Consider the following 50,661-nt stretch of genomic DNA (forward strand, 5'->3'; position numbering starts at 1 on the left):
ACGCTCGTCTTCGCTCAGCACCAGTTCCGCCTTCGGTCGTCCCATCGCCATGCTGACGTCTCCCGTTCCGTTGACGTCAACATGCTACGCGAAGATAGACCAGTTAACAACGGAACAGGACACTAGCACGAGTGCAACTTTTCCCGGATCAACTCTTTCACGAGTATTGTTATGGATACCAAAACGATCGATTTCGCTGTCGAAACGAGAAGGAACCCGCCGGAACTGTTCGACATCGGCAGCGCGATCCCGCTGGGCGTCGTGCCGAGGAAAATGCACGCGTGGACGATTCGTCGCGAGAACCACGGGGAGCCGCAGCACGCGTTCACGAACGAAATCGTCGACGTGCCGTCGCTCGGCCCGGACGACGTGCTGATTCTCGTGATGGCGGCCGGCGTCAACTACAACGGCGTGTGGGCGGCGCTCGGCCAGCCGTTCTCGGTGCTGGACCTGCATGACGATCCGTATCACATCACGGGCTCGGATGCGGCCGGCATCGTATGGGCCGTCGGCTCGAACGTGAAGAAATGGAAGGTCGGCGACGAGGTGGTCGCACACTGCTCCCAGGTCGATGGCGACGACGAGGAATGCAACGGCGGCGATCCGATGCTGTCCCCGTCGCAGCGGATCTGGGGTTATGAAACGTCGCATGGCTCGTTCGCGCAGTTCGCGCGCGTGCAGTCGACGCAGCTGATGCCGCGCCCGAAGCACCTCACGTGGGCCGCCAGCGCCTGCTATACGCTCACGCTCGCGACCGCATACCGGATGCTGTTCGGCCACAAGCCACACGTGCTTTCCGCCGGGCAATCGGTGCTCGTGTGGGGCGCGGCGGGCGGGCTCGGAACGATGGCGATCCAGCTCGCGGCGCTCGCGGGCGCGCGCCCCGTCGCCGTAGTCTCCGACGCGTCGAAGGCCGAATTCGTCAAACGGCTCGGCGCGGTGGGCGTGATCAACCGTTCGGATTTCTCGTGCTGGGGCGCGCCGCCGCCCGTCGATGCGAAGGTCGAGTACGCGGCCTACGTCGATGAAGTCAAGCGCTTCGGAAAGGCGATCTGGGGTGCGCTCGGCGAAAAGCGCGACGTCGACATGGTGTTCGAGCACCCGGGCCGCAATACGTTCGCCCCGTCCTGCTACGTCGTGAAGCGCGGCGGCATGGTCGTGTTCTGTGCGGCGACGAGCGGCTACGACCTGACCTGCGATGCGCGCTACGTGTGGATGCGCCAGAAACGCATTCAGGGCAGCCACTTCGCCAACCTCAAGGAAGCGTCGCAGGCGAACCGGCTCGTGATGAGCGGCAAGATCGACCCGTGCCTGTCGGAAGTGTTTCCGTGGAGCCGCCTGCCGGACGCGCACGCGAAGATCCGCGAGAACCGGCACCTGCCCGGCAACATGGCCGTGCTCGTCCAGGCGAGCAGCAGCGACGATCTCGCCGCGGCGAGCCGCCACTAGGCCGGATGAACGCTTTCCGCCGCGAGGACGGTATGAACCAGTCAAACACGCAAGCGCAGCGCGTCGCCATCATCGGCATGTCGTGCCGGTTCCCCGGCGGCGCGTCCTGTGCGTCGAGCTATTGGACGCTGCTGAATTCCGGGCGCACGGCGATCCGCGAAACGCCGCGCGAACGCTTCGATATCGACGCGTACTACTCGCCGGATACCGACGAGCCCGGCACCACGTATTCGCGCGTGGCCGGCTATGTCGACGATCCGTTCCGCTTCGACCGCAAGCTGTTCCGGACCTCGGCGGCCGAGGCGATGGAGATGGATCCGCAGCAGCGCTGGATGCTCGAACTCGCATGGGCGGCGCTCGAGAACGCGGGCATCGCGCCGGGCCGGCTGCGCGGCAGGAACGTCGGGGTCTTCATGACGATCGGCGAGGCGGACTATGGCCGGCGCACCGTCTGGTCCGGCGATCCGTCGCGCATCACCACCTATTCGAAGCTCGGCAACCTGCGCGCGATGGCCCCCGGGCGCGTCGCGCACATACTGGGTTTGAGCGGGCCCGCGATCTTCGTCGATACGACCTGTTCGTCGTCGCTGGTCGCGATCCATCTTGCCGCGCAGAGCCTGCAGGCCGGCGAGTGCGACGTCGCGATCGCCGGCGGCGTGAACCTGATCCTCGGGCCGGAGGAAACGATCGGCATCGCGCGGCTCCAGGCGATGTCCGCCTCCGGGCAATGCCGTCCCTTCGACGCGAGCGCCGACGGCTATATTCGCGGCGAAGGCGGCGGCGTGATCGTGATGAAGCGGCACGACGACGCGCTTGCGCACGGCGATCGCATCGATGCGGTGCTGATCGGGTCGGCCGTCAACAGCGACGGCGCGAGCAACGGTCTCACCGCGCCCAACGGCGCGGCGCAGGAAGCCGTCATTCGCCGGGCAATGATGCGCGCCGGCGTTCGGCCGGAAGCAGTCGCCTATGTGGAAGCGCATGGCACGGGCACGGCGCTCGGCGATCCGATCGAGCTTTCCGCGTTGCGTAACGTCTATACGCGCGCCGTCGCACGCGACAAGCCGATCCTCGTCGGCTCCGTGAAGTCCCAGCTCGGGCATCTGGAGGGCGCCGCAGGCATGGCCGGCTTCACCAAGGCGATGCTGATCCTGCGGCACCGCCACGTACCCGCGCAGGTGAACTTCGAGACGCCGAACCCGCGCTTTCACTGGGAAGGCGCGCAACTCGCCATTCCACGCGAGGGTACGCCGCTCGACGAAGGCGAGACGCTGGTCGGCGTGAGCGGTTTCGGCATCACCGGGACCAACGTCCACCTGATTCTGTCCGCGCCGGCGCCCGTGCCGGACACCGGTGCGCCGATCGACCGCGAACGCGTATTGACGCTGTCCGGGCGCTCGCCGGACGCACGGCGGCGTGTCGCGTCGGCATGGCGGGCCTGGCTCGCGGGCACGTCCGTGCCGCTGCGCGATGCGTGTCATACGTCGAACGTGCGACGCGATCATTTCGATCATCGCGTCGCGCTGGTCGGCACGACGAAAGCGGATTTCATCGACGCGCTCGACGCGTTTCTCGCGGACAATCCGTCCGGCAACTGGCATGCGGGCGAGCCGCCGCGCAAGCCCCGCGTCGCGTTTCTCGTGCCAGGGCAAGGGGCGTGGCAGCCGGGCGTCGGCGGAAACCTCTACCACGGCAACGGGCTGTTCCGCAAACACGCGGACGCGTGTCTGCGCCTGCTGGGTAGCGAAACGGCGCGCGACGTGCTCGATGCGATCGTCGGCCGTGGCGCGCAAGCGGTGCGCCATCATCCGGGGCAACTGGCTCACTTCGTCGTGTGCTACGCACTTTCACGTACCTGGATGGAGCTCGGCGTGCAGCCGGATCTGCTGATCGGGCATTCGCTCGGCGAGCACGTGGCCGCCGTGATCGGCGGCGTGATGTCGCTCGGCGACGGTCTCAAGGCGGTGGAGGCGCGCGGCCGACTGTTCGATACCGCGACGCCGGCCGGCGCGATGCTCGCGGTGGCCGCCGCGGCCGACGAACTCGCCGCGCGGTTCGCGTTCGGCGAGGATCTGTTCGTCGCCGGCATCAACGGGCCGGGGCAGACCGTCGTCAGCGGCACGCCGGAAGCGGTGGCGCGCGTGCACGACGCGATGGTCGCGGCGGGCAAGCGTGTGTCGCTGCTCAAGACCTACGGCACGCCGGGCCATTCGCCGATGTTGCGTTCGATGCGCGACGCGTTCCGGCGCGCGCTCGAACCGCTGACGTTCGCGCCGCCGTCGATTCCGATCGTCTCCACCCTCACGGGCGCCGTCGCGACCGATGCGATCGCCGGCGTCGAGCACTGGCTCGATCTCGTCGAGCAGCCGGTGCGTTTTCATGACGCGTTGCTGGCGGCGTCGGACGGCAAGACGCTCTTCGTCGAAGTGGGGCCCGGCGCGGCGCTCGCCAAGCTCGCGCGCGCCGCCGCCGGCGGCGACTGGACGTGCGCGATCGCGTCGCTCGCCGACGGCCCGGAAGGCGATGAGGAAACCGAATCGACCGGCTTCGCCCACGGCTGCGCACGCCTTTACGGCGAAGGGCAGAAGGTCGCGTGGCACAAGCTGTACGGCAATGCGCCGCGGCCGGCCGAAGCGCCGGGCTACGCGTTCGACACCGAGCGTTTCGAGCTGCCGTTTCCCGATCTCGCCGAAGCGGCGCGTGGTGCGGTGCGCCAACGAAGCGATGGCGCATCGAATGCGGAAGCCCGGCCGCCGCGCTCGATCGAGGTGGATCGCGCCGACGTGGCACCGGCGGGCGCGGCGCAGATGCTCGCGACGTTGCGCACGATCGCGGCAGCGGTCGCGCCGGATACCGTCGTGCTCGACGATGGGCTGTCGCTCGTCGGCCAGGGGCTCGACTCGCTGGCGTTGACGGAGCTGCGGGCGCGGCTGCATCAGCGGCTCGGCAAGATGCCGCCGATCGCCATGCTGGCGCGCGGCGCGTCGCTCCAGACGCTGGCCGCGTGGTTCGGCGCGACGAACGGTGACGCGTCCGTTCGCGAAGTCGTGGCGGCCGATCCCCGGCAACCGGCCGAAACGGGCGGCGACGTCGGCCTGATCGTGACGCTGCGCGACGGGGCCGGGCCGCTCGTTGCGCTCGTGCATCCGGTCGGCGGAAACGTGCTGTGTTATCAGGAACTGGCCGCGGCATGGCCGGGCGACCCGACGGTCGTCGCGATCCGTCATCCGTACGCGGATCAGGGCCACGCGCCCGCGTATCTTTCGATCGTGCAACTGGCGTCGCGCTACCGCGCGGCGCTGCTCGCGACGCACGGCAGGCAGCCCGACCTGCTCGGCGGCTGGTCGTTCGGCGGGATCGTCGCGCACGAAATGGCCGTGCAGTGGGAGTCGGAGGGCGGGAGCGCGCCGCCGTTGATGATCGTCGACAGCCCGCTCCACGACGGCGAATTCGCCACGCGGTTGCGCGCACTGGCCGCTGATCTCGCGCCGGATGACGGTATGCAGGCAGTCGAGCGATGGCTGGCCGACCCGCGTTTCGATGCGATGCTCGATCAGGACTTCTATCTCGCCGACGTGCGCCGCCGCGCCCAGCCTGAGATGTTCGACCACATCGCGCGGCTGCATGCCGCCAGCGCGGTGGCGCTCGCCTGTCACCAGCCGCGGCAGGTGCAAACGCACATCAGATACGCGCTCGCCGCGCGCGACAAGCGCGGGATCTCGAGCGTGCTGGCGGAGCAGCAACTGCGCCGTTTCGGGCGCGGCGGCATCACGGTCGACGTGTTCGACGACGACCACAACTCCATCGTGCGTGCACCTTCCGTGCGGCGTCTCGCGCACTTTCTCGGCGGACGCGCTGCCGATGCGCCGCACGCCGATCCGGAACCGCTGATGCGCGCGACACCCGCATAGGCGCTGCCTTTCCGTTTCCCGGGCGCGGCGTCGCCGCCGCGCCTTCACCGTCCTCAATCCGACTTCAAGGAATCGATGCCATGAACGATCAACTTCAAGCTGCAGCCGTCAACGGGCCGACGGTCACCGCGGAAACCATTCTTGCGTGGATCCAGGAGTGGACCGAAGCGAACAACCTGAAGGTGCCGACCGATCTCGAACAGACCTTCGCCGACGCCGGCTTCGACTCGATGCATTCCGTCGAACTCGCGTTCTTCCTCGAAGAGCGGCTCAACATCAAGATCGACGATACGGTCCTTTACGACTATCCGACCTTCAATGCGCTGGCCGAGCATCTCGTCTCGCTGCAACCGCAGGGCACGAGCGCCGCCGCGGAGCCGGGCCAGGACGCGGGCGTCGGAAGCTGGTAACGCCAGGGCGCCGGTTCGAGACATCGGGCGGCCGGCGCGTCATCGACTTTGATCGGAGTACCGAAGATGGTGGAAATCAATCGCGTGGACCACTGGATGTCGCGCGTCGTCGGCTGCGGTTCCGCGTTGCCCGAGCACCGCATGACGAATCATGACATCGCACTGAAGGTCGACACCACGGACGAGTGGATCACGCAGCGCACCGGCATCAAGGAGCGCAGGATCGCGGCGCCCGGCGAGAACACGTCCGATCTCGCGATCGGCGCGGCCCGGGCCGCGCTGAGTCACGCAGGGATCGCCGCGGCCGACGTCGATCTCATCGTACTCGCGACCTGCACGCCCGATCGCACGATGCCCGCGACGGCCGTCCGCGTTCAGGAAGCGATCGGCATGCCGCGCGGCGCCGCGTTCGACGTGCAGGCCGTCTGTTCGGGCTTCGTGTTCGCGCTCTCGGTCGCCGACAACATGATCCGGCTCGGGCAGGCGCACACCGCGCTGGTGATCGGCGCGGAAACGATGTCGCGTATCGTGGACTGGCAGGACCGCAATAGCTGCGTGCTGTTCGGCGACGGCGCGGGCGCGCTGGTGCTGCGCGGCGAACGGCGCGAAGGCGACAGGCCGCGCGGTGTGCTGTCCACGCATCTGCATTCGGATGGACGGTACTGGGACAAGATTCACACGGACGGCGGGGTATCGTCGACGCAAAGCGCCGGCAAGATGCATCTGGAGGGCCGCGACGTATTTCTGCATGCGGTCGTCAATCTCGCCGACGCGTCGCAGGAAGCGCTCGATGCGCACGGGCTGACCCGGGACGACGTCGACTGGATCGTTCCGCATCAGGCAAACCAGCGCATCGTGCAAACCGTCGGCACGAAGTTGAATCTGCCGATGGAGAAGGTCGTGCTCACCGTCGGCAAACACGGCAACACGTCGGCGGCGTCGATTCCGCTCGCGCTCAGCGAAGCCGTATCCGACGGACGCATCAAGGAGAACGATCTCGTCCTGACGCCTGCGATGGGCTCGGGCTTCACGTGGGGCTCGGCGTTGATTCGCTGGTAATTCACGGGCGAGGCACCGGCGCACGTCGGTGCCCGACGGATCGGCATTTTCCCGGAATGTGGGAGCCCTGTGGAAATGCTCGTGAAAGTGACAAAAGTTCACTTTGAGCGCTCGGGCCGCCGTTCTATGCTGGCTGCACGTCGCACACGGCGGCGCGAACCAACAGCCCGATCGGAGCGTAGATGGCACCCGATATTCCGGATGAATCCTGGGATGCGGCGGCGTCCGGTATGCCGACCCGACGCATGAAGCACGCGGCCTCGCGCCTGAAGCATGGATGGCGCCTACTCGCCTACGGCGCGCGCGGGGCTACGACAGGATCCGCGCATGGCAATCGGCGATGAACGTCTGGACCGCCGCTTCGCGCAGCGGCTCGCCGAGATAGAAACCCTGGCCGTCGACGTCCGGCAGCGTGCTGGCCCATTCGAACTGCGCGGCGGTTTCGATGCCCGTCATCACGATGTGCTTGCCATGGCTTTGCGCGATGTGCACCAGGGTCTCAACGACCCGCATGGATTCGTTGTTTTGCAGGACATCGCGGATCAGCGAGCGATCGAACTTGACGATATCCACCGGCAACTGTTGCAACAGCGTCAGCGAATTGAAGCCTGCGCCGAAGTCGTCCAATGCGACGCGCACGCCGATTGCCTGCGCCGCATGGATGGCCTCCACCAGCCAGTCGAGCCGGGCAGGCGGAACGACGTCGGTCAGCTCGATTTCGACGCGAGCCGGCTCGAGCCCGAGCGACGTCAGCAGTGCGGAAAGCTGCGCCGGAAAATCCGCGTGCCCCAGCTCCGACGGAGACAGATTGATCGCGAGCGACAGCTTGCCGTAACCGGCCGCCTTCCACTGCGCCAGCATGTGCGCCGCTCTTCGGGTGAGCAGTTCGGTGAAGCGCGTGGCCAGAGATGAATCCTCGATCAGGCTGATGAACGACGCGGGCTCCAGGATGCCGCGCGCCGGATGGCGCCAGCGCATCAGACATTCGAAACCGGTCAGACGGATTCCATGGAGCGCGAACTTGGGTTGCAGGAGGAAAAAGAACTCGCCCTGACGCAGTCCGCGTTCGGCATCGTCGAGCGGATCGTTTGATGCAAAGGGGAAATTCATGAATGTCCGGGTACGCCGATTAAATATCGGCTGCATGTTGCTGATCGATCGATTCTATTGAGTGGAATGCAAAATTTCAACTCATGGAAAATAAACAAATGTAAATTTGTTTATTGTTTTGTATATTGTGGCTCGATTTTTGAGAATGAGATTCATGGGAATCGTATTGTGATATCTGGACTGCATATTGAAAGCTTAATTGATTTTCTTTTTGTGTGATGATTCGGATTTTAATGCACCGGTTTTTTGGGATGGGCCGGGCGTCGCGCATGCTGTGTATGAGGGATGATGTCGCCTGAGAGCGATGGTTTATTCTGAAATAATATCAGAATGGAGTTTAAATTAAGTGTTAATTTAATTGTAATTAAATTGGATGGTTAATTCCGGTGAAAATTGAAGTATAATTGACGCATATTAAATTACGGATCGCTGCTTGGAGGTCGTTTGGCCGGGTACGTCCGAGCGCGTATGTACAGGGCGGGCGATCGGCACGTGAAGGGGGGTGACCGGGCTGCTGCGTCACCGGTCAATGCTGCTTGAAGTGGGGTGCGGTGTTTGACGCAGGTATGTCAGATGCCGATCAATGCGATATCGATGGAGCATCATCTGATCGACATGTTCGGAAGATTTTTGGGGCTGGGGCGGCGCCGTTCATGTGATGAAGGCAGGCAGATGGCCGGGAGCGTGTCCTCGTATTGCGCCACGGAGTGGATACGCGTGACGTTTGCGCTGGTGCTGGTCTGTGCGGTGCTCACGACGACACATGCGCTGCAACGCGTCGACCGCGCGTGGTTCGGGTTCGTGTCACGGTCGGCCCACGGCGGGCCCGTCAAGCCGCTGGCGATGATCGTGGTCGACGAACGTACGACCGCGCGTCTGGGCAACTGGCCGTTCAGCATCGAAACCCGTGAGCGGATGATGGAGCGGCTTGCCGGAAGCGGCGTCGCAGTCGTCAGTATCGACCTGACCGGCTTGCGGGCCGTCGCGCGCGCACGTGCCGGGCACCGCGGTGGCGAGGCGGCAAGTCGCGGCGGCGCACGAACGGAGGCCGGGAGCGGCAACCTCGGCAATTCCGGCAACGCCGATCAAGCCTGCGCGCGCGACGCTGCGTTTCACTGGAACGGACCTTGCGAGCGCTACTCGTACGTCAACGTGCTGGACGGCGCGGTGCCGTCGAACCGGCTGAGCGGCCGCGCGGTCCTGATTCGCGCGGCGGCCGACCTCGGGCATGGCCGGCCCGGCGTGTCGTCGGCCGGCGTGCGGCCGATCGGAGACGATGCCGCGGCAATCGTTGCATCGGCTGCGCCGGCCGTGGCGGCACCGCTTCAACAGGCCGGTCTTGCGTGGGCGCTGCTGTTCAACGAGGCCGTCGTGGGCGTGATCTGTGCGTTGCTCTACCGGTTCGGTCCTGGTGCCGGCCTCGTTGCATCGTTCGCCGTCGCAGGAGCGGTTGCCGCGATCGCGTATGCCGTGTTCATGGTCGGCGGCGAGGCGCTGCCGCCCGCCACCGGCATGCTGATGTGCGTGCTCGCCTGCGTGCTGGTGTTCTGGCGGCGTACCGAAGTGTTGCTGCGCTTCATCGGTCTCCTCGGCGACCGCATGGCGACCGACCCGTCGCTGCATGCGGAGTCGGCGAGCGTCGTGCGACACGTCGACCCGGTTCGGCGGCAACTGGACAGGACTGCGAATCTGGATGCGCGAGTACGTCGCTATCGTGCGCTCATCGACGCGTGGGTCGACAGTCTGCCGGAAGCGACGCTGATTGCGTCGGCCGACGGTGTCGTGCTGCTGGCGAACCGGCGGATCGCCGCGTGGTGCGCGGAGCCCGACGAGCATCCGGATGCCGGGCGGGCGCCGGTGGGCCGGCCGGTTTCGGACGTGCTGTTTCAGATCACCGCATCGCATCGGGCGAATGAATTCGTCGCGCAGGCGTTGACGTCGCTCGATCACTGGCCTGACGGCGACGCGCTGTCGGCACAGACGAAATCGCAGCTCGACCAGGGAATCGAGATCGCCAATGCACGGTGCGGTCGTTCGCTGCTGATCAAGTGCGCACCGATCCGCCCGTCCGTCTATGGCGAGCGCGCGCTGGTCTTTCATGTCGCGGACGTCTCGTCCGTCCGGATGGCCGAGCGGCAGCGGGACATGGCGCTGCGATTCCTGTCGCACGACATGCGGTCGCCGCAGGCGTCGATTCTCGCGCTCGTTTCGCAGATCCGGCGGGATCCGTCGCGGTACACGCCGCAGCGCTTCGCCGAACTGGTATCACAGTATGCGACGCGCGCGCTGACCCTCTCCGACGATTTCCTCTTTCTTGCCAGGGCCGAGAATCTGCCGCCGAAGCTGGCCGCGGTCGATCCCGCACTGGTGCTCGGCGATGCCGTCGACGATCTGCTGCCGCAGGCGAGTGCGAAATCGACGATCGTCAACCTGACGGCGGAGCCCGGGCTCAGTACGATCGCCGATGTGCAATTGCTGCGGCGGGCATTCGTCAATCTGATCGGCAACGCGATCAAGTTCGGTCGCGAAGCCTCCACGGTCGACGTGGAGTTGTCGGCCACGGATCGGCACGTGAAGATCGCCGTGACCGATTACGGAACCGGCATATCCGAGCGCGACCAGGAAAAGCTGTTTCGCGAATTCACGCAACTGGACGGCGGCGCGTCGATGTCCGGGCATGGTTTGGGCCTGGCGTTCGTCAAGACGGTCGTCGATTCGCTCGGCGGAAAGCTGCAGGTCCGCTCGAAGCTGGGGGAAGGGACGACCTTCCTCATGTTTCTGTCGAAGCACGATCACGACGCGGCGCTCGGGCGCTGATCGGGCCGCCGCGATGCCTTGATGGCTAGGCGCTGGAAACGACCTGAATCCGGCGCGCTTCAGGGGCGCCCGTGTGTTTCGCGGGCATCGCGAGGTCGAATTCGAGAATCGTGCTTCGAGACGGCAACCGCGCGACGATCGACGGATCCTGCAAACTGCTGCCGCGAAAGTAGGCGGGGCTCGTCTCGGCCGCCGCGAGCAGCGGCGTATCGGGCAACGCGGCCCAGAACGCGATGAAGCCATATCCGTCGTCCGGCTCGAACCGGTTGCACACGCCGCGCACGCGTGAGCCGACCTGGCCCCAGGCAGGCGAGCCGGAGGCCGCATCGCGAACCGGCAGCAGGCCCGGCACCAGATAGCCGCTGATGAACTGGTCGGCCGCATCGCGTAATTCGAGCGGCACGTTGTCGAACCCGAGCACTTCGACCCGGCATCCCTTCTTCTGCAACGCTCGTACGACTTCGACGAAATCGCCGTCGCTGGTGGCGACGAGCACGGTGTCGAGCCGGTCCGATTCGGACAGCGCGTCGATGGCCATGCCCAGATCCGAATTCGATTTGACGGTTTCGGTGCCATCCTCGTCGGCGATGTGTCTGAGCGGCTTGACCGTGACGCGGAATCCCTTGTCGCGCAGTGCCGCCTGATAGCCCTTGATCCGCGCGTCGTAATCGGCGGAGCGTGCCGCGCGGCGTGCGTCGAAACTCAGATACGCGTGCAGCCGCTGAATCGTGGCGCCGGCCCGACCGGCGAGCGCGCGCAGCACGTCGTATCGCATCAGATGGCCGCCATTCGCGTCGATGCTGCTGCCATCCACATACACCCCGACCCTTCTCATCGTCGTCATCCGGATTGCTGGTAGCTGGTCGCTCAGGCGTTCGAATCAAGCGCCGTCGTGCCGCGTCGCGCGCTTTCCGCACGGGTAGGGCGCAGCGCGGGCGCTCGGTCGTTCCGGTCCGGCGCCGATACGGCGGCAAACGCGATGCCGCCGGCGATGCCGGCAAGCCCGAGGCGCGCGTTACCGCCCACAGGGGCGCGATGCCGGTTTGCCGGTCGTTCGATGTGGCGCCCGCCACGCGGGCGAAGCGTGAATGACGCCACCGGCGTCGCGGCCGGTCAGTCGCGGCCGCTGACCGCGATCGAGACCCGGCGATCGGGCTGCAGGCACGCGATCACGGCGCGGCTCTGGCCGGGCGGGCAATGCGCGACGGGCTCGCGCGATCCCACGCCGTCCGCCTCGATGACGTTTCCGTCCAGGCCATGCGCGATCAGATAGCGGCGGACCGTTTGCGCCCGCGCGCGCGACAGCGGGTCGTTCACCGCGGGGGGGGGGGGGGGGGGGGGATCCGGGCGGGGTGCCCCCCCCCCCCCCCCCCCCCCCCCCCCCCCCCCCCCCCCCCCCCCCCCCCCCCCCCCCCCCCCCCCCCCCCCCCCCCCCCCCCCCCCCCCCCCCCCCCCCCGATCCGGTCGGTGTGCCCGACGACGACGATCCGCGTGATCGTCTTGTGGCGCTTGATCCGCTCGACCGCATCGTCGAGCTGCGCCTTGCCGCCCGGCTGCATCGATTCGAGGCTCGATTGGCCGAACGCGAACAGCGCGTCGCTTTGCAGCGTGAATTGCTCGATCGGCGCGGCCGGCGACTCTGCCGCGGCCGCCGGCGCGGCGGATTGCGTGCGCACGAAGTCCGCGCATGCGGGGTCGCGCCAGTACGTATTGCTCACCTTCATGTGCTCGTCGTAGCGCACCTGGTACTGGCACGAAACGACTTCGTTGCCGCGGCGGAAGTCGAACAGGTAGTTCCACACGTGGCTGCCGACGAACCACTCGTTGAAGTGAGGAGGACCGAGCAGGTCGAACATCTGGTCCTTGTTCAGGCCGGGCCCGACGTTACGCAGGTTGGCCACGTTCACGAACGTGCCGCCCTTCGGGCTGGCGGATTGCGGATCCGGGAAGCGGGGCGGCCCGTCGGCCGCACAGCCTGCCAGGGATGCAACGGAAAGCACACTGACGGACAGCACAAGTGCCCATTGGATTTTCATGATCAGTCTCTCATCGTATAAGGAGCCGCGTATCCGGCGCCGCGGCAACGATCGATCGTTGCGCGCGGCCGCCGCGTGTCGCTGCAGGACAGCCGTTTTTCCGCCGTCACCACTGGTAACCCGCGCCGATCACGGCGCCGTAGTCGTTGCGCGTGTTGGTCGTGATGGCGGCCTTATAGATCCAGTGATTGTTCTCGGAGATCGTCGAGATGCCGATCGCCTGCCCCGACTGGCTGCGATAGACGCTGCCGGCGATCGCCACCATGCTCTTGCCCGGGCCGGACGGTTGCGGCAGGCCCGCGACGGCCATCGCGCTGGCGGTGCCGCCGTCCGCGTCGCGTCGCAGCGACTGGATCTTCGCGTCGGTGTACGCGTTCGCGTTGCCCACCGCGGCATTCAGTTGCTGGACATTGACGCCATCGGTGGGCGCGGTGCCGGCGGCGACGTTCGTGAGTTGCCGCGTCGAAGTCGCCGTGCCGATCGACACGACGTTGTTGCGCCCGCCGTCGTTGCTGCCCGAGCCGATCGCCACGGAGCCGTTGCCGGACGACGTCGCGCCCGAGCCGATCGTCGTCGAGCCGGTGCCCGATGCGGTCGAGCCGTTGCCGACCGCCGTGCTGTTCGAGCCGGACGCCACCGCGCCGTTGCCGCCTGCCGACGAGTTCGAGCCCGTCGATGCGGGCGGCGTCGACGAGCCCGGTGTCGACGGGAAGCCGCCGTTACCGTTGGTACTGCTGATGTTCTGGATCAGCGTCGTCAGGTTCTGGTTGACGGCCTCGAGCTGGCTGACGTTGACCGCGTCGGTGCCGGCCGAGCCGGCGGCGAGACCGGTGATCTTGCGGTTGCCGACGTTGATTTCGCCGGCAGACGACTGCGGGCTGCTCAAGCCGTACGCAATGTAGTTCGACTGCGCGCCGACCGTCGTGACCGAGCCGGCGCCGAGCGCGATGCTGTTCGCGAAGCTCGCGCTGGCGCCCGAGCCCAACGCGATGGCGTCGGCTGCGCTGCTGTTCGCGCCGGAGCCGATCGCGATGCCGCCCGACGTGCCGGCGACGGCGTTCGCGCCTTGTGCGATCGATTGCGGCCCCGTCGCATTCGCGCCGCTGCCCAGCGCGATGGCATCGGCCTGCCCCGAGTTCGCGGCCTGACCGATGGCCACGCCGCCGGGCGCCGTCTGCTGCACGATCGCACCGTTGCCGATCCCGACGCCGTTGTCTCCATTGACGACGGTGGTCGGCCCCACCGCGATCGATTCGGCGCCTACCGCGAGCGAATCGGCGGCGGTCGAGTTGGCATGGAAGTACATCGTCGGCGTGACGGCGAACGATTGCAGGGCCCCGGTCAACTGCCGGACCGTGACCGCATCGTGCGCGTCGGTCCCGTCGGCGACGTTGATCAGTTGCCGGTACGTGTTGCCCGATGCACTGCCGAACGACACGGCGCCCAGCAGGGTCGCGTCGGACGTATTGAACGGTACGGTGTGGCTGCCGGCCGGAATCGTGCCGCTGCCGGCCGCGATGGCGCGATCCGATACGGCGCCCGAGCCGATCGCGACGCCGCCGGCTATCGAAACGGCCGTCTGCGCACCGAGCGCCACGCCGCTCGCCGCGCTCGATTGCGCGCCGGTGCCGGCGGCCAGGCTGCCGGCCGCGCTCGCGACTGCCTGAGGGCCGACGGCAATGCTGTCCGTCCCGGTCGCCTGACTGTCGGCCAGCGTCGAGTTCGCGTGGAAGTATTTGATGCCGGCGCCATTGTTGATGTTCGAGATGGCCGTCGTGTTGGCCGTCACCTGCTCGTTGGTCGCGAACAATTGCGAACCGTTGACCGCATCGGTGCTGGTGCCGCTCAACTGGCCGGCCGCAACGTTCTGGATCTGGCGCTCCGCGCCCGGTGCGCCGACGCTCACGACGCCGGCGGGGGCTGCGCCCGCGAAGTTGTAGGTCACGCCGCCGATGACCGCGCTCGAGGTTGGGGTGGCCGCGGTGGTGGTCGCGTTCGCACCGAGCGCGACAGAATTCGCGACCGTCGCTTGCGCGTTGCCGCCGATCGCGACGGCATCGGCGCCGGTCGCCGACGAATCGGGTGCAGTCGAATTCGCGTGGAAGTACTTGATGCCCGCGCCGTTGTTGATGTTCGATATCGCGGTCGTGTTTGCCGTTACTTGCTGGTTGGTCGCGAACAACTGCGACCCGTTGACCGCGTCGGTGCTGGCGCCGCTCAACTGGCCGGCCGCAACGTTCTGGATCTGGCGCTCCGCGCCCGGCGCACCGACGCTCACGACGCCGGCCGGTGCCGCGCCCGCGAAGTTGTAGGTCACGCCGCCAATGACCGCGCTCGAAGTCGGCGTGGCGGCGACCGTCGCTGAATTCGCGCCGAGCGCGACGCTGTTGGCCACGCTCGCAGTCGCACCCGAGCCGAGCGCGACGCCACCGGTGGCAGCGGCCTGGACGTTGGCCGCATCGCCGATCGCGATCGCGCCCGCGACATTGGCCTGCGACGCGTTGCCGAGCGCGACGGAACCCTGCCCGGTCGCGACGTTCGTATTGCCCAGCGCGACCGCGCCATTGCCGTTCGCAGTGTTGTTGGCGCCCATGGCCACGGCGCCGTTGCCGGTAGCCGTGTTCGGATCGCCGATCGCCACCGCGCCGTTGCCGTTCGCGGTTTGGCCTTCGCCGAGTGCGATCGCACCGGTGCCGCCGGTCACCTGCGAGTTGTGACCGGCGGCGATCGAACCCGCGCCCGCGGCTGCGGCCACCGTGCTGGTGTCGCCGAATGCGACCGTCGAGCCGGCCAGCGCTTGCGAGCCGGTGCCGATCGCGACGCCGCCGTATGCCGATACCCCGGCATTCACGCCAAGCGCCACCGAGTTGTCGGCGCCTGCGGTAGCACCCGCGCCGAGCGCGACGCCGGAAATGCCGGATGCGGTCGCCAGGTTGCCGAGGGCGATGCCGAACAGGGTGGACGCCGTGGCGGTGTTGCCGATGGCGATCGAGCTCGTGCCGCTCGCCGTCGCCTGGCTGCCGAATGCCTGCGCGTAGGTATTGCTGGCGAGCGCGTTGTAGCCGATGGACACGGCCTGCGCGCCCGTCGCCTGCGTGCCGGAACCGGGGACGCCCGCCGTGCCGCCCGGGCCGAGCGCGACCGCGTTGACACCCGACGCCCCGCTGTTGACGCCGATCGCGACGCCGGACGCGCCGCTGACCGATGCGCCGGAACCCAGTGCGATGCCGGCGTCGGCGGTGTTGGTGGTGATCGATTTGAAGCCCGCGGCGATCGAGTAGCTGCCGGCCGCGGTCGCGAGCGTCGCCAGCGCGGTCGAGTGGTCGCCCGATGCGGTACCGCCGGCGCCGAGCGTCGTCGCGGAATTGTTGGAGGCAACCGACGCGTTGCCGAGGGAAATCGATGAAACGCCGGACGCCGCTGCATTCAATCCACCGGACAGCGCGTTGTCTGCGCTCGACCGTGCACCCGCACCCAACGCCGTGCTGCCGATTCCGGATGCCGTGGAGAAATCGCCGAGCGCACTGGCGTTCTCGGCGGTCGCGGCGGCAGAGGCGCCGAACGAGGAAGCGTTGGTGCCGGTCGCGAGTGCCTGATGGCCGATCGCGCTCGCACCGATTCCGCTGGCTGTCGTGTTGCCGCCGATGGCAGTCGAACTGCTACTGGAGGCTGTGGCGGCTTGCCCGAAAGCGCTGGCGCCGGTGTCGCTCGCGACGGCGCTCGAGCCGATCGCCGTCGCCGCGGTGTTGGTTGCAGACGCCAAGACGCCCAAGGCAACAGAGTTTGCAGCGGTTGCCAATGAATTGGGGCCGACCGCAGTTGACGTGATGCCCAACGCAAGGGCTGCGGGACCGAGAGCGGTGCTGGTTTGCCCGGACGCAGTCGCGTTCACGCCGATCGAGAGCGCATTCCCTCCGGTAGCGAGTGCATTTGCTCCCATCGAGATTGCGCCGGCGGCGGACGAATGGGCATTCGTGCCCAGCGCTACTGCATTCAGTCCGGAGGTAGATGCTTGGCTGCCGATGGCAATTCCAAGTCCACCGCTTGCGGTTGCGGCTACGCCGCCGGCGCCTGAGATCGCGACATCTCCGGTCCCCGTGGCACTGCCGTTGCCAGCGGAATACTGGGCGTGTGCGATCTGCCAGGATGCACCGAGGCAAACCGGGATCGCCAAGCCGAGAAGGATTCGAATGGTCCGTTGCCGTCCGATCGCCGAGTGTGATCCCGCCAGCCGGTCGTCGCACGAGGCGTCCGAGCCGGAGTCGCCCTTGCCGCGCGCCTTGCCGAGCTCCGATGCTGCGACGAACGTGCCGCGAGACTTGCTCCATATGACCTTGTACACTCTATTCATCTTGATCACCCCTGAAGGAATAAATCTTTGTCGGATACGATTTGGTAGTCGTGCTAAATATCTTGTGACAATAAAATTTGCGTCATGGGCGGTTGATCGAGATCTTGCGCTGTCCATGGAGGACGATGCGAGGTGTCGTCCATGGCGCTGCAAGCGGGTCTTGAGCGGGAGCGTCGCTCGGCGACTTCGACGGCGCACGGCCGTCGAAATATCGGAATGGAATGATCGGGTGCGACCACGACAGTGTGTCGGGTCTCGAATGGGATTGGGGCGGGGCGGGTAAGTCGATCGCGTGACAACGCCGCGCGGTCGCGGTGATCACCGATCGCTTCATGAGGTTTTCCATTTCTGTATCTCGGCATGAAAAAATCGTGCTCGACGGCAGGCCGCCGTTACTGTAAATGGGATAGTCGGAACAACTGCCAATTCAATATGCGATCTTGATTTTTGGACGAGTAAATTCGTCTTCGAGAATAGTTCTGGTCGGGTACTTTGCGATGACTTTTATAGATTGGTGAATGCCGATTTCCGTGCGGAGAATCGATCATTTTAAAAATGATATAAACGTATTTAATTGCATGATCCTTGTGATGCTAGATATTAGGGGAGAACATTCGAATCAAAAAGCAAACATTTGTCACGCATTGAATGATTGTTAACGTGTGACGACGCTGCCATCATTGCGATGGATCGGATGGGGCGCACGTAGACGGTTCGGGCTGACTTGCAGCACGCGTCGGTGTCAAAACGCCGGGAGGCATCGGAGATCCGATGGTCAGGTGTTCCGAAATGAATAGGAGTTCAAAGCGAACGCGGGGCGGTCATTACGTCGGCGTGCGGCGCAAGGGAATCCGGCGCGTCGGCCGGCGCATATCAGGCGCCGTGCGGATGCGGTTCGTCGCGGTGCAGAATGCGACGATCAGCATCGGCAATGCCGTTGCGGCGCCCGCGCGAGATTCGAGATGGCCAGTGCCGCGGAAGCCCGTCTCGTTGCGTGACGAAGCGCCGGCGCATGCCGGGAGCCCCGCCTCCTGCCCGAGACACGGCTACCTACCTGCAACGAAACTCACGCGCGGCTTTCCATCAGCATGCCTACGTCGCGACGAACGTCGGTGGAAGCTTCTGCGGCGGGCTTGATCTGATCCAGTCGATAACCGAGCGTATAGATGGCGGAAAGGCGCAAGCCGTTCTCGATCCCGAGTTTCAGTTTCTGCCGAATCCGGTAGATATGCGTATCGAGCGAACGCGACTCCGTTCCCAGTTCCCGCCCCCACGCCGTGGTCGCCAGCAACTCGCGCGACATGATCTTGCCGAGATTGTGAAACAGGCACGCGACGAGTTGAAATTCCTTCGTCGTCAATTCGATCTTGGTATCGCGAAGCCGGACCGCGCGCTCCACCGGGTCCAGCACGTACGCGCCCGCCCGGATCGGCTCGTCGCGCTTCACGTTGCGCGCAACGCGGCGCAACAGCGCGTTGACCCGCGCGGCGAGCTCCTCGGCGCGGAACGGCTTGCTCAGATAGTCGTCGGCGCCGGCCTCCAGCGCCCTGACGACATCGAGTTCCTCGACGCGGCTGGTGAGGAACAGCACGCCGTATTCGACATCGGCACGTGTCCGGATCCAGTTCAGGACTTCGATGCCGGTCAGGCTGGGCAAGTGCCAATCGAGCACGACGGCGTCGACGGATTCGGACCGCAGGTAGCGCAGCGCCTGCTCTCCATCGACGACGACCTTGATCGTGTGGCAATAAGGGGAAAGTGCGCTTTGCACTTCCTCCGCCTGAACGGGATCGTCCTCCACAACCAATATGCGCATTCGTGCCCCCGGGTATCGTGATCGGCCTGCTCGACTGAAACGGCAAACATGGCCGCGCGAGCAGGCAAACGTTTGCTTTTTGATGCAATTGAAACAAACGGTTAAGGAATATAAATCATCGGTAATGAGCAAGATTGTGACATTTTGTGAATTCGTCGTATGAATGACTCGGCCAGTAAAAAGAGACGGAACCCATCTTTTTCGACGGAATTTTTTACTTGCCCGGCGAGCGCGCCGATAAATGGAATCGCGATTTCGTGCCATCGGCGCGCGCGATGTCGTGGCCAGGCGGCGGTCGTGCGGATGGCAGCAGCCGTCAATGGAAAACTGTATGAATGTACAGTATAGTATCCGTCGAACTCGACCGGCGCGGGTATCGCCCGTGCGACATCCGCCGCGGCGCGGCGGCACAGTGAATTCCGGCTAACTCATCCAGACGGGCAGGCAAATTGTCATCCAGCAATCTGATCCGCATTCGCGGAGCACGTCAGCACAACCTCAAGAATCTCGATCTCGACCTGCGCACCGGCGAAATGACGGTCGTCACCGGCCCGTCCGGCTCCGGCAAGTCGAGTCTCGTGTTCGACACGCTGTACGCGGAAGGCCAGCGGCGCTACGTCGAAACCTTCAGTGCCTACGCGCGGCAGTTCCTCGACCGGATGGATCGCCCGCAGGTCGAGCGCGTCGACGGCGTGCCGCCCGCGATCGCGATCGACCAGACCAACCCGGTCCGCAGTTCGCGTTCGACCGTCGGCACGATGACCGAGCTGAACGACCACCTGAAGCTGCTGTACGCGCGCGCGGCCGAGCTGTTCGACCGCAAGACCGCGCGGCAGGTACGGCACGACACGCCGGAGACGATCTACGCGGAGCTCGTCGCGCGCACGCAGGCCGACGATCCGCGCGTGGTCGTCACGTTCCCGGTCGAATTGCCGGAAGCGGTGTCCGACGAGGAAATCGCGCAGTGGCTGTCGGCGAGCGGCTACACGCGCGTGCAGGCGCAGCGCGAAGTCGCGTCGCCCACCGGGCCGCGCAAGATGCTCGACGTGGTGGCCGACCGCTTCCGCGTGCAGCAGGCCGACAAGGTGCGGGTGGTCGAGGCGATCGAGGCATCGCTGAAGCGCGGCGGCGGCCGCGTGAACGTGTACGTGCTGGCGGCGGACGCGGAAAACGCGACGGCCGAGCCGCAGGTGTGGCGCTTCTCCACCGGGCTCCACGATCCCGATAGCGACCTGCGTTACGCGGAGCCGCAAGCGGCGCTGTTCTCGTTCAACTCGGCATACGGCGCGTGCGAAACCTGCCGCGGCTTCGGTCGCGTGATCGGCGTCGATCTCGGGCTCGTGATTCCCGATGCGCGCAAGACGCTGCGCGGCGGCGCGATCAAGCCGATGCAGACGCCCGCGTGGAAAGAGTGCCAGGACGACCTCATGCGCTACGCGGCGAAGGCCGGCATCCGGCGCGACGTGCCGTGGTCCGAGCTGACGGACGCCGAGCGCGACTGGGTCGTCAACGGTTCGCCGGACTGGAACGGCAAGTGGCAGAGCTAGTGGTACGGCGTGAAGCGTTTCTTCGGCTACCTCGAATCGAAAGCGTACAAGATGCACATCCGCGTGCTGCTGTCGAAATACCGCAGCTATACGCCGTGCGACGTATGCGGCGGCGCGCGCCTGAAGACGGAATCGCTGCAATGGCGGCTCGGCTCGAAGGAGAATGCCGACGCCGTGCTCGCGCCGGCCGACCGCTTCATGCCGCGCGGCGTCGAATGGAGCCGCGCGCAGCTCGAAGCGCTGCCGGGCCTGACGGTGCACGATCTGATGCTGCTGCCGATCGAGCGCATCCGGCGCTTCTTCGACGAAATCGTGCTGCCGAGCGCGCTGCTCGACGACGCATTGAAGCTGCTGCTCGCCGAAGTGCGCACGCGCCTGAAATACCTGTGCGACGTCGGGCTCGGCTACCTGACGCTCGACCGGCAGAGCCGCACGCTGTCGGGCGGCGAGGTGCAGCGGATCAATCTGACCACCGCGCTCGGCACGTCGCTCACGAAAACCCTGTTCGTGCTCGACGAGCCGAGCATCGGGCTGCATCCGCGCGATCTCACGCGGATCGTCGAGGCGATGCAGCGGTTGCGCGACGCGGGCAACACGCTGGTCGTCGTCGAGCACGATCCGTCGGTGATGCTCGCGGCCGATCGATTGATCGACATGGGGCCGGGCCCGGGCGAGCGCGGCGGCACGATCGTGTACGACGGCACGCCGTCCGACATCCGTTCCGCGCACACGCTGACGGGCGAGTATCTCGGTGGCCGCAAGCAGGTCGCGCATGCGTCGAACTGGGCGCGCCGCGCGGTCGACGCGAACACGCCGCGCATCGTGCTCGAAGGCGCGACCGAGCACAACCTGCGCGACGTCACGGTCGAAATTCCGCTGCAGCGGCTCGTGTGCGTGACGGGTGTGTCCGGCTCCGGCAAATCCACGCTGCTGCAGGACGTGCTGTATCCGGCGATGGCGCGGCACCACGGCAAGGCGACCGAATCGCCGGGTGCGTACCGCAGCCTGACGGGCGCCGACCAGGTCGGCGACGTCGTGTTCGTCGACCAGTCGCCGATCGGCAAGACCACGCGCTCGAACCCGGCGAGCTACGTCGGCGCGTTCGACGAAATCCGCAAGCTGTTCGCGAAGGCGCCGCTCGCGTTGCAGCGCGGCTACGGCGCGGGCACGTTCAGCTTCAACTCGGGCGACGGCCGTTGCCCGACCTGCGGCGGCTCGGGTTTCGAGCACATCGAGATGCAGTTCCTGAGCGACGTCTACCTGCGCTGCCCGGATTGCGACGGCAGCCGCTACCGTGCCGAAATCCTCGAAGTGCGAATCGAGCGCGACGGCCGCGCGCTGAACATCGCCGACGTGCTCGACCTGACCGTCAGCGAAGCGGCCGCGTTCTTCGCGACCGATGCCGAGGTGCTGCGCGTGCTGCAGCCGATCGTCGACGTCGGCCTCGAATACGTGAAGCTCGGCCAGCCGGTGCCGACGCTGTCGGGCGGCGAGGCGCAGCGCCTGAAGCTCGCCGGCTTCCTCGCCGAGTCGGCGGCGGCGGCGGGCGGGCGGCGGGTCGCGACGGAAGAGGCGCGCATCGCACGCGCGAAACTGTTCATGTTCGACGAGCCGACCACCGGGCTGCACTTCGACGACATCGCGAAACTGATGCAGGCATTCGGCAAGCTGCTCGCGGCCGGCCATTCGCTGATCGTGATCGAGCACAACCTCGACGTGATCCGCGCGGCCGACTGGCTGATCGATCTCGGCCCGGAAGGCGGCGACGGCGGCGGCCTCGTGCTGTGCGCGGGCACGCCGGACGACGTGAAGGCCTGCGCCGAATCGCATACCGGCGTGGCGCTGCTGCAGTACGACCGCGCGATGGATGTCGGCGCGGTGCATACCGGCGCGGTGCATGCCGACGAAGGCAAGCCGTTGCAGGCCGTGCTGAACGCGGCGCGCGCGCGCCGGGCGATCGAAGGCGAGGACGTCGTGCGCATCGTCAATGCGCGCGAGCACAACCTGAAGGCGCTCGACGTCGACATCCCGCACGGCAAGTTCAACGTGATCACCGGCGTGTCGGGTTCCGGCAAGTCGACGCTCGCGTTCGACATCCTGTTCCACGAGGGCCAGCGTCGCTACCTCGAATCGCTGAACGCGTATGCGCGCTCGATCGTGCAGCCGGCCGGCCGCCCCGAGGTCGACGCCGTGTACGGCATTCCGCCGACCGTCGCGATCGAGCAGCGGCTGTCGCGCGGCGGGCGCAAGAGCACGGTCGCGACCACGTCCGAGGTGTGGCATTTCCTGCGGCTGCTGTACGTGAAGCTCGGGCTGCAACACTGCATCCACGACGGTACGCCGGTCACGTCGCAATCCGTCGAATCGATCGCCGCGCAACTGCTGCGCGACCATCGCGGCGAACACGTCGGGTTGCTCGCGCCGCTCGTCGTCAATCGCAAGGGCGTGTATACGGATCTCGCGAAGTGGGCGAAGGCGCGCGGCAGCACGCATCTGCGCGTCGACGGCGAGTTCGTCACGGTCGACCCGTGGCCGAAGCTCGACCGCTTCCGCGAGCACACGATCGAATTGCCGGTGGCCGATATCGTCGTGTCGCCGGACAACGAAGCCGAGTTGCGGCGCAGGCTCGACGAGACGCTCGAGCTCGGCAAGGGCGTGATGCACCTGCTCGCGCCGCTCGACGGGCTGCACGATGCGATGCGCAACGATCGTTCGACCGCCCGGGTCGGCGCGGTCAAGGTGCTGTCGGTCAAGCGTGCGTGCCCGGTGTGCGGCACGAGCTATCCGGAGCTCGACCCGCGGATGTTCTCGTACAACAGCAAGCACGGCTGGTGCACGACCTGCGTCGGCACCGGCGTCACGCTCACGCGCGAACAGCGCGCCGCATACGACGACACGGTGCTCGCCGGCGACGATCGCGGCCGCGAGCAAACCTTGCCGTCGGACGAGCAGGAACCGGAAGGCGTCGGCAACGAGCCGTGCCCCGATTGCCACGGCACGCGGCTGAACCCGTCCGCGCGCGCGGTCACGTTCGACGCGCATCCGATCGTCGAAGTCGCGCAATGGACGGTGTCGGACACGCGCCGCTGGATCGACGCGCTGGAACTCAGCGGGCGCGATGCGCAGATCGCGCGCGACATCGTCAGCGAGATCGGCAGCCGCCTCGCGTTTCTCGAGGAAGTCGGGCTCGGCTACTTGAGCCTCGATCGGGCGGCGCCGAGCCTGTCGGGCGGCGAAGCGCAGCGCATCCGGCTCGCCGCGCAGCTCGGCAGCAACCTGCAGGGCGTCTGCTACGTGCTCGACGAGCCGACGATCGGCCTGCATCCGCGCGACAACCAGATCCTGCTCGACGCATTGCGCAAGCTCGGCGACAAGGGCAATACGCTGGTCGTCGTCGAGCATGACGAGGACACGATCCGCCGCGCGGATCACATCATCGACGTCGGCCCGGGCGCGGGCAAGCGCGGCGGCACGCTGGTCGCCGAGGGCGCGGTCGCCGATCTGGCCGCGCAGCCGGATTCGGTCACGGGCCGATTGCTCGCGCAGCCGATGACGCACCCGCTGCAACCGCGCCGCGGCGTGAGCCTGCCGGGCAAGAAGGGCGGCGCGGCCGGGCCGGAAGCCTGGCTGACCGTGCATGGCGCGACGCTGCACAACCTGCGCGACGTCACGGTCGGCATTCCGCTCGCGCGGCTCGTCGCGGTGACGGGCGTCAGTGGCTCGGGCAAGTCGACGCTCGCGCGCGACGTGCTGATGACGAACCTGCTGGACGCGGTCGGCCGCTCGGTGCTGTCGTCGCCGGCCACGCGGCGTGCGCGCAAGGCGGCGCAGCAGGACGCGCCGGCCACGAACCGCCGTTCGAGCGTGCTCGCGCGCAGCGCACCGCGGCCGTCGCTGAACGTCACGCATGCATGGCAGGGCTGCGAGTCGCTGAGCGGCTGGGAGCAGATCGATCGCGTGCTCGAGGTCGACCAGACGCCGATCGGCAAGACGCCGCGCTCGTGCCCGGCCACCTATATCGGCGTATGGGACACGATCCGCAAGCTGTTCGCCGATACGCTCGAAGCGCGCGCACGCGGCTATACGGCGTCGCGTTTCTCGTTCAACACCGGCGACGGGCGCTGCCCGGCCTGCGAAGGGCAAGGCGTGCGCACGATCGGCATGAGCTTCCTGCCCGACGTGAAGGTGCCGTGCGACGTGTGCCACGGGCAGCGCTTCAATCCGGAAACGCTCGCCGTCACGTGGCGCGGCCGGAACATCGGCGACGTGTTGACGATGGAGATCGACGAGGCGGTCGAATTCTTCGCGCCGATCTCGAACATCGCGCATCCGCTGCAGTTGATGAAGGACGTCGGGCTCGGCTACCTGACGCTCGGTCAGCCGTCGCCGACGCTGTCCGGCGGCGAGGCGCAGCGCATCAAGCTCGTCACCGAGCTGACGAAGGTGCGCGACGACATCACGCGGCGCGGCCAGAAGGCGCCGCACACGCTGTACGTGCTCGACGAGCCGACGGTCGGCCTGCACATGGCCGACGTTGCGAAGCTGATTCGCGTGCTGCACCGGCTCGTCGATGCGGGGCATAGCGTCGTCGTGATCGAGCACGATCTCGACGTGATCGCGGAAGCCGACTGGATCATCGATCTCGGGCCGGAAGGCGGCGTCGGCGGCGGCACGATCGTCGCGGCGGCGCCGCCGGAAGCGCTCGCGAAGGTGAGTGCGAGCCATACGGGGCAGGCATTGAAGCCCGTACTGGCGCGAACGGCATCGCCCGACGGCGAAACCGAGCGGCAAGGCGAAGCGCGCGTCGGTTGAATGCGGTGCTTGTCGCAAGCGGCCCCGGTGTCAGGCGAGACACCGGGGCCGCTTGCCCATGCGCCCGTGCGATCGGCTCGCCGCCGCGCTCATTCGCCCTTGATGCCGATCGTCTCGATGATGGTTTCCAGTTGCGGGCTCATCGGCAGGTTGAGACTCAGGCCCGACGGAAGCGGGCGCAGGAACCAGCGCTTGTACTGGCGTGCGATCTCGCCGTCGGCGGCCAGTTCCACGAAGGTGTTCTTCACGACCTGCGCGAGCTGCGGATCGTCCTTGCGGAACATGATGCCGTACGGGTCGTACGACAGGTAATCGCCCACCACGTCGTACTGGCCGCCCTTGTCCGCATTCTCGGCAATCAGGCCGTACAGCAGCACGTCGTCCGTCGCGAACGCGTCGGCGCCGCCGTTCGCGACGAGCGCGAAGCCTTGCGCATGGTCCGGTACCACCTGCAGCTGGATCCCGAGCCTGAACCGCTGGTCCAGGTCGCGCAACGCTTTCTCGTTGGTCGTGCCGGCCGTCACCGCGACTTTCTTGCCCGCGAGATCGCGGAACGAGCGGATCGGCGCGCCGCGCTTCACCATCACCTTCGTGCCGGCCACGAAGATAATCGGCGAGAACGCCACGCGCTTCTGGCGCTCGAGGTTGCTCGTCGTGGAGCCGCATTCGAGATCGACCTGGCCGTTGACCACCGCGTCGATGCGGTTGTCCGACGTGACGGGCACCCAGCGGATCGTCAGGCTCTTGTTGACCGCATCCTCGATCGACGACACGAGCGCCTTGCACAGCTCGATCGAATAGCCGATCGGCTGGCGGCGCGCATTCAGGTACGAGAACGGTATCGACGCGTCGCGATAGCCGAGCGCGATCGTGCCGGTGCCGCGCACCTTCGCGAGCGTGCCGGTCAGTTGCGCCGGCGCGAACGGCTCGACGCGCGGCGGCGGGGAGGGCAGATCGTCCGCGCGCGCGGACGCGCTGGCGGCGAGCAGGCTCGCGAGCGCGAGCGCAAGCCGGAATCGCTGCATCTTCATCGGCGGGCCTCCGTCAGACTTCCGTCGGATGTGCGATCGTCGCTTCCTGTTCCGCTTCGATGCGCGCCGCGTTGGCCTCGGCTTCCGCCTCCGACATCAGTTGTCCTTCCCATTTCGCGACTACCGCGCTCGCGATCGAGTTGCCGACCGCGTTCGTGGCCGAGCGGCCCATGTCGAGGAACGTGTCGACGCCGAGGATCAGCAGTAGCCCGGCTTCCGGCAGCCCGAACTGGTGCAGCGTCGCGGCGATCACCACGAGCGACGCGCGCGGCACGCCGGCCATTCCCTTCGACGTGAGCATCAGCACGAGCAGCATCGTGATCTGCGTGCCGAGCGACAGATGGACGTTGTACGCCTGCGCGATGAACAGCGACGCGAACGTGCAGTACATCATCGAGCCGTCGAGGTTGAACGAATAACCCATCGGCATCACGAAGCTCGAGATCTTGCGGCGCACACCGAAACGGTCGAGCGCGTCGAGGATCTTCGGATACGCGGCTTCGGAGCTCGCCGTCGCGAACGACAGCATGAACGCTTCCTTGATCAGCACCAGCAGCTTGAACACGCGCGGCCCGAGAAACAGCAACCCGGCGCAGACGAGCAACGCCCAGAGCAGGAACAGGCTCAGATAGAAATCCCCCATGAACACCGCGAACTTCAGCAGCACCGACAGCCCGTTCACCGCGACGGTCGCGGCCATCGCGGCCAATACGGCGAGCGGCGCGAGCTTCATCACGTAGCCGGTGATCTTCAGCATCACGTGCGACAGTTGATCGATCGCGGCCACGAGGATCTTGCCGCGTTCGCCGAGCGCGGCGAGCGCCACGCCGAAGAACATCGAGAACACGACGATCTGCAGGATTTCGTTGTTCGCCATCGCCTCGGCGATCGACTTCGGCACCATGTGGCCGACGAAATCCTTCAACGTGAACTTGGAGGTCGCGAGGTTCGCCGATGCGCCGATGTCCGGCAGCGGCAGGCCGAGGTTGTCGCCGGGCCGCAGCAGGTTCGCCATCAGCAGCCCGAGCAGCAGCGAGACCAGCGACGCGGTGATGAACCAGCCGAACGCTTTCGCGAACACGCGCCCGACCGACGCCGCGTCGCCCATGTGCGCGATGCCGACGACCAGCGTCGAGAACACGAGCGGCCCGATCACCATCTTGATCAGCCGCAGGAACACGTCGGAGACGAGCGAGATGTAGCCGGCGATTTCGGTCGCGGCCTTTTTGTCGGGAAAGCTCGCGAAGACCATGTAGCCGATTGCGATGCCTGCCAGCATCGCGATCAGGATCCAGACGGCTGCAGCATTCTTTTTTCGCATCGAGAGCCTCCCATGCACCGGTTTCGCAATCGGGGATGGAAGGACGATACAGGACCAGAATGACGATGAACAGTGCAACCGGGTCCGGGTTTGCGCTAGCGCGGGGACGAGGCCAATCGGGCTCGACAATTGCGCCGGTGGCGCTTCGTGGCTGAAGCCGGCGCGGTCCGCAACGGGTTTGTGCGGAGCAGCACATTGCCCCATTCGGCGGTCGCGGGGGCGCGACGTCCGGCGCCGCTCCGCCATTTGCGCGTGTCCTGTGCCCGGCGATGCTGCGTTGCCGCGATCCCGCACGCGTCACGCGCGCGAGGATCGAGCCGGCGCGTGCTGAAATCGCATGCCTGCGCCGCGAGCCGGACGGCCTCGGCGGTCAACGGATGGGCGCGTTCGGCATGTCGCCGCGCGGCTGTCGATCAGCCAGCCGGCGCGACCGATGCGCCCGTGATGCCGTGCCGGCGCAGCGAATCGGCGACGAAGCCCGACGCCTTCATCTCCTCGACGAACGCGTTCAGCACCGCGGCCGCCGCGTCGCCGCGGCTCTTCGGCACGCCCATCGCCTGCCGGATCACCATGAAGCGCTCGTCGAGCAGGCGCAGGCCCGGCGTTTTCGCGGCGTCGGCTTCGAGCTGCTGCTTCACGCCGGCCGCCACTTCGAGCTTTTGCTCGACGAACGTCGACACGACCGCTTGCGACGTCGGCGCGCGCACGATCCGTGCGGCTTTCAGTTCGCGGGTGAGGAACAGGTCGTACGCGCTGCCGTTGCCGACGGCCACGCGGTTGTGCGGCTGGTCGACGTCCGCATGGGTGCGGATCGGCGACGCGTCGGGCACGAGATAGAAACCTTCGATCAGCACGTACGGCGCGGTGAACGCGACGGTTTCGCCGCGCAGCGGATCGATCGCGAAGAAGCCGAAATCGGCGCGCTCGTCGGTCAGCGCCTGCACCGATTTGCCGGCGGCGTCGAACACCACGAGTTCCAGGTCGGCCGACAGGCGCTCGGCGAATGCACGGGCGAGGTCGATCGAGACGCCGAACGGTTCGCCCGTTGCCGGGTCGCGGTTCGCGAGGATCGGGTTGCCGAGGTTGATCGATGCGCGGAGCTTGCCGGTGGGGGTGAAGGCGGAGACGACAGCAGGAGCGATGGGCATGAGCGGACTCGCGGGAGGCTTGGGGTCGGTCGGGTGACGGGTGCGCGACAGCGCGTCGATGCCGAGCTTATCATCGGGACGCCCGATGTAGCATGCCGCGGGCGTGGCCGCGTCGAAACGCCGAGCCGGCACGCGACTTTTTTAATCGGTCGTGACCCGATATGTCGGCACGAACGCGAACCGCGTTCGCATGTCACTGACGCATCGACCCCTGCCTGTCGGTCGCCGTCGCCGGATTGCATGTCGCCCCGTCAACGGGGATCAAGGTCAGACATGCTCGCGAAGGTAACGGATGCACGCCATTCGGAGGCCCGCCCGATCCGTCGAGGCGTCCGGAGAAGCGGGCGTCGGCGCCGGTTCGGCATGCGCGAGCCGTTGCGCGAGTGCGGCGCTGTCGGCCGGGCCGGCCGATTTCGCGATCTGAAGCGAAGCGTGGCCTATCCAGACGCGATCGCGCCACTCGCATTTCGCACGATGGATGACCAGCCACGCTTGCAGCGATTCGGCGAGCTGGAACGGCGAAAGCCACGCGCGCGTCTGCCTGCGGGTGACGAGTTGCATGACAACGAGGAAGTAGAGCAGATCGACGTACTGGGTCCGGCCGCGCATGGTCCTTTTTGTGGTTGTCGGTGCTGGCGAGTGCGCCGGTGTCGGATTACTGCTGAACGCTGAGCGCCTTCTCGATCGCGGCAATCAGCTTGAACGCATCGCTACGCCCGATCAGAAGCCCGCGGCTGGTGTACTCGCACCCGAATGCATAGAAGCTCGGCAGCAGTGTCACCATGTCGTTCTGCTGATCGAAGTCGACTTCGCATTTCGTCAGCGGGAAGAACGGAGGCGCCTCGGCCGGCATGTTGTACACGATGTCCTCCTAGTACATTTTTCGGGGCGGCAACATGCGCTTGGCCCGCAGGCGCTGCCTGGCAACGGCGCTGGCCTTCTTCCGCTTGCGCTCCGTCGTGGGCTTCTCGTAGCCGGTGCGGGCGCGCAATTCGCGAATCAGCCCGGTTTTCTCGATGCCGCGCCGGAATCGCCGCAGCGCGACATCGATCGGTTCGTTGAGCTTCAGCGTAATTGTCGTCATGTAGATCCTGTCGGGAAAGGCTGGAACGGAAAGCTAGCCGAGCCGCGTCATGACGGCGCTGGCTATCTCGTCGGATTCGAATTCCGAATATCCTGCTCCGATCGAGAGCGCACGTACCGCCATGAACATGTGCAGCTCGGGTTGGTGGCACATCGCTGAATCGGCGATTCTGGCGGGAACGACGGTGTCGATCCGGGTGACTTCATGCCGTTCGATCAAGCCGAGCAGTTCGTCGATGATCATTTCGTCCTCCAAAATACCGAAAAATTGCGTTGTGCCGACGAGCGCGCGTCAGCGCGCGCTGGAAAAGAAGCCCTGTTTGTCCCGATTGTCGTCGATGATGTTCTCGGCAAAGCGCACCGACGCACGACGTGCGTCGCCGGCATTGTCGAATGGGGAGATGTCGTGCAATCGGAAGGTCTGGCTCTGCGTCAGCGTATCGGTGGTGCCGCGCAGGCAAATCTTGACGGCCGCGTCGAACCCGGCGTCGTAGTTGTGCGGGCAGCCATGCGGCGCGGCCACGTGAGGGTAAATCAGCGGATAAATCTCGAATCCACGATAGACGTGCATGCTCATGACGAACTCCTGGCGTTCGGCCACGGCGAGTCGCATGGGCGAACACGTTCGGCCAGTATTCCCATTGCAGGGCGGGCCGGTGGGTGAAGGGGACAACGTTGCAGCGCGAAGGAGGGGCGATGCAGCAAGCGGGCGGGTGGAGGGGCGAACGTCGGAGGGCGGCCGATCGTTCGGATGAGCCCATCATACGCGCATCCTTCGTCGAACGTCCAACTTATTCCGGGTTGGCGCACGCACTTCGTCGAGGACGTCGCCCGGTTTCAGGCGGGTTATTGCGGAGCAGGCGGGCGTTTCTTCGCGCGCGATTTCGTGACCGCAGGCGGTTTGGGCGGCACCCAGTTCAATGCGGTGCCCAGCTTCGGCAAAGTGATGGCCTGGCTGGCACGCGCAGGCGCCTTGTTGCGGCGAGGCTGGTTTCGGGTCATGCGGGTTCTCCTGCTGCACCGCTTGCGCGGTTCGGTGAGCATGACGTGCGCCGCTTGCGCGCGTGCGGTCGGCCGTGCGGCGCGGCGAGTGAGGATCGGGTGTCGGCATACGCACCGGCCGACGGCCGGATGCGAAGCGGGTGGCCGTGCCCGCGTCGAGTCGCGTTGACTGCGACGGAGGGCGCGGCACGTGAAGCGGCAGCGATGTGCCGCTTCGCGAACAGGGGCTGACGGTTCAGCGATTACAGCGGGGTGATGTTCGACGCCTGCAGCCCTTTGGGGCCCGTCTTCGTTTCGAAGCTGACCTTCTGGCCTTCCGCGAGGGTCTTGAAGCCATCGCCGCGGATCTCCGAGAAGTGGGCGAACAGATCGTCGCTGCCGTTGTCGGGGGTGATGAAGCCGAAGCCCTTACTGTCGTTGAACCACTTGACGGTACCGGTATCCATGTTGGATCTCCTGAAAATGAACGAGCGCATATGCCTCGTATGGACGAGGAAAAGGAATCAAGGAGGGAGAGGACAACTAATACCGCAGGCTGCGGTCGATGATGAGCAGCAATCGCGCTTCTTGAATACTTCCGCGGCCGACAGTACGCGTCGGCACGAAACGTGTCAAGCGCTATCGGCAGGGGCGGAACGCGTGACGCCTGGGTCGCGATCGGTCCCTTGCCGGCACGCCTGTCGCCCGTGCGATACGCCGTCCCGGCGACGACGTCAGAGGGTCGTCAGCAAATGCAACTGACGTTCGGTCTCGTTTCCCGCGACCAACGAAAAGAACCCGGTCTCACGACGCTCGACTATCGTGAGCCCCTCGCTGTCGGAGAAGACGTTCCAGGCGATGCCGTCGACATGGGCGATTGCTCCGCGCGTTCGCGCGAATGCCAGCAAGAGCCGACTCGCCTGGCGGCGAAGCACCTGACGATCCGCATTCAGCACATAAGGGGGACAGCCCGCACGCAGGACGAGATAGTGAGGAATGACGCTGGGATCAATTTTCATGGGGCGGCTTCATGTGCGGGCCTGCGTTTGCCGTTCAGTTGCAGTCTGCGCGGCGTCGGGGAAAAGCGTTCGATCGCTCGACGGCAGCCTGCCGTGGCGTGCTTTCAGTTTATGCGCAGAACCGCCCGATTCGCAGGATATCGTCACGATGTCCCGCGGCGTCGATCGCATATCGGGCCTGCATCGGGTTGCGCGGCCGGCGATGAGGCGGCCCGTGCGTGTTTGACGGTCGTTGTTTTCGCCTTCCTGTTCCACGCGTCGAGCATGGCTGCCTGCCGTCGAAATGGTGTAGCGATATCTACCGAATTGCAGTGTTCGTGACAGCCACCTATGCTGCCGTCATGAATGCCGTCCCGACTTCCTGGCGCCTGTTGATCGTCAGTCTGCCGACCTCCGGCGCGACTGCCCGCATGCGCATCTGGCGTACCGTCAAGGCGCTCGGCTGTGGTGCACTGCGGGACGGCGCCTATCTGCTGCCTGCGCATGCCGAGCAGGCGGCGCAGTTGCGTGAGCTCGCCGACGAGGCGCGCAACGGCGAAGGGCAGGCGTGGTTGCTGGATGTCCGGGCGGACGATCCTGCCGACGAAGACGCGTACCAGTCGCTGTTCGATCGCGCGGGCGATTACGCAGGCTGGCTCGCCGAGCTTTCGGCGGCCCGCAGCACGCTGCCCGATCTGGCGGTCGCCGAGCTCAACCGCCTGCAACGCCGCCATGCTCGCACGTACGAGGCGATTCGAAGCATCGATTTCTTTCCCGGCGAAACTTCGCTGCGCGCGCAGGCGCAATGGCGGGATTTCACCGCCGCGGTCGAAGCGTTGCGCTCGCCCGGCGAGCCGCATGCCGCCCAGCGCGGCATTCCGCGTCGCGACCGTGCGCAGTATCAGGGCAGGCTGTGGGCGACGCGCCGTCACCTGTGGGTCGATCGCGTCGCCAGCGCGTGGCTGATTCAGCGTTTCATCGATCCGCATGCCCGCTTCGTGTGGCTGGACAATCTCGCCGATTGCCCGGCCGACGCGCTCGGCTTCGACTTCGACGGCGCGCCGTTCACGCATGTGGGCGATCGCGTGTCGTTCGAGGTGCTGGTCGCCAGCTTCGGGCTGGGCGACAACGACGGACTCGCCCGGCTGGGCACCATGGTGCATGCGCTGGATGTGGGCGGCGCCACCGTGCCGGAAGCCGGCGGATTCGAGGCCATTCTCGCCGGCGCCCGGAAGCGCGTCGCCGACGATGACGCATTGCTGACGGAGATCGGCACCGTACTCGATTCGTTGTACGTGCATTTCCGCGGCAACCGCCAACCCTGACCATGCTGCTCGCGCCAACATGAATACACATCGCGACCGCCCGGCCTATACGCTGTGGCAACTGATCGGGTACTTCGCGCGGCTCGGCGCGACGGGGTTCGGCGGGCCGGTCGCACTCGCCGGCTACATGCATCGGGACCTCGTGGATACGCGCCGATGGATCGCGGACGCGGACTACAAGGAAGGCCTGGCGCTCGCGCAACTCGCCCCCGGCCCGCTCGCCGCGCAACTGGCGATCTATCTCGGCTACGTGCATTACCGCATCGTCGGCGCCACGATGGTCGGGATCGCGTTCGTGCTGCCGTCGTTTCTGATGGTGGTGCTGCTCGGCTACGCGTACACGCGATTCGGCGGCCTGACGTGGATGCAGTCGGTGTTCTACGGCGTCGGCGCGGCGGTGATCGGCATCATCGCGATCAGCGCGCGCAAGCTGACCGCGAAAAGCATCGGCCGCGACACGCTGCTGTGGGCGATCTATCTCGCGCTGGTGGCCGTGACGGTGATCACCGAATCGGAAGTGGCGTGGCTGTTTCTCGCGGCGGGTGTGCTCGTCTGGCTCACGCGCGCGCCGCCCCGGTGGTTACGCCAGCGGCGCGTCGATGCGGTCGTGGCGTGGCCCGTTTCCGCCACGGGCGCATGGCTCGGTATCGTCGACTGGCCGCAGCTCGTGCAACTGGCCGTCTTCTTCGCGAAGGCCGGCGCGTTCGTGTTCGGCTCGGGGCTCGCGATCGTGCCGTTCCTTTATGGGGGCGTGGTCACCGAGCACCATTGGCTCAGCGAGAAGCAGTTCGTCGACGCCGTGGCGGTCGCGATGATCACGCCGGGCCCGGTCGTCATCACGGTCGGCTTCATCGGCTATCTGGTGGCGGGGTTGCCCGGCGCGTGCGTGGCGGCGGCCGGTACGTTCCTGCCGTGCTATCTGTTCACGGTATTGCCGGCCCCGTACTTCAAGAAATACGGCAGGCTGCCGGCGATCCTGGCGTTCGTCGACGGCGTGACGGCCGCGGCCGTCGGCGCGATCACGGGGTCGGTGATCGTGCTGGCCCGACGCTCGATCGTCGACGTGCCGACCGCATTGGTGGCGCTCGCGACGATCGTGCTGCTGGTCAGGTTCAAGAAGCTGTCGGAGCCGATGGTCGTCGGCGGAGCCGCCGTGATGGGCCTGATCGTGTATCCGCTGTTGCATCACTGACCGTGGAGGCCGCCATGCAATGGATTACTCGCCAACGTCCGAAAATCGACCGGGTAGCGTGTCCCTGGCTCATTGCCCGTTTTATCGACGAGACGCCCGAATTTCTCTATGTTGCGCCGGGCGACGTGCTGCGCATCGCCGGCGAGACCGGCGCGATCCCGTACGACATTCCCGGCGTGGAATTGACGCACGTCGGCGAGCAATGCAGCTTCGACGCGTTTCTCGGCAAGTACGGCCTGGCCGACGATCAGGCGTTGCGGCACATGGCCCGCATCATCCGCGGCGCGGATACGTCGCGGCTCGACCTGACGCCGCAGTCGAGCGGGCTTCATGCGATTTCGCTCGGACTGTCGGACATGTTTCCTGACGATCACGCGATGCTGGAACACGGTCTCGTCATGTACGACGCGCTGTATGCGTGGTGCAGGCATTGTCAGGTCGAAGGCCATGCGTGGCCGCCGAAGCTGGCGGAGTGAGGCGGCGGGGAACGGGGATTCGTCGAGCCGTCGGGCGTGGGCGCCGGCTCGCTCGCGCGATGGATGAAAAAAAGCCCGCGGCTGCCGCGGGCTTTACATCAACAGTTGCCTTTCTTGGCCTGTCCCGGCGGACAGAATCCATTCCCCGGCCCGCCTTGCGGCGCGACCACGACCGGTGCGCCAGGAACATAGGCGACGCACCCGCCGAGCGCGCCCGCCATGCTCGCCGCTGCGAGCAACGCGATCATCCCTTTTTTCACTTCGTTCTCCCGTTGGAAGGAAAGGGTCGTTCGGCCCTTTCGATGATGCCGTCAGCGCGTCAGAAGCTGAAGTTGACGTTGGACTGACTGGTCGTTGCGTTGACGTTTGCCGATTGGGTCGCCCCCGATGCCGCGTCGGCCTCGATCGTGTATTGGCCTGCGGCGGCCGGCGCCGCGGCCAGCGCGACCGGCAGCGAACCCGAGTAGGTGCCGACGATCGGCGCGGCCGTGGGCACGGACAGCGAATAGGCGCCGGTGTCCATGTTCGCGTTGATCGACGTGATCTCGTACGCGTTCGCATCGATCGTCTGCAGCGCGCGCACGAAGGCGTTCGCGCTGGCCGTGACCGTACCGCTGACGGTGCTCATCGTCGACGCAGGCAGCGTGATCGGTGCGGTCGACGCCGACACCGCCGTGGTCGAGTTCACCACCACCGGCACCGAGCGGACGATACCCGACGCGAAGTTGTTCTTCACGATCACGACGTCGTAGTTGCCCTGCGTCGAGCTCTGGATCAGCGGCGACAGCACGAACTTGCCGGAACTGTCGGCCACCGTGCCGCGAACGACCTTGCCGCCCTGTTCGGCATAGACGGTCGAGCCGGCTTCGGCCGATGCGACGTAACCGGAGATCGCGCCGCTCACGACGGTCGGGATCGCGGTGACGACCGGCTTCAGCGCATACGAGCCGTTGCCGCGCTGGACGATCGACTTGCACGCATTGAAGTCGAGCACGAGATCGACGAGCGTGTTGGGCTGGACCGTGAACGGCTGGATGATCTTGTAGCCGCTTTGCGTCGCGCTCGGCGTGGCGAGCGCCTGTTCCGAGCCGCCGGTCGGGACGACCGAGTTCGCGAGGTTGTTGCCTTGATTCTGCGCGAGCACCAGCCGGACTTGCTGATACTGGCCGGCGGGCAGCGCGGTCTGGCCCAGATCGGCGAGCACGCCGTTGGTCAGCGACAGCAGGTCGATCTTCTGCGGCGTCGCGAGGGAAACGGTCGACCAGCCGGCATCGTTGTCGGAGGCATTCGCGTTCGCGTTCACCCGGACCTGCGAGACGGTGACGTACACATGGTCGAAGCCGCAGGAAGGCGCGTCCGTCATCGCGACGTGCAGCGTACCGGTTTGCGTGCCGCCGCCGCCGTCGCCGCCGCCGCAACCAGCGAGTACGAACGGCACGAAGGCGGCGCACAGGGCGCTCTTGATGATGGTGTTCATATGTCACCCCCAGATGGGATCGTTATTGTGGGTGACGGAAGAATAGCCGGACGGCAACTCACTATCTGGGCATCTTTGAAACGAACGGTAACTTTTTGTTCGGCCGGTCAATTTTTACCGGAATTGACCTCGCATCGGCGCGCGCCGGGCGGGTGGCGACGGCGATTGATTCGTACGGAGCGGCAGCAAGCATCTTTTGTCAGACGTTAGCGCCGCCTTTGGCGCAGAGTATTTGTGGCGGTCCGGCATCAGCCCGGCCCGTCGCTCGCGGCCGCGAGCAGCGGCACGACCAGATCGCTGATCGGCGTCGGAATGCCGTGCGTTCGTCCGTATCGCTGCACGACGCCATTGCGGCAGTCCCATTCGAGCGGGCGGTTGCCCTGCCGGTCGGCCAGAATGGACGTTCCCAAATCGGGCGGGAAGCCGTGGAATCCATCGATGATCTCCTGCGGCACTTCATCGCCCAGCTTCGCGCCCTCCGCACGTGCGACCGCGAGACATTCCTGCAGGTAGGCGAGCGATAGTTCGGTGATGTCGCTTCGCGAGAACATGCCGGCGCGGCGACCGGTCAGCACCATGAGCCCCGCCACCGCGTTCTGCAAAAGCTTTCGCCACGCGAGCGAGACGAAATCCTCCGCCACCTCGGGCGAGCAGCGCGTGCCGCGCAACGCCGAGGCCACCACGTTGCCGGCCGGCGTATCGGGCAGGGTGAGCCGGGGCCTGCCGCGCAGCCATACCGACTCGCCCGATTCGCGTTGCGCGGGAAACCAGACGACCGATGGCACGACCGCGGCGCCGGCCGCATACGGTGCGAACGCGGCCTGTTGCTCGACGCCGTTTTGCAGCACGCAGACGACGGTATTCGCGTCGCATAGCGCGGAGACCCAGGGCGCCGCGCTCGCTATCTGCGTCGACTTGACCGCAATGAACACGAGATCGAACCGGCCCTCGATCGCTTGCGGATCGGTCAGCACGGGCCCGGGCACGACGATTTCGCCGCCGTCGAAGCGCAACTTCAATTGCGCGTGCGCCGAGCGGCCGCAGATCACCGGCGTGCGGCCGGCTTCATGGAGGGCCGCGGCGACGGTCGTTCCGATTGCGCCCGGACCGACGAGGGCGACGGTCGGGTAGTCAGGTTTCGTCATGGTGTTCATCCTGTCGAGTCGTCCGCGAGATGCGGGCGCAGCGCGAGGGCGAGCGGAAAAATCGCGAGGGCCGTCAACGCGGTCGCATAGGTGGCGCCGTGCACGCCGATCCAGTCGCCCAGGAAACCGTAGAGCACGGGCGACAGCGCGCCCGACGCGATCGTCCCGGTATAGAAGATCGCGAATGCGCGCTCGGTGCGTTCGGGCGCGGACATCTCCGGCACGGTCCCGTACAGCACCGACGAAGTGCCGTTGAGCATCATACCCAGAATGGGCAGCAGCACCATGGTCGGCGCCAATGGGAGATACATCACCGCGATGATGCACGCCGCTGTCCCGCCCTCCGTGAGCAGCACCGTCCTGACCATGCCCATGCGCGCGCCGAGCCAGCCGCACATGAATTTGCCGGCCGCGCCGCCGATGAAAACGAGCGCAAGGGCCGTGCCCAGCAGTTGCGGCGAGACGCCCTTGGCCTTGAGCAGGAACGGCAGAAAGGTAAGCAGTCCCATGCGTACGGCCGTATCGAGCACGCCGATCGAAAACAGCGCGGAGAATCCGCTTCGCCCGGTGCCGCTGCGTTGAGCGGACGCCTGGCCTTTGACCGTCGTGTTCGCGGCGGCGCGTGGCACGGCCGGAAACCAGAGCGCGATGACGGCGGCCACGACGCAGCCCAATCCGGCGACGATCCATAGCGCATGACGCCACGGCATCATCGTCACGAGCAGCGAAATGGCGGCCGGCAGCGCGGATTTCCCCAGATCGCCGGAAAAGTTGTAGATGCTCAGCGGGCCTCTCGCGTCGCGCCCATAGACGCGGGAGACGGCGCCCGACGCGATCGGATGCTGTGTGCTGGAGCCGCCGCCCGAGATCGCGAGCGCGACGCCCAAGCCGAGCAGGCCGCCCGACATGCCCGCGATCGCATAGCCGAGCGCGGCGAGCAGCGTGCCGATTGCGAGGGTCGAGCGGCTGCCCAGGCGTTGCGCGAGGCGCCCGGCCGACAATTGCAGCGTCGCCATCGTGCCGGCATAGACGCCGCGCAGGATGGCGAGGGCCGCGAAGTCGAGCCCGAATTCCGACTGCCACACGGGAAGCAGCGCGTAGATCATGTCCGTATAGCCGTCGTGTATGGCATGCGCAATGCACGATAGCCACAGCACGCGCCGTCGGGGTGGCGCAGTCTCCTGCATCACGGGAGGGGAAAAAACCGGCAGGCGCATCGTCATTCGCTCCGTGCGAGCGGGGGAGGGAAGCCGCCCGTGGCATCGCTTTCACGCTCGATGCGTCGATTTTATGGCCGACGCGACAGCCATTTCAATTGAGCTAAAATCGCGTCAATCGGGAGAAAAAGTCACGTCATGAACGAAAGCCGGGATGCCGCGAAGCACCGGGGCGAGTTGCCCCCGCTCAATGCGCTGCGCGCCTTCGATGCGGTCGCGCGGCACGGTAGCTTTGCGGCTGCCGCGGCGGAATTGCACGTGACCCACTGGGCCGTGGGCAAGCAGATCAGGTTGCTGGAGGACTGGTTCGGGCTGCCGCTGTTCGACCGTCGTCCGCGCGGCGTCGTGCTGACCGACGAAGGGGCCGCGTTGCTGAACGACGTCAGCCACGCGTTCGAGCGCCTCGGTACCGCGGTGGGGCGGCTGCGCCACAACCCGTTCACGCACCGGATATCAGGCGTCGTGCGGGTGAATGTGCCGATGAGCTTCGCGCTTTGCTGGCTGCTGCCGCGGCTCGCCGATTTTCATTCGCGGTACCCCGACATCGACGTGAGGGTGTCGACGACGTCGCGCAAACTGCGCTATGTCGCCGACGCGTTCGATATCGGTGTCCGCTCCGGTCCCGAGCAGGGCGCGGGCGTCGTGTCGCGCTCGTTGATGCCTGATCTGCGCGTGCCGGCCTGCAATCCCGCCTTGCTGCGGCAGCATCCGATCCAGAGCGTGGCCGACCTGCGCCATCACGTCCTGCTGCATTCGGCCACGACGCGCTCCGCGTGGTCGCACTGGTTGAAGGAAGCGGGCGCTTCCGATCTGCGGGCCGCGCGCCATGTCGAATTCGATCACGTGAATCTGCAGTTGGGCGCGGCCATCGAGGGGCTCGGCGTGGCGCTGGCCTCGCTGCCGCTGATCGGCCGCGATCTCGCCGAGGGGCGCCTCGTGTGTCCCATCGCGGCGCCGGTATGGCGTGCCGACGACTACATGCTGGTGACGAACGCCGATCGCGCCGACGATGCCGCCGTGTCCGCGTTCGAGGAATGGATGGAGCGCATGGCGAGTCAGGAGGGCGGCTAGGTCCGCCGGTCAGGCCGGGCGGCACGACGCCGGGGTCGTGCCGCCACTGCGCCGGTGTTGCCGGTCGGCGATCAGAAGCCGTGGAACATGCCGATGTTGACCTGAACCTGGTTGCCGCCCGACGAGGTGTTGCCGAAGTCGGCGGCCGAGGCCTGCGCGCCCTTCGCATGCACGTAGGCGCCCATCGCGTACAGCGCGGTACTCTTCGACAGCGAGTACGTTGCCCCCAGCGACAGCTGGTTGATCGAGGCCATCGTGCGACCTTCGGCGGCTTGCGCGGGCGTGGCCGCGGAACCGTAGACATACGTGTAGCCGGTCGCGAGCGACAGCGCCGGCGTGACCCGGTACTGCAGCAGCGCGCCGAGCACGTTGAAGTGGATCGACGGCTGGCCATCGTTGCCCTTGTACTGGGCGTTCGAGTAGCGCAGGCCAGCCGTGTACGGCCCCACCTCGTATTGCGCGGCCACTTGCGCGATGCCCGCGCTCTTGAACGCATTGCCACCGTTGTAGCCCGAACTCGGATAGCCCAGCGCGCCGCCGAAACTCGGTTGTGCCGTTGCGTTCAGCCAGCCGTTCTCGCCCTGGTTGACCGCACGAAAGTAGCCGCCGGCGACCGTCAGGCCGCCTTGCGCGTAGGTCGCGGCCGCCGACCACGACTGACCCGAGCCCGTTGCGCCGGCCACGCCGCCGAACGAGTACGCGGCTTCGGCCTGGAAGCCGTGGATGATCGGCGAAATGTACTTCACCGCGTTGTTCTGGTTCGTCGTGTTGTCGTTGTTGTCGACGTCGCCGGGGGTCGAGAAGGTCGACGCCGAAATGGCGTCGCCCGTCAGGACCTGGACCATTTCCGTCACGGCGTCGAGCTGGCGCCCCAAGCGCAAGGCGCCGTACTGATTGGACGCGAGGCCCACGTAAGCCTGGCGGTTGAACAGCGAACGCGTGTTACCGATGGGCCCCTGGCCGCCTATGCCGCCCGTCCCAATACTGAAACCGTTCTCGATCTTGAATACCGCCTGGAGGCCGCCGCCGAGATCCTCCTGCCCCCTGAGGCCCCACTTGTTCGAACCGGCGGCGCCGCCATCGAGGCCGTACCTGCTGTGGCCATTGATGTTCGACGTGTAGCCGATACCGGCATCGAGCATGCCATACAGGGTGACCGACGACTGTGCCATTGCTGCCGACGATGCTGCGAAGGCGGCAACGGCGATAACGCTGATGTTGATCTTCTTGTTTTTCATCTGCATTTCACTGTGAGGAGAAGTTTCGGGACGGATTGAAACGGCTTGTGTCGCATTCGAATGCAGATGACGACGCACGGCCTGTGCGTCGTTCCGGTCGCGCCGGCCGGCGTCGTATATTCGCTCGGTCCGATCGGCATGCCACATTCGACCATTTCGTTATCCTTACAATTTGATGCGGGGAACGCGACGCTGCTCGACCTGTCCTGCACCCCCGATCAGAACGATCGCGGCGCCCCAACCTGAACGAAAGCGACTTCCTTGCTTTCGTTGCCGCTCCAGCTATCCTGTGTCGTCGCGCTTTGCAGGCGGAAAGACCATATCAGGAACATAAATTCCCGTCAAAATTAGTTTGATATAAGTTAATCTCGTTTGATAACGTCGCGCCGTACGGGTTTTCCCTTATAGGAACCGGCGTCCACGGAGGTGTGTCGAGGTGCGCGCCGTCGCGCCGCCGAATGTCGACAACGACAAGCGAAGGCGGAGAAGGGAGGTGAACGCGATATTCGGTTGCGGGCCGCCACGACGATCAGCCATCAGGAGGGAAAGTACCGGTCGCCAGGGTCATTCTGGATAACCGTTCCATTTTCTCCCCGATTGCAATAATTGAAATGGAGGAGGCGATCGTTGAATATCTGTCCGGGCCGGCCGGCGCCGGACACTGACGCCGACCGAGATCGAGCGTCAGCCGCGGACGAAACTCAGCGCTCGATCCGGCGCTGCATTAGATAAAATTTCATGTCGTCGCGTCCGCGCATTGAAATCGGAATCGGATCGCGATCGAAGCCGAGGATTTCATAGAACCGGTATGCCGATTCGCGCGCCGTGCACCAGAGCAGAATGCCGCATTGTTCGCGCACATGGCGAATGGACAGATTGACCAGCAGGCGTCCGAATCCCAGGCCGCGTACCGACGGATGGACGGCCATGCCGCGCAGGCGCCACGCGTCGGCGTCCGAAACGCCGGCGTGTCCTTCCTTGCAAACCGATGCGACGGCGACGATGGCGTCGTGGTCGCGAACGGCAAAGTGCATGGTGGTGGGGGCGAGGTCGCCATGCAGGGCGCTTCCCTCCTCGTCTCCCGCCATCAGGATTGCGGCTCTGAGGGGATAGGTTTCTTCCGCACGGACGGCACAGATGGTAAAGCGCACATCTTGTGAAATCATATAATTATCGGCTCTCTTCGTGACGCGGATTTTCTTCCGTTTCTCTTTCGGTATACCCACTCGCAAAATTAGCAGTTGCCGTGCGTTATGAGTAAGGGTAATTTCCTATCCGCGACTTCTTTTCAATCATACGCTAACTGCGATCACAGATGACGTCGAAAGTCTCGACAGATGCAGAGCTCGCCTACGACGAGATCCGATCGAGGATCTTTGACGGCCGGCTTGCGCCTGGACAGAAAGTATCTCATCGAGGCCTGTCGGATGAACTGGGTTTCGGCCAGATGCCGGTGCGCAGCGCATTGCATTTGCTCGAGTCCGAAGGGCTGGTCGTCGTGATCGAAAAGAGCGGCACCTACGTCGCTTCGCCGACCACGAGCGATCTCCGCGAAATTTTTGAAATGCGCCTGGCGCTGGAGAGTACCGCGGCGTTTCTTGCAGCGAGGTCGGGCGCAACGGCAGGGCTTCGCGAGGCCGCGGTAAAAATGCAGGAACTGGTTGAGCGGGACGTCTCGGACATCATGCTCGAACAACGTATCGGCTGGGTGTTTCATCAAGAGTTGTTCGCTGCCGCACGGAACGTCCGGATCTCGTCGGCGTATGGTCTGTTGCGGGCCCAGACCCTGGCCCTGAACGAACTCCCGCGCGGCGACGCCGAAACCGTTCGGCGCGGCACGATCGAGCACCTGCACATCTTTCACGCAATCGAAGCGAACGACGGCGAGCTTGCACGTCAGCATATGTGGAATCACATCGTTGACGGTACGCCGGCACGGATCAAACTGTTAAAGGCACGGCATGAACACGAAAAATAAGGGGCTTTCCCTCCCGATGCAGATGCTTGGCGGACTCGTCCTGGGCGCCGCGTGCGGCGTGTTTGCTCCGGGCTTTGCCGCGAAGCTCGGCTTTCTGAGCGGGATGTTCGGCCACGCGATCAAGATGGTCGTCATGCCGCTGATCTTCCTGTCGGTCACGGTCGGAGTCTTTCGGGCCGGCAGACTTCGCGAGCGGCTCGGAAAGGTCGCCCTGTCCAGTATCGGCTTCTTCGTGTTGATGACGGGCCTGGCCGCGTCGCTCGGCCTGCTGCTCAACCTTGCATTTCGACCGGGCCTCGGTGCGAGCATGACGCAATCTGGATCGATGCCCGCGGCGCTCGCGTCGAGCATCGACTGGACGAAATTTCTCGTTGATCTGATTCCCGCAAACATCGTCGCTGCGCTCGCGGCGGGAAATTCGCTGCCGGTGCTCGTCTTCGGCGTCATTTTCGGTGCGGCATTGGCGGCGGCCCCCGAGCGCGCCGAGCCTGCGATCGCCGTGTTCGAGGCGCTGCTGTCGGGGCTGTTCAAGATGGTCCAGTGGGTGATCGCATGGTCGCCGCTCGCGATCTTCGCCGCGATCGCGCAGTTGCTGTCAGCCAAGGGCTTTGCGGGCGCGCACTCGCTTATCGAGCTTCTGGGCGTCGCCTATCTCGGCATGGCGATTCTCGCGGTTGTACTCACGGCCGTCATTCGCGTCGCCGGTCAGTCGCCTCTGGCCGTGCTCAGGAAGGTGAGGGAACCGCTGATCCTCGGCTTCACGACGCGCTCTTCCGAAATTACCTACCCGCTGCATCTGAAGAAACTCGTTGAACTGGGCGTTCCGTACGGCGTGGCGTCGACGATCTTGCCTCTCGCCTATATTTTCAACCGCGACGGCGCGGTGCTCTACACGGCTCTTGCGGTCGGCTATCTGGCCGACGCCTATCACTTTGCGTGGTCCTGGCCGCTCGCGATCACGATTCTGATCTTGACGATCATCACCATCGACGGCGCAGCCAACGTGCCCTCCGGGGCGATCGTCGCCATCACCATCGTTCTGACGTCGATCGGGTTGCCGGCCGATGCGGTGCTGCTGCTCCTGGGCGTCGACGCGTTTTTCGACATGGGGAGAACCGCCCTCAACGTCTACGGGAGCACGGCGGCAGCCGCTGTTGCGGTGAGACTTTCCGGTTCCGACAGTATCGCCGCCGAACCCGTCACGGGTCAGGCAAGCGTGTAGGTGCTTCGGAAGCGACGGACGCCGCGCGTGGCGATGTTGAGCCCCGCCGATTACCAGGCGCTGGCGCACGTCCGTTCGAGCATTCAGGCAGGGCGAAGGGAACAGGTTGGATGGATGTGCGTTCCGATCAAGCTTCAGTGGGTGGAACGACGTATTTTTTGCCGGAGAAACAGGATGATTGGTTCAGAGTCCGCTGATTTTTTCATGCTGCGCCTGGGTACGCCGCATCCGTCGTGGATGTTTACCGACGACAGCAACATGCTTGGCATCGGCGATTGCGACGGGGTGATGAGCACCATGTTCGAGCTGGATCGCAACCAGGTCGCACGGATCAGAAAACTGGGCCGATCGGTGGAGAGGATTCGGTGCACGTGCGAGCGCGCTGGCCGGGAGCTGCACTTTTATCTCCATGGCAGGCAGGTATCCCAAGGCGTATGGGTCGGGGTCGCGTCGGCCGATCCCGACTATCTTCCGACCGACGAGATGATCGCGACATGGGAAGTACCGACGCCCGACGATGCGTTCAGGTTCGCGGGCGTGAGCGCAAACCGGGACGCATCGGTTAGCCTGGCCTGAACTGCGATCACAGATTATTGCGCGGGTTCGAGCGGGCAACGCTCCGATCGGCCTCGTCGATCGTATGACATGCCTGCCCGTTACACCGCGCGCCGTTCAATGCATGTGGTTCTGGCACACACCAACCTCGGATCGCCAGGACCTTTTTGCTGGCCGGTTCACCGGCCAGCGCTTTTTATTCCATTGAGCCGATTGCATCGGTTCGTTTGCTTCGCGCTCACCGACCAGAGGGTGACGTGCCGCGCCGAAGCCCGCGTCGAACGAAGACGTCCGGGCTCGGTTGGCCTCATTCGTCGGTGAAGCGCGAGATAATCGGCGAAGGATTTCCGGCCACGCGAGCGCGACGCAGCGAGGCGCACGGGCGACGTCGTGCGTCGTCGATGCCCCGGTGGCGCGGCGCCGCCAGGCCGGGCGCTTGCTTCTCCGTGCATCCTTCGCCAGCCAAAGACAATGTCCCTGACCTTCGTCCCCGTCACGCACGCCGACGCCGACACGCTCGTCGCGATCCGCATCGCCGCGATGCGCGACAGCCTCGAGCGCATCGGCCGTTTCGATCCGCAGCGTGCGCGCGACCGGTTTCTCGCGTCGTTCGACCCCGCGCAATGCCGTTTCATCGAAGCCGGCCATTTGCGTGCGGGCTTCTACACGCTTCGCCCGATGGCGGACCACTGGTTGCTCGACCACCTGTACATCCTGCCCGCGCATCAGCGCAAGGGCATCGGCGCCGCCGTGCTGCGCCGGATCCTCGCCGAAGCCGACGAACACCGGATGCCCGTTCGCGTCGGCGCATTGCGCGGCAGCGACTCGAACCGCTTCTACGAACGGCACGGTTTCGTGCGAACCGCCGAAGCGCAATGGGACATCTACTACCGGCGCGGACCGGGCACGGCGGCGACGTAGCGTTCGCGCGATGCATGCCGGTTGAAATCGACGCGCACGTATTAGCGTTTCCCCCGATGTGGAAAACGCGGAGCCGGCCGATGTTGCAGAGAGGGCGTAAACAATTGATCCGAGGCCGATTATGACGACATCTGCAACAAACGGCGTGAATGCCGTGCCGCCCGAAACGTCCGACACCGCGGCGGCATCCGGCGTAGCGGCGTCGATCCTGCTGGTCGACGACGAACCGAACGTGTTGTCCGCGCTCAGGCGCGTATTCCGGCCCACCGGCTACGACATCGTGACCGCCGATAGCGGCGAGGCCGCGCTCGACATCCTCGCGTCGACCGACATCGACCTGATCGTGTCCGACATGCGGATGCCGCACATGAGCGGCGCGGAATTCCTGGCGCGCGCGCGGGCGCTGTACCCGGACACGATGCGCATTTTGCTGACCGGCTATGCGGAGATCGCGTCGGTCGTGCAGGCCGTCAACGAAGGCGGCGTCTATCGCTACCTGAACAAGCCGTGGGACGATCACGACCTGCTGCTGACCATCGAGCAGGCGCTGGAGCAGCGCCGTCTGCGTCGCGAAGCGGCGCGGCTCGCGGCGCTGACGGAGGCGCAGAACGAAGCGCTGCGCCGTTTCAATACGGACCTCGAAACGCAGGTTCGCGCGCGCACCGAGGAGCTCGGCCAGACGGTGATGTTCCTCGAAGCGGCGCAAGGCGACCTGAAAAGCAGCTTCACGGCGATGGTTCAGGTGTGCGCGAGCATGATCGAGCTGCGCTGCGGGGCCGCGAGCGGGCATGCGATGCGCGTCGGCGAGATCGCGCGGCGGCTCGCGCTGGCCGCTGGAATGAGCGAACTGCACGCGCAGGACGTCTATTTCGCGGGGCTGTTGCACGGCATCGGCAAGCTGTCGCTGCCGGACGAATTGCTGCACAAGCCGCTCGCGAAGATGACCACGGACGAGCACCGCGTGTTCCAGGAGCATCCGTTGCGGGCGCAGATGGTGCTGACGCCGGTCGCCCAGTTGCACAAGGTCGCGTCGATCGTGCTGCACCAGTACGAGCGCTTCAACGGCCGCGGCACGCCGGACGGGCTGGTCGGCGACGCGATCCCGATCGGGTCGCGGATCGTCGCGATCGCGCGCGATTTCGAAGGCCTGCGCCACGGCGAAATCGGCGCACCGCATTCGATCGAGCAGGCAATCGACGTGTTGCGCTCGCAGGCGAGCGTGCGGTACGACCCGCAACTGGTTGCCGACTTCATCGAGTTGATGCGGGATCCGGCGAGTCTCGGCATCGCGGCGTCCGTCGCGGAAATCCGGTCGGCTCAACTGCGCGAAGGGATGGAGCTCGCCGACGATTTGCGCACGCATCGCGGCGTGTTGTTGATGACGAAGGGAAGCGTGATGTCCGCGCACCAGATCGAGCTCGTGCGCCGCTTCGAGACGCGGGAGGGCACGCCGTTCGACATTCTCGTGCTGGCGCGTCCGGCCGGCCAGACGCACGCTCCCAACGCAGGCGCGCCGCCGGCCTGACATCGAACGTCGGCCTGACGGCCGCGGGGCGGGCGACCGCCCGCGCCGCGGCGATGCATTCAACCCGTTCCGGGCGTCCGATCATGCATGGCATCTACAATCTTCCGCTCGTCCTGCTGTCGCTCGCGATCGCGACGCTGGCCTCCTATACGACGCTCGATCTCGCCGCGTTCATTTCGCTGCTCGACAATCCGAAGCTCAAGCGCGCATGGCTCGGCGGCGGGGCCGCGGCGATGGGCACCGGAATCTGGTCGATGCATTTCGTCGGCATGCTCGCGTTTTCGCTGCCGGTGCCGCTCGGCTACGCATGGCAGGAAACCGGCGCCTCGCTGGCGATCGCGGTGCTCGTGTCGTACTTCGCGCTGAACGTCGTCACGCGCGCACGGCTGGGCTGGCGGCGGCTGTGCGCGGGCGGCGTGCTGATGGGCGGCGGGATCGCCGGCATGCACTACACGGGGATGGCCGCGATGCACATGCAGCCCGGCATTCGCTACGACGCCGCGCTGTTCGCCGCGTCGATCGGAATCGCGGTGATCGCGTCGACGGCCGCGCTGTGGATCGCGCAGGCGTTGCGCATGCGGCAGGCGCATCACGCGACCGCGCAACGCATCGGCGCGGCCGTCATCATGGGCGTCGCGATTACCGGCATGCACTACACGGCGATGGCGGCCGCGCACTTCGCGCCGGATGCGCGGTGCGGCGCCGCGAACGGCGTCGACGCGCCGTGGCTCGCGACGACCGTCGCGTTGTTTACGATGGCGACGCTGGTCGTCACGCTGCTGGTGTGCCGTTTCGATGCGCGCACAACTTTCCTGCGCGGGATGACCGATACGCTCGAACGGCTCGTGCGGTTGCGAACCGGCGAACTCGAACGCGCGCTGCACAGCTACGAGCAGACGACGCGGATGCTGCAACGCACGCGCGAGAACATGGCGACCGAGATCGACGAACGCAAGGCCGCGCACGCGCTGCTCGAACAGGAGAAGGACGAACAGCGGCGCCTGCTGCATGCGCTCGAGGAAACGCACGAACAGTTGCTGCAATCGGAGAAGCTCGCGTCGATCGGTCAGCTCGCGGCCGGCGTCGCACACGAGATCAACAATCCGATCGGCTTCGTCAGCGCGAACCTCAACACGTTGAAGACGTGGGTGCGCAGCCTGCTCGACGTGGTCGCCGCGCATGAAGCCGCGCTGCCGCAACTCGATCCGGCCACCCGCGACGCGCTGACGGCCGTGCACCGTGCCGCGGATCTCGACTACGTCCGCGGCGAGATCGCGCCGCTGATCGACGAGTCGATCGACGGCGCATTGCGCGTGCGTCGCATCGTGCAGGACTTGCGCGATTTCTCGCGCCCGGCCAGCGACGAATGGAGCGTGGTCGATCTGCATGCGGGCCTCGAGAGCACGCTCAACGTCGTCCATAACGAGCTCAAGTACAAGGCCGACATCGTGCGCGATTACGGCGATCTCCCGCACGTCGAATGCCTGCCGTCGCAGTTGAACCAGGTTTTCATGAATCTGCTGGTCAACGCGGCGCAGGCGATTGCCGAGCGCGGCGTGATCACGATCCGCACGTCGAGCGACGGCGATCAGGTGTCGATCGAGATCAGCGATACCGGTGCGGGCATGACGCCCGACGTCGTCCGGCGGATCTTCGATCCGTTCTTCACCACGAAGCCGGTCGGGCAGGGCACGGGGCTCGGGTTGTCGGTCTCGCACGGCATCGTCGAGCGTCACCGCGGCACGATCGACGTGACCAGCGAGCCGGGGCGCGGCACGACCTTCCGGATACGGTTGCCGGTTCGGCGCGCCGGCGACCGCGCGGGCGCGGCCGCGCTGGAGCAGCGGGCGTGACGACGTGATGGCCGGCGGCGCGGGTGTCGTGCGTCACGCCAGTCGTTTGCGGCGCTGACGACGGAAGAATTGCCAGAACATCGCCGTCGCGTCCGGCCCCTTGGCGGAATGGAACGGCTCGCCGGGATCTCCGCCGCTCCAGGCATGCGGCAGCCCGCGCACGATGCACACCCGGACGATCAACCGTCCACCCTTCAGATAATCGATAAAGTCCGCATCGCCCTGCGCGTAGCTGCGTTGCTCGCCGACGCGGATCGCACCATGTTCGTCGACGAGCCGGTTGAGCCGCGCGAACGCGATGCCGAGCTGCGTTGCGTTCCGGTCGGTCACGACCGTATCGAGCGCGCCGTGCACGACGAGCGCCGGCATGCCGGGATAGGAGGCGACGTCGGCGCACACGTCGAGCGCGTGGATCGGATCGTCGCGGATGCCGCGACGCATCAGGCTCATCGCGGCCATCGTCGACGACGGCGGCGCGATGGCCGGGCCGGAATGCAGTCCGACGGCCGCGAAGCGGTCGGGATACCGTAGCGCCAGCGCCGCGGCGAGCCCGGCGCCGGCGGACAGGCCGGCCACGTAGATTCGGTCGCGATCGAAGCCGTGGCGTTTCACGATCGCGTCGACGAGCGATGCGACGGCCGCGGCTTCGGACTGCGTCGCGTCGCCGTGCCAGTGCCAGCAGCGATGAGCATGGGCCGTCTTGGCCTGCTCGGGAAACAGCACGGCGAAACCGGACCGCTCGGCGAGACGGCAGATGCGCGTGCCCGCGGCGAACGATTCGGCCGTCTGCTTGCAGCCGTGCAGCATGACGACGGCCGGCATGTCCACTGTGCTGGCAGGTGCCGCGGGGAGGTACAGCGCATACGCAAGATGATTCACGAGCCGGCCGGCGCTCGGGCCGGCGGAATGAAACGAGCGGAGCCAGGTGCCGGCCGGCCGGGCCGACGGAGCGCGGACGGCGGGCACGATGCCCGTCCGTTTGGCGGCAGGGGCGGCGACGGTCGGCTTGCCGGTTCGTTGAACGACCTTCCTGGCGGCCTTTTTTGCGGCCGGCCGCGGCTTGCCGGCCCGTTTCTTCGGACGCGCGCCGGCCGCAGCGGAAAACAGTTCAAGATGCCGCAACCAGATGCTGGATTTTTTCCTGGGCATGTGCATTCTCGTAGCGGCGGCCGGATCCGCCGCAGGGTGAAAGTCGAATGGGGGCGGGGAGCAAGGTTCGTGCTGCGCCGCCCTGCAAAACGGGGTTGACGCGTGTCCGTTATCGGCGATGCCGGGTTGATCGAAGTACGCCGCTGGTGCGACTCGACTGGTACGCACGTTGCAGTGGGCTTCCCCTTTCCCGTCCCGGCTGGCGATTCCCCGTGGAGGCGAAGATCGAATCGCCCGCCGGGCTTCACGTGATATCGTGCGGTTCGACAGCAGCATCCACCGTTCATTCCATTGTGAGGGGCGACATGCGCCTAGTGTCCTGTTCCGTTGTTAACTGGTCTATCTTCGCGTAGCATGTTGACGTCAACGGAACGGGAGACGTCAGCATGGCGATGGGACGACCGAAGGCGGAACTGGTGCTGAGCGAAGACGAGCGT

Annotated in this window: 38 protein-coding genes and 3 pseudogenes; 17 read left to right on the forward strand and 24 right to left on the reverse strand. The window is 66.0% G+C overall.

Annotated elements, in window-relative coordinates:
- Window positions 1-171 precede the first annotated feature (171 nt).
- From ccrA to LGN10_RS31160, 4 genes are all read left to right on the forward strand, one after another.
- On the forward strand, window positions 172-1,449 hold the full coding sequence (gene ccrA, locus LGN10_RS31145) for a crotonyl-CoA carboxylase/reductase (protein WP_099318577.1): 1,278 nt from the start codon (window positions 172-174) through the stop codon (window positions 1,447-1,449).
- A gap of 32 nt (window positions 1,450-1,481) precedes the next feature.
- Entirely contained in the window at window positions 1,482-5,360 is a 3,879-nt protein-coding gene (locus tag LGN10_RS31150; RefSeq protein WP_226226061.1) for a type I polyketide synthase, read from the forward strand.
- Between the two features lie 80 nt (window positions 5,361-5,440).
- The gene (locus LGN10_RS31155) at window positions 5,441-5,770 is read left to right on the forward strand and encodes an acyl carrier protein (RefSeq protein ID WP_060010709.1); all 330 of its coding nucleotides are present in this window, start codon (window positions 5,441-5,443) and stop codon (window positions 5,768-5,770) included.
- A 66-nt stretch (window positions 5,771-5,836) separates the two neighbouring features.
- Window positions 5,837-6,829, forward strand: a complete 993-nt coding sequence (locus LGN10_RS31160) for a beta-ketoacyl-ACP synthase III (protein ID WP_124657554.1) — start codon at window positions 5,837-5,839, stop codon at window positions 6,827-6,829.
- Window positions 6,830-7,138: 309 nt separating this feature from the next.
- Here the strand turns inward: LGN10_RS31160 and LGN10_RS31165 are convergent, their stop codons facing one another.
- Complete coding sequence (locus LGN10_RS31165; RefSeq protein ID WP_226226063.1) at window positions 7,139-7,939, reverse strand: EAL domain-containing protein; 801 nt, start codon at window positions 7,937-7,939, stop codon at window positions 7,139-7,141.
- 717 nt (window positions 7,940-8,656) lie between these two features.
- On the opposite strand from LGN10_RS31165, the gene LGN10_RS31170 reads away from it, so the two are divergent.
- On the forward strand, window positions 8,657-10,756 hold the full coding sequence (locus LGN10_RS31170; RefSeq protein ID WP_226226065.1) for an ATP-binding protein: 2,100 nt from the start codon (window positions 8,657-8,659) through the stop codon (window positions 10,754-10,756).
- 25 nt (window positions 10,757-10,781) lie between these two features.
- On the opposite strand, the gene LGN10_RS31175 is transcribed toward LGN10_RS31170, so the two are convergent.
- The 6 genes and pseudogenes from LGN10_RS31175 to LGN10_RS31195 form a co-directional block, all read right to left on the reverse strand.
- The gene (locus LGN10_RS31175; RefSeq protein WP_179231830.1) at window positions 10,782-11,591 is read right to left on the reverse strand and encodes an NYN domain-containing protein; all 810 of its coding nucleotides are present in this window, start codon (window positions 11,589-11,591) and stop codon (window positions 10,782-10,784) included.
- A gap of 278 nt (window positions 11,592-11,869) precedes the next feature.
- Window positions 11,870-12,070, reverse strand: a pseudogene (locus LGN10_RS31180) (OmpA family protein); the annotation flags it as partial.
- Window positions 12,070-12,792, reverse strand: coding sequence for an outer membrane protein assembly factor BamE (gene bamE, locus LGN10_RS31185; protein WP_226226066.1), 723 nt, complete (start codon window positions 12,790-12,792; stop codon window positions 12,070-12,072). The pseudogene LGN10_RS31180 and the gene bamE, both read right to left, overlap by 1 nt.
- A 106-nt stretch (window positions 12,793-12,898) precedes the next feature.
- Window positions 12,899-17,002, reverse strand: coding sequence for a beta strand repeat-containing protein (locus LGN10_RS31190; protein ID WP_413227169.1), 4,104 nt, complete (start codon window positions 17,000-17,002; stop codon window positions 12,899-12,901).
- Window positions 17,003-17,050: 48 nt separating this feature from the next.
- Window positions 17,051-17,260 (reverse strand): annotated as a pseudogene (locus tag LGN10_RS33870) (ESPR domain-containing protein); the annotation flags it as partial.
- 949 nt (window positions 17,261-18,209) lie between these two features.
- On the reverse strand, window positions 18,210-18,944 hold the full coding sequence (locus LGN10_RS31195) for a response regulator transcription factor (protein ID WP_260443219.1): 735 nt from the start codon (window positions 18,942-18,944) through the stop codon (window positions 18,210-18,212).
- Between the two features lie 464 nt (window positions 18,945-19,408).
- On the opposite strand from LGN10_RS31195, the pseudogene uvrA reads away from it, so the two are divergent.
- Window positions 19,409-25,318 (forward strand): annotated as a pseudogene (gene uvrA, locus LGN10_RS31200) (excinuclease ABC subunit UvrA).
- An 89-nt stretch (window positions 25,319-25,407) separates the two neighbouring features.
- On the opposite strand, the gene LGN10_RS31205 reads toward uvrA, so the two are convergent.
- From LGN10_RS31205 to LGN10_RS31255, 11 genes are all read right to left on the reverse strand, one after another.
- On the reverse strand, window positions 25,408-26,349 hold the full coding sequence (locus LGN10_RS31205; RefSeq protein WP_089466221.1) for an amino acid ABC transporter substrate-binding protein: 942 nt from the start codon (window positions 26,347-26,349) through the stop codon (window positions 25,408-25,410).
- Between the two features lie 13 nt (window positions 26,350-26,362).
- On the reverse strand, window positions 26,363-27,670 hold the full coding sequence (locus tag LGN10_RS31210; RefSeq protein ID WP_060967163.1) for a dicarboxylate/amino acid:cation symporter: 1,308 nt from the start codon (window positions 27,668-27,670) through the stop codon (window positions 26,363-26,365).
- Window positions 27,671-28,083: 413 nt separating this feature from the next.
- Window positions 28,084-28,818, reverse strand: a complete 735-nt coding sequence (locus tag LGN10_RS31215) for an ABC transporter substrate-binding protein (protein ID WP_060967484.1) — start codon at window positions 28,816-28,818, stop codon at window positions 28,084-28,086.
- A gap of 267 nt (window positions 28,819-29,085) precedes the next feature.
- Entirely contained in the window at window positions 29,086-29,427 is a 342-nt protein-coding gene (locus LGN10_RS31220) for a hypothetical protein (RefSeq protein WP_059637813.1), read from the reverse strand.
- A gap of 46 nt (window positions 29,428-29,473) precedes the next feature.
- Entirely contained in the window at window positions 29,474-29,680 is a 207-nt protein-coding gene (locus LGN10_RS31225) for a hypothetical protein (protein WP_099318571.1), read from the reverse strand.
- A gap of 9 nt (window positions 29,681-29,689) precedes the next feature.
- On the reverse strand, window positions 29,690-29,902 hold the full coding sequence (gene rpsU, locus LGN10_RS31230) for a 30S ribosomal protein S21 (RefSeq protein ID WP_059577430.1): 213 nt from the start codon (window positions 29,900-29,902) through the stop codon (window positions 29,690-29,692).
- A gap of 33 nt (window positions 29,903-29,935) precedes the next feature.
- Window positions 29,936-30,145, reverse strand: a complete 210-nt coding sequence (locus LGN10_RS31235) for a hypothetical protein (protein ID WP_059577999.1) — start codon at window positions 30,143-30,145, stop codon at window positions 29,936-29,938.
- A gap of 48 nt (window positions 30,146-30,193) precedes the next feature.
- The gene (locus LGN10_RS31240) at window positions 30,194-30,478 is read right to left on the reverse strand and encodes a hypothetical protein (RefSeq protein ID WP_059578002.1); all 285 of its coding nucleotides are present in this window, start codon (window positions 30,476-30,478) and stop codon (window positions 30,194-30,196) included.
- Window positions 30,479-30,747: 269 nt separating this feature from the next.
- Window positions 30,748-30,903, reverse strand: a complete 156-nt coding sequence (locus LGN10_RS31245) for a hypothetical protein (RefSeq protein ID WP_196485776.1) — start codon at window positions 30,901-30,903, stop codon at window positions 30,748-30,750.
- A gap of 242 nt (window positions 30,904-31,145) precedes the next feature.
- Entirely contained in the window at window positions 31,146-31,349 is a 204-nt protein-coding gene (locus LGN10_RS31250) for a cold-shock protein (RefSeq protein WP_059637809.1), read from the reverse strand.
- 267 nt (window positions 31,350-31,616) lie between these two features.
- Window positions 31,617-31,901, reverse strand: a complete 285-nt coding sequence (locus tag LGN10_RS31255) for a hypothetical protein (protein ID WP_059577438.1) — start codon at window positions 31,899-31,901, stop codon at window positions 31,617-31,619.
- Between the two features lie 341 nt (window positions 31,902-32,242).
- Between LGN10_RS31255 and LGN10_RS31260 the strand changes: the two genes are divergently transcribed.
- The 3 genes from LGN10_RS31260 to LGN10_RS31270 are packed head-to-tail and all read left to right on the forward strand — an operon-like array spanning window position 32,243 to window position 34,873.
- Window positions 32,243-33,205 carry a chromate resistance protein ChrB domain-containing protein gene (locus LGN10_RS31260; RefSeq protein ID WP_226226077.1) on the forward strand — a complete coding sequence of 321 codons (963 nt, stop codon included), beginning with the start codon at window positions 32,243-32,245 and terminating at the stop codon, window positions 33,203-33,205.
- A 19-nt stretch (window positions 33,206-33,224) separates the two neighbouring features.
- Window positions 33,225-34,397, forward strand: a complete 1,173-nt coding sequence (locus tag LGN10_RS31265; protein WP_226226070.1) for a chromate transporter — start codon at window positions 33,225-33,227, stop codon at window positions 34,395-34,397.
- A gap of 14 nt (window positions 34,398-34,411) precedes the next feature.
- The gene (locus tag LGN10_RS31270; RefSeq protein ID WP_226226071.1) at window positions 34,412-34,873 is read left to right on the forward strand and encodes a chromate resistance protein ChrB domain-containing protein; all 462 of its coding nucleotides are present in this window, start codon (window positions 34,412-34,414) and stop codon (window positions 34,871-34,873) included.
- 319 nt (window positions 34,874-35,192) lie between these two features.
- On the opposite strand, the gene LGN10_RS31275 is transcribed toward LGN10_RS31270, so the two are convergent.
- The 3 genes from LGN10_RS31275 to LGN10_RS31285 form a co-directional block, all read right to left on the reverse strand.
- Window positions 35,193-36,350, reverse strand: coding sequence for a DUF4382 domain-containing protein (locus LGN10_RS31275; protein ID WP_226226072.1), 1,158 nt, complete (start codon window positions 36,348-36,350; stop codon window positions 35,193-35,195).
- 248 nt (window positions 36,351-36,598) lie between these two features.
- A complete protein-coding gene (locus tag LGN10_RS31280; protein ID WP_226226073.1) occupies window positions 36,599-37,495 on the reverse strand; it encodes an oxidoreductase in 897 nt (298 codons plus the stop codon).
- A 5-nt stretch (window positions 37,496-37,500) separates the two neighbouring features.
- Window positions 37,501-38,712, reverse strand: coding sequence for an MFS transporter (locus tag LGN10_RS31285; RefSeq protein ID WP_226226074.1), 1,212 nt, complete (start codon window positions 38,710-38,712; stop codon window positions 37,501-37,503).
- Window positions 38,713-38,850: 138 nt separating this feature from the next.
- On the opposite strand from LGN10_RS31285, the gene gcvA reads away from it, so the two are divergent.
- A complete protein-coding gene (gcvA, locus tag LGN10_RS31290; protein WP_059577454.1) occupies window positions 38,851-39,783 on the forward strand; it encodes a transcriptional regulator GcvA in 933 nt (310 codons plus the stop codon).
- Window positions 39,784-39,854: 71 nt separating this feature from the next.
- On the opposite strand, the gene LGN10_RS31295 is transcribed toward gcvA, so the two are convergent.
- Window positions 39,855-41,021, reverse strand: coding sequence for a porin (locus tag LGN10_RS31295; RefSeq protein ID WP_060010745.1), 1,167 nt, complete (start codon window positions 41,019-41,021; stop codon window positions 39,855-39,857).
- 66 nt (window positions 41,022-41,087) lie between these two features.
- On the opposite strand from LGN10_RS31295, the gene LGN10_RS31300 reads away from it, so the two are divergent.
- Window positions 41,088-41,267, forward strand: coding sequence for a hypothetical protein (locus LGN10_RS31300; RefSeq protein WP_155634551.1), 180 nt, complete (start codon window positions 41,088-41,090; stop codon window positions 41,265-41,267).
- A gap of 455 nt (window positions 41,268-41,722) precedes the next feature.
- Here the strand turns inward: LGN10_RS31300 and LGN10_RS31305 are convergent, their stop codons facing one another.
- Entirely contained in the window at window positions 41,723-42,187 is a 465-nt protein-coding gene (locus LGN10_RS31305) for a GNAT family N-acetyltransferase (protein ID WP_060010670.1), read from the reverse strand.
- A gap of 149 nt (window positions 42,188-42,336) precedes the next feature.
- On the opposite strand from LGN10_RS31305, the gene LGN10_RS31310 reads away from it, so the two are divergent.
- The 6 genes from LGN10_RS31310 to LGN10_RS31335 all read left to right on the forward strand — a co-directional run bounded on the left by LGN10_RS31310 (window position 42,337) and on the right by LGN10_RS31335 (window position 49,075).
- On the forward strand, window positions 42,337-42,999 hold the full coding sequence (locus LGN10_RS31310) for a GntR family transcriptional regulator (protein ID WP_059577463.1): 663 nt from the start codon (window positions 42,337-42,339) through the stop codon (window positions 42,997-42,999).
- The gene (locus LGN10_RS31315; RefSeq protein ID WP_226226075.1) at window positions 42,983-44,221 is read left to right on the forward strand and encodes a dicarboxylate/amino acid:cation symporter; all 1,239 of its coding nucleotides are present in this window, start codon (window positions 42,983-42,985) and stop codon (window positions 44,219-44,221) included. The genes LGN10_RS31310 and LGN10_RS31315 overlap by 17 nt, the downstream gene beginning before the upstream one ends.
- 174 nt (window positions 44,222-44,395) lie before the next feature.
- The gene (locus LGN10_RS31320) at window positions 44,396-44,797 is read left to right on the forward strand and encodes a hypothetical protein (RefSeq protein ID WP_089466249.1); all 402 of its coding nucleotides are present in this window, start codon (window positions 44,396-44,398) and stop codon (window positions 44,795-44,797) included.
- 450 nt (window positions 44,798-45,247) lie between these two features.
- The gene (locus tag LGN10_RS31325) at window positions 45,248-45,697 is read left to right on the forward strand and encodes a GNAT family N-acetyltransferase (protein WP_089466218.1); all 450 of its coding nucleotides are present in this window, start codon (window positions 45,248-45,250) and stop codon (window positions 45,695-45,697) included.
- A 121-nt stretch (window positions 45,698-45,818) separates the two neighbouring features.
- A complete protein-coding gene (locus tag LGN10_RS31330) occupies window positions 45,819-47,222 on the forward strand; it encodes an HD domain-containing phosphohydrolase (protein ID WP_089466217.1) in 1,404 nt (467 codons plus the stop codon).
- 83 nt (window positions 47,223-47,305) lie between these two features.
- Entirely contained in the window at window positions 47,306-49,075 is a 1,770-nt protein-coding gene (locus LGN10_RS31335; protein ID WP_060010653.1) for a histidine kinase, read from the forward strand.
- A 33-nt stretch (window positions 49,076-49,108) separates the two neighbouring features.
- On the opposite strand, the gene LGN10_RS31340 is transcribed toward LGN10_RS31335, so the two are convergent.
- Window positions 49,109-50,224 carry a PHB depolymerase family esterase gene (locus LGN10_RS31340; protein ID WP_060010650.1) on the reverse strand — a complete coding sequence of 372 codons (1,116 nt, stop codon included), beginning with the start codon at window positions 50,222-50,224 and terminating at the stop codon, window positions 49,109-49,111.
- Window positions 50,225-50,661 lie beyond the last annotated feature (437 nt).

The organism is Burkholderia sp. AU32262, from assembly GCF_020419985.1.
GTDB classification, from domain to species: Bacteria; Pseudomonadota; Gammaproteobacteria; order Burkholderiales; family Burkholderiaceae; genus Burkholderia; species Burkholderia semiarida.

Excerpts from the sequence above, each read along its gene's own strand:
- LGN10_RS31210 (WP_060967163.1), bottom strand. The coding sequence starts at position 27,670 with ATGCGAAAAAAGAATGCTGCAGCCGTCTGGATCCTGATCGCGATGCTG.
- LGN10_RS31165 (WP_226226063.1), bottom strand. The coding sequence starts at position 7,939 with ATGAATTTCCCCTTTGCATCAAACGATCCGCTCGACGATGCCGAACGC.
- LGN10_RS31280 (WP_226226073.1), bottom strand. The coding sequence starts at position 37,495 with ATGACGAAACCTGACTACCCGACCGTCGCCCTCGTCGGTCCGGGCGCA.
- LGN10_RS31325 (WP_089466218.1), top strand. The coding sequence starts at position 45,248 with ATGTCCCTGACCTTCGTCCCCGTCACGCACGCCGACGCCGACACGCTC.
- LGN10_RS31175 (WP_179231830.1), bottom strand. The coding sequence starts at position 11,591 with ATGAGAAGGGTCGGGGTGTATGTGGATGGCAGCAGCATCGACGCGAAT.
- LGN10_RS31275 (WP_226226072.1), bottom strand. The coding sequence starts at position 36,350 with ATGAACACCATCATCAAGAGCGCCCTGTGCGCCGCCTTCGTGCCGTTC.
- rpsU (WP_059577430.1), bottom strand. The coding sequence starts at position 29,902 with ATGACGACAATTACGCTGAAGCTCAACGAACCGATCGATGTCGCGCTG.
- LGN10_RS31315 (WP_226226075.1), top strand. The coding sequence starts at position 42,983 with ATGAACACGAAAAATAAGGGGCTTTCCCTCCCGATGCAGATGCTTGGC.
- LGN10_RS31220 (WP_059637813.1), bottom strand. The coding sequence starts at position 29,427 with ATGCGCGGCCGGACCCAGTACGTCGATCTGCTCTACTTCCTCGTTGTC.
- LGN10_RS31255 (WP_059577438.1), bottom strand. The coding sequence starts at position 31,901 with ATGAAAATTGATCCCAGCGTCATTCCTCACTATCTCGTCCTGCGTGCG.
- ccrA (WP_099318577.1), top strand. The coding sequence starts at position 172 with ATGGATACCAAAACGATCGATTTCGCTGTCGAAACGAGAAGGAACCCG.
- LGN10_RS31320 (WP_089466249.1), top strand. The coding sequence starts at position 44,396 with ATGATTGGTTCAGAGTCCGCTGATTTTTTCATGCTGCGCCTGGGTACG.
- LGN10_RS31245 (WP_196485776.1), bottom strand. The coding sequence starts at position 30,903 with ATGACCCGAAACCAGCCTCGCCGCAACAAGGCGCCTGCGCGTGCCAGC.
- LGN10_RS31160 (WP_124657554.1), top strand. The coding sequence starts at position 5,837 with ATGGTGGAAATCAATCGCGTGGACCACTGGATGTCGCGCGTCGTCGGC.
- LGN10_RS31300 (WP_155634551.1), top strand. The coding sequence starts at position 41,088 with ATGACGACGCACGGCCTGTGCGTCGTTCCGGTCGCGCCGGCCGGCGTC.
- LGN10_RS31335 (WP_060010653.1), top strand. The coding sequence starts at position 47,306 with ATGCATGGCATCTACAATCTTCCGCTCGTCCTGCTGTCGCTCGCGATC.
- LGN10_RS31155 (WP_060010709.1), top strand. The coding sequence starts at position 5,441 with ATGAACGATCAACTTCAAGCTGCAGCCGTCAACGGGCCGACGGTCACC.
- LGN10_RS31260 (WP_226226077.1), top strand. The coding sequence starts at position 32,243 with ATGAATGCCGTCCCGACTTCCTGGCGCCTGTTGATCGTCAGTCTGCCG.
- LGN10_RS31150 (WP_226226061.1), top strand. The coding sequence starts at position 1,482 with ATGAACCAGTCAAACACGCAAGCGCAGCGCGTCGCCATCATCGGCATG.
- LGN10_RS31205 (WP_089466221.1), bottom strand. The coding sequence starts at position 26,349 with ATGAAGATGCAGCGATTCCGGCTTGCGCTCGCGCTCGCGAGCCTGCTC.
- LGN10_RS31265 (WP_226226070.1), top strand. The coding sequence starts at position 33,225 with ATGAATACACATCGCGACCGCCCGGCCTATACGCTGTGGCAACTGATC.
- LGN10_RS31285 (WP_226226074.1), bottom strand. The coding sequence starts at position 38,712 with ATGCGCCTGCCGGTTTTTTCCCCTCCCGTGATGCAGGAGACTGCGCCA.
- LGN10_RS31305 (WP_060010670.1), bottom strand. The coding sequence starts at position 42,187 with ATGATTTCACAAGATGTGCGCTTTACCATCTGTGCCGTCCGTGCGGAA.
- bamE (WP_226226066.1), bottom strand. The coding sequence starts at position 12,792 with ATGAAAATCCAATGGGCACTTGTGCTGTCCGTCAGTGTGCTTTCCGTT.
- LGN10_RS31340 (WP_060010650.1), bottom strand. The coding sequence starts at position 50,224 with ATGCCCAGGAAAAAATCCAGCATCTGGTTGCGGCATCTTGAACTGTTT.
- LGN10_RS31330 (WP_089466217.1), top strand. The coding sequence starts at position 45,819 with ATGACGACATCTGCAACAAACGGCGTGAATGCCGTGCCGCCCGAAACG.
- LGN10_RS31310 (WP_059577463.1), top strand. The coding sequence starts at position 42,337 with ATGACGTCGAAAGTCTCGACAGATGCAGAGCTCGCCTACGACGAGATC.
- LGN10_RS31235 (WP_059577999.1), bottom strand. The coding sequence starts at position 30,145 with ATGATCATCGACGAACTGCTCGGCTTGATCGAACGGCATGAAGTCACC.
- LGN10_RS31250 (WP_059637809.1), bottom strand. The coding sequence starts at position 31,349 with ATGGATACCGGTACCGTCAAGTGGTTCAACGACAGTAAGGGCTTCGGC.
- LGN10_RS31215 (WP_060967484.1), bottom strand. The coding sequence starts at position 28,818 with ATGCCCATCGCTCCTGCTGTCGTCTCCGCCTTCACCCCCACCGGCAAG.
- LGN10_RS31295 (WP_060010745.1), bottom strand. The coding sequence starts at position 41,021 with ATGAAAAACAAGAAGATCAACATCAGCGTTATCGCCGTTGCCGCCTTC.
- LGN10_RS31240 (WP_059578002.1), bottom strand. The coding sequence starts at position 30,478 with ATGAGCATGCACGTCTATCGTGGATTCGAGATTTATCCGCTGATTTAC.
- LGN10_RS31270 (WP_226226071.1), top strand. The coding sequence starts at position 34,412 with ATGCAATGGATTACTCGCCAACGTCCGAAAATCGACCGGGTAGCGTGT.
- gcvA (WP_059577454.1), top strand. The coding sequence starts at position 38,851 with ATGAACGAAAGCCGGGATGCCGCGAAGCACCGGGGCGAGTTGCCCCCG.